At 30.6% G+C, this 57,671-nt stretch carries 58 protein-coding genes and 1 pseudogene (2 of these 59 running past the window's edge); 30 read left to right on the top strand and 29 right to left on the bottom strand.

The genetic code is table 11. The annotated features are described in order from the left end of the window. The 5 genes from WHA43_RS12425 to WHA43_RS12405 all read left to right on the top strand — a co-directional run. Window positions 1-2,747, top strand: partial view of an Ig-like domain-containing protein gene (locus tag WHA43_RS12425; protein WP_340828325.1) — the final stretch only. The gene continues 5,980 nt to the left of window position 1, outside the view; 2,747 of the gene's 8,727 nt are visible here — the last part of the coding sequence; its start codon lies off the left edge, out of view; the stop codon is at window positions 2,745-2,747. 124 nt (window positions 2,748-2,871) lie between these two features. Beyond that, window positions 2,872-3,519, top strand: a complete 648-nt coding sequence (pdxH, locus tag WHA43_RS12420; protein WP_105045050.1) for a pyridoxamine 5'-phosphate oxidase — start codon at window positions 2,872-2,874, stop codon at window positions 3,517-3,519. 34 nt (window positions 3,520-3,553) lie between these two features. After that, the gene (locus WHA43_RS12415) at window positions 3,554-4,042 is read left to right on the top strand and encodes a SixA phosphatase family protein (protein WP_105045049.1); all 489 of its coding nucleotides are present in this window, start codon (window positions 3,554-3,556) and stop codon (window positions 4,040-4,042) included. A 3-nt stretch (window positions 4,043-4,045) separates the two neighbouring features. Continuing rightward, window positions 4,046-4,942 carry a Ppx/GppA phosphatase family protein gene (locus WHA43_RS12410; RefSeq protein WP_105045048.1) on the top strand — a complete coding sequence of 299 codons (897 nt, stop codon included), beginning with the start codon at window positions 4,046-4,048 and terminating at the stop codon, window positions 4,940-4,942. Between the two features lie 94 nt (window positions 4,943-5,036). Then, entirely contained in the window at window positions 5,037-6,137 is a 1,101-nt protein-coding gene (locus tag WHA43_RS12405) for an OmpA family protein (RefSeq protein WP_105045047.1), read from the top strand. 41 nt (window positions 6,138-6,178) lie between these two features. On the opposite strand, the gene WHA43_RS12400 is transcribed toward WHA43_RS12405, so the two are convergent. Beyond that, window positions 6,179-6,643 (bottom strand): thioredoxin family protein, encoded by a 465-nt coding sequence (locus WHA43_RS12400; RefSeq protein ID WP_105045046.1) that lies wholly within the window; start codon window positions 6,641-6,643, stop codon window positions 6,179-6,181. Between the two features lie 72 nt (window positions 6,644-6,715). Further along, complete coding sequence (gene lpxK / locus WHA43_RS12395; protein WP_105045045.1) at window positions 6,716-7,750, bottom strand: tetraacyldisaccharide 4'-kinase; 1,035 nt, start codon at window positions 7,748-7,750, stop codon at window positions 6,716-6,718. 161 nt (window positions 7,751-7,911) lie between these two features. Between lpxK and WHA43_RS12390 the strand changes: the two genes are divergently transcribed. Both WHA43_RS12390 and WHA43_RS12385 read left to right on the top strand, forming a co-directional pair. Then, window positions 7,912-9,006, top strand: coding sequence for a Nif3-like dinuclear metal center hexameric protein (locus tag WHA43_RS12390; protein ID WP_105045044.1), 1,095 nt, complete (start codon window positions 7,912-7,914; stop codon window positions 9,004-9,006). 2 nt (window positions 9,007-9,008) lie between these two features. Then, window positions 9,009-9,773 carry a zinc ribbon domain-containing protein gene (locus WHA43_RS12385; protein ID WP_105045043.1) on the top strand — a complete coding sequence of 255 codons (765 nt, stop codon included), beginning with the start codon at window positions 9,009-9,011 and terminating at the stop codon, window positions 9,771-9,773. A 60-nt stretch (window positions 9,774-9,833) separates the two neighbouring features. On the opposite strand, the gene WHA43_RS12380 is transcribed toward WHA43_RS12385, so the two are convergent. From WHA43_RS12380 to WHA43_RS12365, 4 genes are all read right to left on the bottom strand, one after another. Further along, a complete protein-coding gene (locus tag WHA43_RS12380; protein WP_105045042.1) occupies window positions 9,834-11,696 on the bottom strand; it encodes a DUF349 domain-containing protein in 1,863 nt (620 codons plus the stop codon). Window positions 11,697-11,803: 107 nt separating this feature from the next. After that, window positions 11,804-12,562, bottom strand: a complete 759-nt coding sequence (locus WHA43_RS12375) for a shikimate dehydrogenase family protein (RefSeq protein ID WP_105045041.1) — start codon at window positions 12,560-12,562, stop codon at window positions 11,804-11,806. Continuing rightward, window positions 12,540-13,550 (bottom strand): DUF368 domain-containing protein, encoded by a 1,011-nt coding sequence (locus WHA43_RS12370; protein WP_211290283.1) that lies wholly within the window; start codon window positions 13,548-13,550, stop codon window positions 12,540-12,542. The genes WHA43_RS12375 and WHA43_RS12370 overlap by 23 nt, the downstream gene beginning before the upstream one ends. Beyond that, window positions 13,550-14,473: a DUF368 domain-containing protein gene (locus WHA43_RS12365; RefSeq protein ID WP_105045039.1), complete on the bottom strand. Its 924-nt coding sequence runs from the start codon at window positions 14,471-14,473 to the stop codon at window positions 13,550-13,552. The genes WHA43_RS12370 and WHA43_RS12365 overlap by 1 nt, the downstream gene beginning before the upstream one ends. 99 nt (window positions 14,474-14,572) lie before the next feature. Here WHA43_RS12365 and WHA43_RS12360 point away from each other — a divergent pair, with 99 nt between their 5' ends. Continuing rightward, window positions 14,573-15,307, top strand: coding sequence for an MBL fold metallo-hydrolase (locus WHA43_RS12360; RefSeq protein WP_105045038.1), 735 nt, complete (start codon window positions 14,573-14,575; stop codon window positions 15,305-15,307). A 7-nt stretch (window positions 15,308-15,314) separates the two neighbouring features. Here the strand turns inward: WHA43_RS12360 and WHA43_RS12355 are convergent, their stop codons facing one another. Beyond that, window positions 15,315-16,685, bottom strand: a complete 1,371-nt coding sequence (locus WHA43_RS12355; protein ID WP_105045037.1) for a tetratricopeptide repeat protein — start codon at window positions 16,683-16,685, stop codon at window positions 15,315-15,317. Between the two features lie 189 nt (window positions 16,686-16,874). Between WHA43_RS12355 and pyrR the strand changes: the two genes are divergently transcribed. The 6 genes from pyrR to WHA43_RS12325 are packed head-to-tail and all read left to right on the top strand — an operon-like array spanning window position 16,875 to window position 20,705. Then, a complete protein-coding gene (pyrR, locus tag WHA43_RS12350; RefSeq protein ID WP_105045036.1) occupies window positions 16,875-17,414 on the top strand; it encodes a bifunctional pyr operon transcriptional regulator/uracil phosphoribosyltransferase PyrR in 540 nt (179 codons plus the stop codon). Window position 17,415: 1 nt separating this feature from the next. Next, window positions 17,416-18,345, top strand: a complete 930-nt coding sequence (locus WHA43_RS12345; protein ID WP_105045035.1) for an aspartate carbamoyltransferase catalytic subunit — start codon at window positions 17,416-17,418, stop codon at window positions 18,343-18,345. Between the two features lie 4 nt (window positions 18,346-18,349). Next, window positions 18,350-18,682 (top strand): hypothetical protein, encoded by a 333-nt coding sequence (locus WHA43_RS12340; protein ID WP_105045034.1) that lies wholly within the window; start codon window positions 18,350-18,352, stop codon window positions 18,680-18,682. A gap of 10 nt (window positions 18,683-18,692) precedes the next feature. Beyond that, a complete protein-coding gene (locus tag WHA43_RS12335; RefSeq protein WP_105045033.1) occupies window positions 18,693-19,013 on the top strand; it encodes a T9SS type A sorting domain-containing protein in 321 nt (106 codons plus the stop codon). Next, on the top strand, window positions 19,010-19,927 hold the full coding sequence (locus tag WHA43_RS12330; RefSeq protein WP_105045032.1) for a ribonuclease Z: 918 nt from the start codon (window positions 19,010-19,012) through the stop codon (window positions 19,925-19,927). Before WHA43_RS12335 ends, WHA43_RS12330 begins: the two co-directional genes overlap by 4 nt. Window positions 19,928-19,940: 13 nt before the next feature. Then, window positions 19,941-20,705 (top strand): LuxR C-terminal-related transcriptional regulator, encoded by a 765-nt coding sequence (locus WHA43_RS12325; protein ID WP_105045031.1) that lies wholly within the window; start codon window positions 19,941-19,943, stop codon window positions 20,703-20,705. A 182-nt stretch (window positions 20,706-20,887) separates the two neighbouring features. On the opposite strand, the gene WHA43_RS12320 is transcribed toward WHA43_RS12325, so the two are convergent. Next, window positions 20,888-21,253, bottom strand: coding sequence for a CoA-binding protein (locus tag WHA43_RS12320; RefSeq protein WP_105045030.1), 366 nt, complete (start codon window positions 21,251-21,253; stop codon window positions 20,888-20,890). 95 nt (window positions 21,254-21,348) lie between these two features. Here WHA43_RS12320 and WHA43_RS12315 point away from each other — a divergent pair, with 95 nt between their 5' ends. After that, a complete protein-coding gene (locus WHA43_RS12315; protein WP_105045029.1) occupies window positions 21,349-23,829 on the top strand; it encodes an outer membrane beta-barrel family protein in 2,481 nt (826 codons plus the stop codon). Between the two features lie 63 nt (window positions 23,830-23,892). On the opposite strand, the gene WHA43_RS12310 is transcribed toward WHA43_RS12315, so the two are convergent. Then, window positions 23,893-24,900 (bottom strand): 3-oxoacyl-ACP synthase III family protein, encoded by a 1,008-nt coding sequence (locus tag WHA43_RS12310; RefSeq protein ID WP_105045028.1) that lies wholly within the window; start codon window positions 24,898-24,900, stop codon window positions 23,893-23,895. A gap of 187 nt (window positions 24,901-25,087) precedes the next feature. Between WHA43_RS12310 and htpG the strand changes: the two genes are divergently transcribed. The 5 genes from htpG (at window position 25,088) to WHA43_RS12285 (ending at window position 30,462) form a co-directional block, all read left to right on the top strand. Then, the gene (gene htpG / locus WHA43_RS12305; protein ID WP_105045027.1) at window positions 25,088-26,998 is read left to right on the top strand and encodes a molecular chaperone HtpG; all 1,911 of its coding nucleotides are present in this window, start codon (window positions 25,088-25,090) and stop codon (window positions 26,996-26,998) included. Window positions 26,999-27,120: 122 nt separating this feature from the next. Beyond that, complete coding sequence (locus tag WHA43_RS12300) at window positions 27,121-27,507, top strand: hypothetical protein (protein ID WP_105045026.1); 387 nt, start codon at window positions 27,121-27,123, stop codon at window positions 27,505-27,507. Between the two features lie 128 nt (window positions 27,508-27,635). After that, entirely contained in the window at window positions 27,636-28,871 is a 1,236-nt protein-coding gene (locus WHA43_RS12295; protein ID WP_105045025.1) for a DEAD/DEAH box helicase, read from the top strand. Between the two features lie 188 nt (window positions 28,872-29,059). After that, the gene (locus WHA43_RS12290) at window positions 29,060-29,575 is read left to right on the top strand and encodes a GNAT family N-acetyltransferase (RefSeq protein WP_105045024.1); all 516 of its coding nucleotides are present in this window, start codon (window positions 29,060-29,062) and stop codon (window positions 29,573-29,575) included. A 59-nt stretch (window positions 29,576-29,634) separates the two neighbouring features. Beyond that, window positions 29,635-30,462 (top strand): sterol desaturase family protein, encoded by an 828-nt coding sequence (locus tag WHA43_RS12285; RefSeq protein WP_105045023.1) that lies wholly within the window; start codon window positions 29,635-29,637, stop codon window positions 30,460-30,462. A 2-nt stretch (window positions 30,463-30,464) separates the two neighbouring features. Here WHA43_RS12285 and WHA43_RS12280 read toward each other — a convergent pair whose 3' ends face one another. After that, a complete protein-coding gene (locus tag WHA43_RS12280; RefSeq protein ID WP_105045022.1) occupies window positions 30,465-30,872 on the bottom strand; it encodes a hypothetical protein in 408 nt (135 codons plus the stop codon). Beyond that, window positions 30,859-31,224: an RNA polymerase sigma factor gene (locus tag WHA43_RS12275; RefSeq protein WP_226742939.1), complete on the bottom strand. Its 366-nt coding sequence runs from the start codon at window positions 31,222-31,224 to the stop codon at window positions 30,859-30,861. The genes WHA43_RS12280 and WHA43_RS12275 overlap by 14 nt, the downstream gene beginning before the upstream one ends. Before the next feature lie 39 nt (window positions 31,225-31,263). On the opposite strand from WHA43_RS12275, the gene WHA43_RS12270 reads away from it, so the two are divergent. Beyond that, window positions 31,264-31,629, top strand: coding sequence for a transposase (locus tag WHA43_RS12270; protein WP_226742937.1), 366 nt, complete (start codon window positions 31,264-31,266; stop codon window positions 31,627-31,629). Window positions 31,630-31,655: 26 nt separating this feature from the next. Then, a pseudogene (locus WHA43_RS12265) lies at window positions 31,656-32,486 on the top strand (IS3 family transposase); the annotation flags it as partial. Here WHA43_RS12265 and WHA43_RS12260 read toward each other — a convergent pair. Further along, on the bottom strand, window positions 32,478-32,747 hold the full coding sequence (locus WHA43_RS12260; RefSeq protein WP_394372826.1) for an RNA polymerase sigma factor: 270 nt from the start codon (window positions 32,745-32,747) through the stop codon (window positions 32,478-32,480). The pseudogene WHA43_RS12265 and the gene WHA43_RS12260 overlap by 9 nt on opposite strands. Window positions 32,748-32,893: 146 nt before the next feature. Here WHA43_RS12260 and WHA43_RS12255 point away from each other — a divergent pair, with 146 nt between their 5' ends. The 4 genes from WHA43_RS12255 to WHA43_RS12240 all read left to right on the top strand — a co-directional run bounded on the left by WHA43_RS12255 (window position 32,894) and on the right by WHA43_RS12240 (window position 36,293). Beyond that, window positions 32,894-33,277, top strand: a complete 384-nt coding sequence (locus WHA43_RS12255) for a DUF6249 domain-containing protein (RefSeq protein ID WP_262903970.1) — start codon at window positions 32,894-32,896, stop codon at window positions 33,275-33,277. Window positions 33,278-33,403: 126 nt separating this feature from the next. Continuing rightward, window positions 33,404-34,729: a M28 family peptidase gene (locus WHA43_RS12250; RefSeq protein ID WP_105045020.1), complete on the top strand. Its 1,326-nt coding sequence runs from the start codon at window positions 33,404-33,406 to the stop codon at window positions 34,727-34,729. Next, on the top strand, window positions 34,730-35,524 hold the full coding sequence (locus tag WHA43_RS12245) for a M23 family metallopeptidase (RefSeq protein WP_105045019.1): 795 nt from the start codon (window positions 34,730-34,732) through the stop codon (window positions 35,522-35,524). Window positions 35,525-35,690: 166 nt separating this feature from the next. Next, window positions 35,691-36,293, top strand: a complete 603-nt coding sequence (locus WHA43_RS12240; protein ID WP_105045018.1) for a hypothetical protein — start codon at window positions 35,691-35,693, stop codon at window positions 36,291-36,293. Window positions 36,294-36,374: 81 nt separating this feature from the next. Here WHA43_RS12240 and WHA43_RS12235 read toward each other — a convergent pair whose 3' ends face one another. Together WHA43_RS12235 and WHA43_RS12230 are read right to left on the bottom strand one after the other, a co-directional pair. After that, window positions 36,375-37,841, bottom strand: coding sequence for a magnesium chelatase (locus WHA43_RS12235; RefSeq protein WP_105045017.1), 1,467 nt, complete (start codon window positions 37,839-37,841; stop codon window positions 36,375-36,377). Window positions 37,842-37,935: 94 nt separating this feature from the next. Beyond that, on the bottom strand, window positions 37,936-39,057 hold the full coding sequence (locus WHA43_RS12230; RefSeq protein ID WP_105047214.1) for a vWA domain-containing protein: 1,122 nt from the start codon (window positions 39,055-39,057) through the stop codon (window positions 37,936-37,938). Window positions 39,058-39,229: 172 nt separating this feature from the next. Between WHA43_RS12230 and WHA43_RS12225 the strand changes: the two genes are divergently transcribed. Beyond that, window positions 39,230-41,848 carry a zinc-dependent metalloprotease gene (locus WHA43_RS12225; protein ID WP_226742827.1) on the top strand — a complete coding sequence of 873 codons (2,619 nt, stop codon included), beginning with the start codon at window positions 39,230-39,232 and terminating at the stop codon, window positions 41,846-41,848. Between the two features lie 63 nt (window positions 41,849-41,911). Further along, window positions 41,912-42,787, top strand: a complete 876-nt coding sequence (locus WHA43_RS12220; RefSeq protein WP_105045016.1) for a TIGR01777 family oxidoreductase — start codon at window positions 41,912-41,914, stop codon at window positions 42,785-42,787. 9 nt (window positions 42,788-42,796) lie between these two features. Here the strand turns inward: WHA43_RS12220 and WHA43_RS12215 are convergent, their stop codons facing one another. From WHA43_RS12215 to rsfS, 7 genes are read right to left on the bottom strand one after another with little or no spacing between them, the layout of a single operon-like run. Continuing rightward, window positions 42,797-43,420, bottom strand: coding sequence for a YceI family protein (locus tag WHA43_RS12215; protein WP_105045015.1), 624 nt, complete (start codon window positions 43,418-43,420; stop codon window positions 42,797-42,799). Continuing rightward, window positions 43,417-43,707 (bottom strand): acyl-CoA-binding protein, encoded by a 291-nt coding sequence (locus WHA43_RS12210; RefSeq protein WP_105045014.1) that lies wholly within the window; start codon window positions 43,705-43,707, stop codon window positions 43,417-43,419. The genes WHA43_RS12215 and WHA43_RS12210 overlap by 4 nt, the downstream gene beginning before the upstream one ends. Further along, the gene (locus WHA43_RS12205; protein ID WP_105045013.1) at window positions 43,694-44,350 is read right to left on the bottom strand and encodes a phosphatidylserine decarboxylase family protein; all 657 of its coding nucleotides are present in this window, start codon (window positions 44,348-44,350) and stop codon (window positions 43,694-43,696) included. Before WHA43_RS12205 ends, WHA43_RS12210 begins: the two co-directional genes overlap by 14 nt. 1 nt (window position 44,351) lies before the next feature. Then, on the bottom strand, window positions 44,352-45,146 hold the full coding sequence (locus tag WHA43_RS12200; protein WP_105045012.1) for a phosphatidate cytidylyltransferase: 795 nt from the start codon (window positions 45,144-45,146) through the stop codon (window positions 44,352-44,354). Window position 45,147: 1 nt separating this feature from the next. Beyond that, window positions 45,148-45,732, bottom strand: coding sequence for a hypothetical protein (locus tag WHA43_RS12195; RefSeq protein ID WP_105045011.1), 585 nt, complete (start codon window positions 45,730-45,732; stop codon window positions 45,148-45,150). 9 nt (window positions 45,733-45,741) lie between these two features. Continuing rightward, on the bottom strand, window positions 45,742-47,715 hold the full coding sequence (ftsH, locus tag WHA43_RS12190; RefSeq protein ID WP_105045010.1) for an ATP-dependent zinc metalloprotease FtsH: 1,974 nt from the start codon (window positions 47,713-47,715) through the stop codon (window positions 45,742-45,744). A gap of 11 nt (window positions 47,716-47,726) precedes the next feature. Next, entirely contained in the window at window positions 47,727-48,104 is a 378-nt protein-coding gene (gene rsfS, locus WHA43_RS12185; RefSeq protein ID WP_105045009.1) for a ribosome silencing factor, read from the bottom strand. A gap of 89 nt (window positions 48,105-48,193) precedes the next feature. Between rsfS and WHA43_RS12180 the strand changes: the two genes are divergently transcribed. Then, window positions 48,194-48,925 (top strand): biotin--[acetyl-CoA-carboxylase] ligase, encoded by a 732-nt coding sequence (locus WHA43_RS12180; RefSeq protein ID WP_105045008.1) that lies wholly within the window; start codon window positions 48,194-48,196, stop codon window positions 48,923-48,925. On the opposite strand, the gene WHA43_RS12175 is transcribed toward WHA43_RS12180, so the two are convergent. Further along, on the bottom strand, window positions 48,922-49,311 hold the full coding sequence (locus tag WHA43_RS12175; RefSeq protein WP_105045007.1) for an orotate phosphoribosyltransferase: 390 nt from the start codon (window positions 49,309-49,311) through the stop codon (window positions 48,922-48,924). The genes WHA43_RS12180 and WHA43_RS12175 overlap by 4 nt on opposite strands. A gap of 12 nt (window positions 49,312-49,323) precedes the next feature. Then, the gene (gene pyrE, locus WHA43_RS12170) at window positions 49,324-49,965 is read right to left on the bottom strand and encodes an orotate phosphoribosyltransferase (RefSeq protein WP_105045006.1); all 642 of its coding nucleotides are present in this window, start codon (window positions 49,963-49,965) and stop codon (window positions 49,324-49,326) included. 7 nt (window positions 49,966-49,972) lie between these two features. On the opposite strand from pyrE, the gene WHA43_RS12165 reads away from it, so the two are divergent. After that, a complete protein-coding gene (locus tag WHA43_RS12165) occupies window positions 49,973-50,578 on the top strand; it encodes an NUDIX hydrolase (RefSeq protein ID WP_105047212.1) in 606 nt (201 codons plus the stop codon). A gap of 16 nt (window positions 50,579-50,594) precedes the next feature. Here WHA43_RS12165 and WHA43_RS12160 read toward each other — a convergent pair whose 3' ends face one another. From WHA43_RS12160 to WHA43_RS12135, 6 genes are all read right to left on the bottom strand, one after another. Further along, window positions 50,595-51,797, bottom strand: a complete 1,203-nt coding sequence (locus WHA43_RS12160) for a sensor histidine kinase (protein ID WP_105045005.1) — start codon at window positions 51,795-51,797, stop codon at window positions 50,595-50,597. A gap of 112 nt (window positions 51,798-51,909) precedes the next feature. Beyond that, complete coding sequence (locus WHA43_RS12155) at window positions 51,910-54,126, bottom strand: xanthine dehydrogenase family protein molybdopterin-binding subunit (RefSeq protein ID WP_105045004.1); 2,217 nt, start codon at window positions 54,124-54,126, stop codon at window positions 51,910-51,912. Continuing rightward, the gene (locus WHA43_RS12150) at window positions 54,126-54,587 is read right to left on the bottom strand and encodes a (2Fe-2S)-binding protein (protein ID WP_105045003.1); all 462 of its coding nucleotides are present in this window, start codon (window positions 54,585-54,587) and stop codon (window positions 54,126-54,128) included. The genes WHA43_RS12155 and WHA43_RS12150 overlap by 1 nt, the downstream gene beginning before the upstream one ends. A gap of 43 nt (window positions 54,588-54,630) precedes the next feature. After that, the gene (locus WHA43_RS12145) at window positions 54,631-55,734 is read right to left on the bottom strand and encodes a lactonase family protein (protein ID WP_105045002.1); all 1,104 of its coding nucleotides are present in this window, start codon (window positions 55,732-55,734) and stop codon (window positions 54,631-54,633) included. Between the two features lie 2 nt (window positions 55,735-55,736). Beyond that, window positions 55,737-57,494, bottom strand: coding sequence for a M14 family metallopeptidase (locus tag WHA43_RS12140; RefSeq protein ID WP_105045001.1), 1,758 nt, complete (start codon window positions 57,492-57,494; stop codon window positions 55,737-55,739). A 19-nt stretch (window positions 57,495-57,513) separates the two neighbouring features. Further along, a protein-coding gene (locus WHA43_RS12135) for a GxxExxY protein (protein ID WP_105045000.1) crosses the window boundary here: on the bottom strand, window positions 57,514-57,671 show its final stretch. It continues 214 nt past the right edge of the window; the window shows 158 of its 372 coding nt (coding positions 215-372); the start codon falls outside the window, past its right edge; its stop codon occupies window positions 57,514-57,516.

Here is a 57,671-nt window from a genome sequence, read left to right as displayed (position 1 = left end):
AATTGAAAACGAACTCTTTGGATATGTCAGGATTTGCAAATACTGCTCAATTAACTGATAATGCTAACCAAGCAATTTCAAATGTTGGTTTACCTTCAACTGTAAAAATCAATTTACAAAACGGATTAAACTACTTGAATGTAACTGGTATTGATTTGAATAATGTAAATTCATTCATATTCAATCAAACTCCTGATGTTGATAAAATTTTAGTAATCAATATTGATGCTGATGGAACTTTTAATTGGGATGTTTGGGCACAAACTAATATTGCTCTTGCTGACAGTCCTTATGTAATTTACAATTTTTTCAATACAGATGATTTGAATATCGAAGGTAGTGAAGCTGTTTTCGGAACCGTTTTAGCTCCTTTTGCAAACATCACAAAAACGGTAAACAATGCTGAAATTAATGGTCAATTGATTGGAAAATCGTTAGTTTATGAGGCTGGAGTTACAAATTGTGCAAACTTTGCTCCACAATTAAATGCAAAAAACAATGGTGGAACGCCTCCAACTGCTGAATTTACAGTGGATAATAGTTCATCATGTTTAGAAGGAAATGAGTTTGTATTCTCAAATACCTCAAACACTGGTTTGGATAATCAACCTTTACATCCAATAACTTATCTATGGGAATTTGGTGATGGTACAACAAGCAGCTTTATGAATCCAAGTAAATCCTATAGTGGTTACGGATCATATAATGTGAAACTTACAGCAACCAATACTTTTGGTTCAAGTTCTCAAACAATACAAGTTGTTGTTACTCAGCCAATCAATCATCCTGTTATCACTCAAAGTGTTACTGATGTTGGCAATGGTTCAATCACAAGAGAATTCACCATTACCAATGCTGCTTATTTTGACAGCTTTGAATGGTCTTTGGATGGTGGTGTAACTATGGTTCAGCAAAACCAAAATCCGGCCGTGTTCACTTTTGATACTGCTGGAACTTACACTGTTTCTGTTTTCGGAACTAAAGATGGTTGTTCTAGAGCTCTTGATATTTCGGTTTCTGTAGCTTCTGCCGAAGTTACCACTGGTAATGCGGGTGGTGTAGAATCTGAAAGTTTAGGTGATGCCATTTCTAAAATTTATGTAAATCGTAAGAAAAATAGCATTCCTACTGAGTTTGTAAAATCTGAAGAGAATCTTTACAACAAAGCAAAACTAAAACAAGCTCAACCTTATCAAGGTAAAGGTCAAACCATGTTAGACATGTTCCCAACTCAATTAGTTGCTGGAAACATTGCAAACGTTACCTCTCCTACCGATATTTTAGATTACACTATTGCTGATGAAGTACTCTCTGTGGATTTCTCTGTTGATGGAAAAACCAAAGGGGTTGTATTGGGTATCAAAACTTCTGATAAAGTCTATAACCACACCAAAGCTTCTTGTGATAGATTACGTGGTGCAGAAATCTTGACAGTTCAGTCTGTTCAATTAGAAGGGTACAACTTCTTGATGCAAGCCATCAAACAACGAAGTGGTGTTGTAGAGCATGCTATTTCTTTCGCTGTTGCTAAAAACAACAATGATGACAATTACAGCATTCAAACAAATTGGTATGTGAATCATTACACTAAGTTTAATGACATGTACAACTTCCAAGTGTGGGCTACAAATCCTGAGGATACTCAAAAATTAGTGAAAGATATTTTAGCAAACTTACAATCATTCATTCCTGTGACTCAAAACGAAAAACACAGAATGCCTAGAACCTATGCTGCAAAAGTATCGAGAGTGGCCAATCATTTAGTATTAAAATTGAAAAGTGACAAAGGTACAATTGGTGGTGAAATTGAAATGGAAGAAAAATATTCTGAAACTGCTGGAAACGTAAAACAACGTTACAATCCTATCAATGCTAAAGCTGAACAAACTGTGTTGATTGACATCAAAGATGCTTATGAATATGATGGTTTGATCAAAGTAAATGGTCAAATTGAAGATGCCTTCTATCATGCTGATGGTAACTGGGGATTGGATTTCGATTCAAAATACACCAAAATTGAGCGTCATCAAATCACCAATAATTTTGACAGAATTTACAACGAAGATGAATTAGCAATCAACAGAAATGTGGAAATCAAAGCGACTAGTGATTACGATTACTTAACCATCTACAAATCTTTATTGCCTGGAACATTATCTGATGATTATACTCAATACAAATACTTAGCATTTACTGCTAAAGGTAGTGGTTTGATTGAATTAGGTTTGATCAAAGCTTCTATCGAAGATTGGAAACAGCAATACAGAGTGATGGTTGATTTATCAAAAGAAGAGCAAACGTATTATGTGCCTTTTGATATTTACACATCAACTGGTACTCAAGATAAGATTGTGGCTGATGATTTAACAACATTAACCTTCACATTCTTGCCTGTAGAAGCTCAAACCAAAGATTTGGATTTGACAATTTCGAATGTGAAATTTGTGAAAATGGCTGGCTCTGATGGTATCACTGTTGAAAAACAAGAGGTTTTTGAAAACGAATTGATGGCGTATCCAAATCCATCAAAAGGGAATGTAAACCTTATGTTATTCAGTAAAACGGATACCAATGCTACCATTACTTTGACGGATGTTACTGGAAAAACAATTCACAAATCAACTACCGATTTAACTATTGGTAAAAATGAATTGGAATTCAACTTTAATGTAAAAGCAGGTATTTATTTACTTAAAGTGTCTAGTAGTGAAGCTACGTATGGTACTACCAAAATTATTTTTAGATAATTAATCTTAATTTTAAAACAAAAAAAGACTGCCCAAATTGGGCAGTCTTTTTTTTTGATTTTTTTATTAAAAAACAATTACTATTCCTAAAAACGTGTTTATTTTTACATTTTAATCAAAAGGAATGTCAAAAGACTTAAGTAATTATAGAAAATCATACGAAAAACTGGAACTTCTAGAAGAAAATTGTCCAGAAAATCCAATGGAATTATTCCAAACTTGGTTCATCAATGCTGATAATTCTGATACTGTTGAAGAAACAAATGCCATGACTATTGCCACAATTGGCGCTGATGGATTTCCGAAAAGTAGGGTTGTTTTACTCAAAAAATACACTTGGGAGGGTTTTATTTTCTACACAAATTATAATTCAGAAAAAGGAAAAGCGATACTAAATAACAGCAATGTTTGCTTATCATTTTTCTGGCCAGCTTTAGAACAACAAATTATCATCAAAGGAAATGCAGAAAAATTGGCCGAAAACTTATCAGATGGTTATTTTGATTCAAGACCAGATGGAAGTAAATTAGGAGCGTGGGCATCAAACCAAAGTTCTGTAGTGTCATCTAGAAAAGAATTGGACGAAAGTTTAACTACTTTTGAAAAAAAATTCGGAAATTCCGAAATTCCAAGACCTCAACATTGGGGAGGATTTTTAATCAAACCAATTTCAATAGAATTTTGGCAAGGAAGACCTAACAGAATGCATGATAGAATAAGATACACATTATTAGAAGATTTTTCTTGGAAAATTGAAAGATTAGCACCATAAATTTTATATTTACAGCATCAACAATCAAACTTTAATGAAAACTTTATTTATTGTTAGACACGCAAAATCTTCTTGGGACTATAAAGGTATTGATGATATTGACCGTCCTTTGAAAAAAAGTGGAATCAAAGACGCTTATTTAATGTCGAAATTTTTAGCTGGAGAAATTGAAAGACCTGGAATATTCATTTCAAGTAGCGCAAATAGAGCACTGCATACGGCACTAATTTTCTGTGAAAATTTCCAATATCCAATATCTGGATTGGTAAAAAGCCGCCAGTTATATAGTTTTAGCGATGGTTATCTGGTAAAAACCGTGAAAGCTTTGGATGATGGATATAGCTCTGCAATTATTTTTAGTCACGATCATGGAATCAATACTTTTGTAAATAAATTTGGGGATATTCCTATTGCGCATGTTCCAACTTGTGGAGTAATTGGAATCCAATTCCAAGATAAACATTGGAAAGATGTTAAAAAAGGTAAAACAATCATGACTGAATTTCCGAAAAACCATAGATAAGCGTTGATAGAAATAAAAAAATACGGAGCAATAGATATTGGATCAAATGCCATTAGGCTTTTGGTATCCAACGTTATTGTTCAAGAAGGCAAAGAAACTCAATTTAAAAAATCAGCTTTGATTCGGGTTCCAATTCGATTAGGAGCAGATGCTTTTGTAAGCGGTATCATCAGTGAAGAAAATGTTTCACGAATGATTGATGCTATGGAAGCATTTAAATTATTGATGAAAGTTCATAAAGTAGAACGTTTTAAAGCCTGTGCAACATCGGCCATGAGAGAGGCTTTTAATGGCGAAGAAGTCATCAAAAAAATATTTGAAAAAACAGGCGTAAAAATTTCAATTATTGGTGGTAAAGAAGAAGCTGCAATCATAGCTTCAACCGATTTAAAAGAATTGATCAAAGGCACAAACTCTTATTTATATGTTGATGTTGGTGGTGGTAGTACAGAATTCACTGTTTTTTCTGAAGGAAAAATGGTTACTTCGAAATCATTCAACATGGGAACTGTAAGGTTATTGAACAATTCAAAAGCCGAAAACAAAGAAATCTTTGAAAATGTTGAACGCTGGATTAAAAAGAACACCAAAGATTTAAAACGGATTTCACTTATTGGTTCTGGTGGAAACATCAATAAACTCTTTAAAATGTCAGGGAGAATGGAAGGTAAACCCATTTCATTTGTTTATTTAAATGCGCAATACCAGTTTTTAAAACAAATGTCTTATCAAGACAGAATTTCTGAACTTAGTTTGAATCCTGATAGAGCTGACGTAATTATTCCTGCTACCAAAATTTATCTCTCTGCAATGAAGTGGAGTGGAGCTACAAAAATTTACGTTCCTAAAATTGGACTTTCTGATGGAATCATCAAAAGTTTATTTTACGAAACCCTATAATTTACAGAATTTCATTCAGTTTTATAAATGTTTTTAGTACATTTGACCCTATATTTATCTCAAAATAAATGTACATTTTAACGATTTAAGTAATATGAAAAAAATACTTTTTACAACTGTTTTTTTATGTTTGGGAGCAGTTGCTTTTGGTCAAGATTTACCTGAAAATCCAGAGCCAGGAAAATGCTATGTAAGATGTAAAACCCCTGATATTTGGAAAACTGAATCAGTTCAAGTACCAGTTTCACCCGAGTATAAAAAAATAATCACCTATCCTGCAGAATATAAAACAATTACTGAACAAGTTTTAATAAAAGAAGCTGGTGAAGAAATCATAGTTGTTCCTGCTGTTTGGGGAACTCAAGAGGTTACCTATTTTGAAAAAGAAGATGGTACTAAAATTGAAGTTAAAAACGCTGTTTTTAACCAAGGCTTTGAAACTGTTGAAGTGAGAGGAGCTACTGCAACTTGGCAAATGAGCGAAAAATTACCTGATTGTGAATCAGATAATCCTGATGACTGTAGATATTGGTGTTACAAACCAGTTCCTGCTGAATTTAAAACCATGCCAGTTGAAAAATTAGTAAGTGATGCAAGTATCGTAAAAGTTCCTATTCCAGGAGTGAGAAAAACATACAAGAGAAAAGTAATGGTTCAAAAACCAACAACTACAACTGTTCAAACTGCTCCTGAATATTTAACAATTACTAAAACTGTTTTAGTAAGAGATGCAAGAACTGAAGAAGTTACTGTACCTGCAATTTATCAATCTGTAAGCAAACAAATTTTGGTTAAAAAAGGCGGATTAACAACTTGGAAACCTGTAGATTGCGAATTAATTGACAACACTCCATTACCAATCAATTGGGATTTTTCTAGTGCTGAGTTGAATGAAGGTGCAAAAACAATCATCGATGCAAGATTATTACCAATCTTAAAAACAGGTGTAGCAGTTTTCATTGAATCTCATACGGATATGAGAGGTACTAAAAAGGAAAATCAAGATTTATCTGATAGAAGAGCAAAAGCGGTGCTAGATTACTTAATTTCTAAAGGTATTAATTCTAGTCAATTATTTGCAAAAGGTTTTGGAGAATCTAAATTATTGAATAAATGTTCTGATAATGTGGTTTGTACAGAAGCTGAACATGCTGTAAATAGAAGAACAACTTTTAGAGTAGTAAATCAGAATTAATTTTGATTCAAGCATAAAAAAGAGGCAATCGCCTCTTTTTTTTATGACTTATAATTTTTAATCTCCTCTTCAAGAAAAGGAAAATAATACTCTGTTAAAATGTATCCTTTTTTTTCTGCCAAGACATTTCCTTTATGATCAACTATTAAAATCGTTGGAAAAGATTTGACTTTAAACCTACTTTTCAAGTAATAATTATCGCTAATTTTATCAACAGAGAGCAAATCCATTTTTCTTGGAATATCAACTTCTAAAAGCACTAAACTTTTTTCTGACAATTCTTTAAAACGTTGAGAAGCAAACAATTCTGCATCTAAAACTTTACATGGTTCGCACCAATCTGATCCTTTAAAATAAATTAAAATTGGCTTTTTTTCTTTCTTTGAAATTTGTAAAGCCATATCATAAGAAGCTACCCAATTTAAATGACGCTTAATAGTATCTTGAGCAAGAAAACTTTTTGAAAAAACAACTATGAACAAAATGGAGAAAAGACTATTTTTCATTTCAAAAATATTTACTTCAAAAGTATCAAAAATAATACCAATAAAAAGAGTTGATTCAAATGAAATTTAAATTTAATTGTTCTCAGAATATTGATTGATATGATTGATCAATAAATTATCAAAAACCCTTTGTTGATTTCCTAAAAAAGTGGTTTCAATCTCTAAATAATTGAGATTTTTTAAATCATTATTTAAACGAACAAAGTCTTTTTCAGTAGTTAGAATAATCTTATTCAATCCTTTTAAGTCCTCAAATTTTGATTTAATAAGTTCAATATCTTTAGTTGAAAAATGATGATGGTCTGGAAAATTTAAATGCTGAAAATTAATTTTTCTATCTTTTAAAAATCGAATTAATGAACTTGGATTCGCAATTCCTGTTACTAATAAAACTTCAAAATTTGATAAATCTGCTAACAAAATTTCAGTAAAACCTTTTAGTGTTTTCGCATATGAAATGGTAGTAAAAAAGATTGGTTTCTGATATTTTTTCAATTTATTTTTAATGACATTTTGTTGCTCAACGCTTAAATTCTCTGGACATTTGGTGATAATAATCGCATTTGCTCTTTGAGCTCCCCTTCTACTTTCTCTTAAATTTCCAGTCGGAATTAAAAAATCATCAACAAACAAGTCATCAAATTTTGTTAGTAAAATATTCAGACTTCCTTTTACTTTTCTGTGCTGAAATGCATCATCTAATAGCACAATATCTGCATTAGATTGCGCTAATATTTTTTGTATTCCTGAAACCCTTTGTTCATCAACTGCAACAAAAATATCTGGAAATTTTTTAGTAAATTGCAAAGGTTCATCTCCAACTTCAGTGGCTGAATGTGAATTTGAAACTTTCAAAAATCCTTTTGTTTTTCGCTTATACCCTCTGCTTAAAACTGCAATTTGAAACTTATTTTTTAGCAGACGGATAAGATATTCGATTTGAGGAGTTTTTCCTGTTCCGCCAACTGAAAGATTTCCAACAACAATCACAGGAATTGTGAATGAATTTTGTTTAAAAATGTTGGTGTCAAACAAAAAATTACGAAATGTGGTCACCAAATCATAAATGATGGCAAATGGAAATAATAAAAATCGTAGTAATTTCATATGTGTAAAACTTAATTTTTAGCGGTCACATATGCAATCGCAAATTCATCTTTGGTATTTGTTTCAAAAATCTTTGTAAAAGCGATTTCATGAATACGAAAATAACGCATTTTTGTGGATTGATAAACAGAAAATAGTAACTTTGATTTTTATTGAAAATAATGAAAGTAAAAGAAATAACATCCATTTTAGAAGAAATTGCTCCTTTACAATATGCCGAAGATTTTGATAATGTTGGATTACTAGTAGGAAAAAATGATACAGAAGTTACAGGGGTTTTAGTGACTCTTGATACGCTTGAAGTTACAATAGATGAAGCTATTGAAAAAAATTGCAACCTCATTATTAGTTTTCACCCCATAATTTTTAGTGGTTTAAAAAAATTAAATGGCTCAAATTATGTAGAACGGGTTGTCATCAAAGCAATCGAAAATAAAATTGCCATTTATGCAATTCATTCAGCTTTGGATAACAGTTTTGAGGGAGTTTCTGCGAAAATATCTGCCATTTTGGGACTAAAAAATACTCAAATTTTAATTCCAAAAAAGAATATTTTAAAAAGGCTTACAACCTATGTTCCAATAAAAAATGCAGATGAAGTTCGAAATGCACTTTTTTTAGCTGGAGCTGGTAATATTGGCAATTATGATGCGTGTTCATTTTCTGTTTCTGGCGAAGGAACATTTCGTGGTAATGAAAATTCGAATCCAACTTTAGGAGAAAAAGGCGTTTTACAAACCGAAAAAGAAATTCAGATTTCTGTCATTTTCGAATTGAAAAATCAAGTTCAAATAATGACTGCTTTGAGAGAAAATCATCCGTATGAAGAAATAGCTTATGAGATTATTTCTGTTGAAAATAGCTATCAGAATGTTGGAATGGGAATGATTGGTGAATTACCTTCATCACAAAATGAACAAGAATTTTTGGAGTTTCTAAAACAAACAATGAAAACAGATTGTATAAAACATTCCGCATTACGTAACAAACAAATTAAAAAAGTAGCTGTTTTAGGTGGATCAGGAAGTTTTGCCATTGAAGCTGCAAAAAAAGCTGGTGCTGACGTTTTTATAAGTGCTGATTTTAAATATCATGACTTTTTTAAAGCCGAAAATAGCATCTTATTGGCTGATATTGGACATTATGAAAGTGAGCAGTTTACAAAAAACTTGATTGTTGACTTTCTTACGAAAAAAATTACTAATTTTGCAATCATTTTATCAGAAAAAAGAACAAATCCAATATATTACCTATAAACATGAAAGAAGTTTCGGTTGAAGAAAAATTAAGAGCGTTGTATGACTTGCAACTTATTGACTCAAGAATTGATGAAATTAGAAGCGTAAGAGGTGAATTGCCTTTAGAAGTGGAAGATTTAGAAAATGAAGTTGCTGGTTTAAAAACAAGAATTTCTAATATGGAGCAAGAAATTGCGAATTTAGAAACCGACATCAACAATAAAAAATTGGTTATTGATGAAGCAAAATCGTTGACAAAAAAATACGAGGAGCAACAAAAAAAAGTTAGAAACAACAGGGAATTTGATTCTTTATCCAAAGAAATCGAATACCAAGCTTTAGAAACTGAGTTGGCTGAAAAAAGAATTAATGAGTTCAAAGCAAAAATTGCTCAAAAAAACGAAATCATTAATAACACCAAAGAAAAATTAGCAAAACAAGAATCTCATTTAGCGCACAAAAAAGCAGAATTAGATGCTATTTTAAAAGAAACAGAGAAAGACGAAAAATTATTATTAGAAAAATCTGAAGAATTTTCGAAAGTAATTGACGAACACCTTTTAACAGCTTATAAAAGAATTCGCAGTAAAGTGAAAAATGGGTTGGCTGTTGTTGCTTTAGAACGCGGTGCTTCTGGTGGATCTTATTTCACTATTCCACCTCAAGTTCAGTTAGATATTGCTAACAGAAAAAAAATCACAATTGATGAACATAGTGGAAGAATTTTAGTTGATCCTGCTTTAGCTGCTGAAGAAAAAGAAAAGATTGACAAAATAATGGCGTAAACCAAAACTTATATTCAATAAAAAACTCGAAGAAATTAACTTCGAGTTTTTTTTATGTTTTTAGTAATCTAATTTCTTAATATATTCAAGTTTTTCTTTCCAAAGAGTTAATTCATCTTTGAACTCATTCACTTGTTTTTTAACATTTAAAACTAAAGGATTGTTTTTATTGGAAATAGAGAAAAAACTTAAATTATTTTCTAATTGTTGAATTTCTCTGACAATTTCATCAATCTTTTTTCTAACAAATAGTTGTTCTCCATCCAATTTTTTATAATCGTTATTTTCAAAATAAGAATCTACTAAATTTTTAAACTTTAAGAAACCAACTTCATTTTTATCCAAAGAAAGATTGTCTAAAGTTGCATCAATTAATTTGTTGAATTTACTGTCTAAATGACGAGAATTCTTGGGCAATCTTCCTAAATCTTGCCATTCGTTCATTGCTTCGAAAACCTCTTCTTTTTTGAATTTTTCCTTAGTTTTCAGAGATTCTAAAAATTCCATTTTTTTATCAACAATTACTTGTTGATCTTTACTTACCGCATTTTTTTGTTGATGAAATCTATTGAAATAATAGTTGCAAGCTGCTTTGAATCGTTTCCAAATGTCATCAGAAAATTTACGAGGAACGTGACCAATTTTTTTCCAATCTGACTGAATTTTTTTCATTGCATTGGTTGCCATTTCCCAATCTTCACTATCTTTTAGTGATTCAGCCATTTCAATCAAAGCCATTTTTTTCTGCAAATTTTCTAGCTGTTCTGACTTTTCTTCTTTGTAAAATTTATTTTTCGCAGCATTGAATTTTTTAGTGGCTTTTTTAAATTTTTGCCAAACTTCATCACTTTTGGCATAAGGAAGTTTGCCAATATCAAAATATTTTTTGCGCAAAGCTTCTAGCTCATCAATACTTTTTTGCCAGTCATTGTGAGTAGTATTTTTAGAAATATCCAACGCATTGATTTCTGCGATTACAAGCATTTTTTGGTCAATCATCTCATCATATTTAGATTGAATTTCTTTAAAATACTCGTGTCTTTTATCGTGAATTTTTTTAGTAGCATCACTAAATTTTTGCCAAACCTCTTCTCTTACATCTCTTGCAACAGGACCAATATCTTCTTTCCAAATTTTATGCAATTCTTGCAATTGTTTTGCTGCAAAATTGATATCTTTTTCGTTAGCTAACGCTTCAGCTTTTTCAATAATTTTAATCTTTTCATCTAAATTATGCTTAAAATCTAAGTCTCTAAAATCGTTACTCAAATGTAATAAATCATAAAAACGCTCTACATGATGCTGATAGGTTTTCCAAGTGTCATTGTATGTCGATTTTGGAACACCACCAATTGAATTCCACTTTTCTTGAATTGCCTTAAAATTTTTATACATAGTTGAAACCTCAGCTTCATCAATTAAGGTTTTTAACTCTTCTATAACTTCAAGACGCTTCTCTAAATTTTCATTTAATTTCTTTTCAATGCTTGCATAATGCGCTTCTCTTTTAACTCTGTAGTCAGATAAAAGCTTATTAAATTCAGATTTTGAAGGATGTGTAAACTGAAAATCTATAGATTCTCCACCTTCTTCTAAAAATGCTTGTTTTTTTTCAGCTAATAAATCACCGAACTTTTCATTAAAAGCATTTTTAATTTGATCAACAGATGATTTAATTTGTTGAATTGGATTATTATCAATCAATTTTTTTAAAGAAACAACCAACTCTTCTATTGAAAGTTCAGAAAAATCTTCTAAAACTTGCTCATTTTCATTGTCATGATCTTCATCTTCAGTTGTTGAATGATTATCTGAAGTCTCCTCTACTTTTTCATTAATCAATTGATTTTCAGATGATGAAGAGTCAACTTCATTCAATTCATCTTCAATTTTACGGGAATTATCCTTATTGTTTTCTAACATATCTACGATGTTTAATGGTCTTAATACGATACTATAATCATATTGTCAACAAAAATAAGGACAACTTACATACTTTACAAGATTTCTCTATAAGTAATATTAATGATTTATAAATCATTCCAAATTCTCCACGATTCTTCTGCTTGCAATTGCAACATTTCTAAACCATTTTTAATTGTAGCTCCTTGTCTTTTCCCTTTTGATAAAAAGATAGTTTCTGCAGGATTGTATATCAAATCGTATAATAAATGATTTTTATTTAAAAATTGATAGGGAATATCAGGAAATTTATCAATATTGGGTGAAGTTCCAAGTGGAGAACAATTCACTATAATTGTATGACTTTGAATGATTTCTTGAGTAAGATTTTCGTATGAAATTTCATGATTTCCATTAGGATTTCTTGATACAAATTGAAACGAAATATTGCTTTTTTGAAGTACAAAAGCCACTGCTTTTGATGCACCACCAGTTCCTAAAATCAAAGCTTTTTGATGATGAGTTTTAAGTAATGGTTTGATAGATTTTTCAAAACCAACTACATCTGAATTATAACCTTTTAACGACTTATTTTTAGAAATTTTAATAGTATTAACTGCTCCTATTTGTTTGGCAGTTTCATCCAACTCATCTAAAAAAGGAATGATTTCTTGTTTATAAGGAATGGTAACATTGAGTCCTTTTAAATCATTTTCTGAGGCAATTATTGAAGGAAAATCATTGCAAGATGCAATATCAAAATTAAAATAGGAATGATTTTTTAATTGTAATTTTTGAAACTTTTCGGTAAAATAACCTCTTGAAAATGAGTAGGATATATTTTTTCCAAGCAATCCAAAAATGTTATTTTTTTCGTTTTCTGTCATAATAATCGATTGCTAAAATTAATCCTAAACCAAATAAAATACAAAGCACTGCAAAAAGAGTTTCATAACTTACAATTTCAGGAAGATACCGTTCGTAATTCTCTATGATTTTATTACCTTTTTGATCTAACAAAAAAGTGCCATTTTCAGCCAAATAAACAGTTTTTTTCCAAGGCCAAACAATGCCTAAAGAACCTGTTATGAAACCCAAAATCAAGGCATTTACAATTTTATTGTAATGTTTTAAAACATAGCCTAAGACATGAGAAATGGAAATCAATCCAAAGGCTGATCCTGCAGTAAAAACACTAATTATTTTGATATACCGCATTTTTGAAGCATCCGAAAAAATTTCAAAATTTCCAGATAATGCGCTTAAAATTACTTCTAATAAAACATTTACAGAATCTACCAAAAGCAATACATAATTGCCTAAAAGTATCAAAATAAAAGAACCTGAAAGACCCGGAAGTGTCATTCCAGAAACTCCAATAATACCGCATAAAAACACAAACCAAAGATTGTCATTTTCTTTTGCAGGTGTTAAAAAACTGATTGCCAAACCAATAATTGTTCCGATTAATAAAAAAGTTAAATTGGTTTTTGTCCATTTTCCAAAATCTTTATTGATGTAATAAATAGAACCTAAAATCATTCCAAAAAACCAACTCCAAACATACAATTCATAATGTTCTAAAAAGTAATCTAACACCAGTGAAACACTGAAATAGCTAAACATACTTCCAGACATGATTAGCAATAAAAACTGAGCATTTGTGTAAACATAAAAGCTTTTAAAGCGTCCGTCAATGAGAAGCTTAAATGCTTTGATATTTATTTTTTTAAAGGAATAAATCAATTCTTCATAAAATCCTAATACATAAGAAACTGCACCACCTGAAACTCCAGGAACTTTATTTGCAGCACCCATTGCCAAACCTTTTAAAAAAAGCCCAAGTTTATGTAATAAAGATTTTTTTATTTGCACTAGTTTTTGTTTGAAGCTAATTTTTCCATACATAAAATAAGAACAAAGCCTGAAATCGACATAATTATCGCCCAAATTAAATGCGCATCACCTTCAAATGAAAAGGGAGAAATACTTTGTTCTAGTAATGGTTTTACTTGATTATGACTATCTATATAGGTAGAAACTGTTTTTTTCCAAGGCCAAACTTTATTTAGAGAGCCCAACATGATTCCTGTTAAAACTACCAACATTTCTTGCTTGTAATGAGCAAATAACCATTTTAGCAATTTTGAGAATAGCAACAACCCCAAAACTACACCAATTGCGATGGCAGATAAAATTGTGAAATTTCTTTCGGAAATTGCAGTCATCACCACTGGATAAATACCAATTAACAATAAAATATAGGAACCAGATATTCCTGGTAAAATCATTGCACAAGAAGCAATTGCGCCAGAAAAAATTAAAAATCCGTAACTAATATCTGACGCATTTGTGGCGGGTAAAATGGTAATAACATATCCAAAAACAACTCCAATCACTCCTAAAAGTCCGATTTTTATATTCCAATTCTCAATTTGTTTTCCAATGTAAAATATACTAGCTAAGACTAATCCAAAGAAAAAAGACCACAACAAAATAGGCTCATTTTCTAGTAACCATTTGATTATTTTTGACAAAGAAACAATACTGATAAAAATTCCTGATAAAAGTGCCACTAAAAAGTTTCCATTTAGCTGTTTCCAAGCAGCTTTAAAACCTTGCTTTTGTAAGGTTTTTAACAAACTAAAATTTACACTACTTATAGACCCCAACAACTCTTCATAAATTCCTGATATAAAAGCAATTGTACCTCCAGAAACTCCTGGAACAACATCTGCTGCTCCCATTGCAATTCCTTTCAATCCAATTACTATATACTCTTTAACTGTTCTGCTCATGTTTAATTTTTTTGGCTACGAATATAGTTGATTTTAAAGAAAAGTTAACAATAGGCTTTATAGAATCTTAGTACCTTTGAAAAAATAAATTCAAATACGATGAAAATTAAATTATTTCTTTTGATGTTGACAGTTTCATTTTTCAATTTTAAAAATGAATCAAAAAAAGATGAAGTAAAAATTACTCCAATTTCGCATGCTACTGCAGTAATCTCATTTGATAATGAACGTATTTACTTAGATCCAACTGGAGGTGCAAGCGCATTTTCAGAATTTGAAAAACCAACCTATGTTTTAATTACAGATATTCATGGAGATCATTTTGACACAAAAACATTGAACGAATTAGATTTGTCATCAACAACCATTATTGCTCCAAAAGCGGTTGCTGATAAATTTCAAAATAGCAAAGCAAAAGAGATTATTGTAATTAATAATGATGAACAAAAATCGTTTAAAAACTTTTCTGTAGAAGCAATTCCGATGTATAATTTACGAGAAGAAGCGTTAAAATTTCATACAAAAGGCAGAGGAAATGGTTATGTGTTGACAATCAATAAAGAACGAATTTATTTTTCGGGTGATACTGAAGATATTCCAGAAATGAGAAATTTAAAAAACATAGACAAAGCTTTTGTTTGCATGAATTTACCTTATACAATGACTGTAGAAAATGCAGCAAATGCAGTGTTGGAATTTAAACCAAAAGAAGTGTATCCATATCATTACAGAGGAACAGGTGGTTTGAGTGATGTTGAAAAGTTCAAACAAATTGTAACCGAAAAAAACAACGCTATCAAAGTTGTTCAGTTAGATTGGTATCCCAAAAACTAATTAAAAATTATTCTGTAGCCTTTTTAAAGTCGGCAATTAATTTCTGAATTTTAAGATTTTCAACAAGTGTTGGAAACAATTCGTTCAATACAGAATGATATTCAAAATCAATTTTCAAAGCATCAATTAAATGTTTTTTTGCAAATTTTTCTTTGCTCAAAATAAAGAAAACTCCAGCCAATCTATATTCGATTTCAGCAAAATTCTTGTATATTTTCTGTGCTTTAAAAAGAATTGAAAGCGCTTCATTAAAATCACCTAAAAACACTAAAACATCAGTCAAAGATATGTAAACTGTCAAGTCATCATCATTCAAAACTAAGCAATTTTCATAACCAACTACGACCTCTTCAAACAAATTTAATTTCAAATTAATTTCAGCATATTTTCTCCAATACATTGGATTATCTTCGTCAATTTTCAATGCTTTTGCAATGTAATAAGCCGCTTTTTGATAGTTTTCTTGAATAAAATAAAGGTTTGTAATCAAAATCCAAGCTTTATCCAATAAAGGATCTTCTTGAACCGCCTTTTTGTAATACGAAATTGCAGCATCATATTTATGCAATTTTTCATAACATTCTCCAATTCGAACCAAGGCAAAAGCAGTAGGATCATCTAAATCTAAAGTTACTAAATAATGATCAATAGCTTCTTTGTATTGCTTTAATTCTTCTAAGGTTTTTGCTTTTTCTAAGTATCCACCAATAAAAGATTCGTCAATTAAAATGGCATAATCAAAAGCTGTTAATGCTTCTTGAAACATATCCAACATAAAATATTGCCTTCCTAATTGATGCCAAGCAACTTCGCAATAGGGATTTTTGTTGATATAATCATTCAAAAAAGGAATTGCCAATTCACTTTCATTGCACATATCATAACAGTAAATAATGTTGTACAATGCAGAATAATCTTCTTCATCTTCATTCAAACACTTTTCAAAGTATGATCGAGCATTTGAATAATCTTCTAAATACAAATATTCCATTCCTAAAAGCGACCAAACATCTAAATTATCATCTGTATAAACCAATGCTTTTTCTAAATTTTGAATGGCGTCTTCGTGATTGCCTCTTTTTGATAAAATTGCTGCTTTTTGAATAAAAACTTCCTCATTATGGGGGTCAATTTTTTCAATTTTATTCAATAATAATGTAGCTTTATCTAACTCATCTTCAAATACATACAACTCAACTTGCAGCAATTTTAAATCTACAGATTGCGGATGTTGTTCCAAACCTAATTTTACTGCTTTTTTAGCCAAAGAATGTTTACCAGCATCTAAATAATGTACGATAATTTCTTCAAATTCAACCAAATCAAAAAAGTAAACGCTGTTGGTTTTCAGCATAGATTCAAATTTCAATAGAGACATAGCTAATAGAATTGAATAATATCAATAAAAATACTATAACTAACTCTTATGATTTGGAGGATTGTTTTTTGTTTTCAACAATTTAATTAACAACCTATTTTTAAATTCATACTTTTTAATTTTGCGCATACATTAATTATCCCTAATTTTGATTTTCAATACTATCAACTAAAATTTGATAGGTTTCTTATGAGCAAAAAAATACTTCTTAACTCAAAAGATATTGAAATAATTCTCCATAGATTGGCCTGCCAATTGATTGAAAATCATAATGATTTTTCTGATACTGTTTTAATAGGTTTACAACCAAGAGGTTCATTTTTAGCTAATAGATTGGTACAACTTCTTGAAAACAATTATGGCATAAAAGATGTAAAACTAGGCTTGCTAGACATTACTTTTTACAGAGATGATTTTAGAAGACGTTCAGAGCCACTTGCGGCAACTTCTACAAAAATCAATTTTTTAATTGAAGATAAAAAAGTAGTCATTATTGATGACGTTCTATATTCTGGAAGAAGTGTAAGAGCTGCTCTAACAGCCATTCAATCTTTTGGAAGACCATTAAATATTGAATTATTAGTGTTGATTGATAGAAGATTTAGCAGACATTTACCCATTCAACCAAATTATAGAGGAAGACAAGTAGATGCTATAAATGAAGAAAAAGTATTGGTAACTTGGAAAGAAACACACGAAATAGACGCAGTTTACTTAGAACAAAAATAACATGGATCAGTTAAGTGTAGCACATTTATTAGGCATAAAATATTTAAAACCATCAGATATTGAGCTTATTTTTAAAACTGCAGATCATTTTAAAGAAGTAATCAACAGACCCATCAAAAAAGTTCCTTCCTTAAGAGATATTACCATTGCCAATTTATTTTTTGAAAATAGCACCAGAACAAAACTGAGCTTTGAATTGGCTGAAAAAAGATTGTCTGCAGATGTTATTAATTTTTCTGCTTCACAATCTTCTGTAAAAAAAGGAGAAACGTTGATTGATACTGTCAACAATATTTTATCAATGAAAGTTGATATTGTTGTAATGCGCCATGCCAATGTTGGTGCAGGTGTTTTTTTAGCAAAACACGTCAACGCAAAAATTATCAATGCAGGTGATGGCACTCACGAACATCCAACGCAAGCTTTGTTAGATTCGTATTCTATCAGAGAAAAATTAGGAACTGTAAAAGGCAAAAAAATCGTTATTATCGGTGATATTTTGCACTCAAGAGTCGCTTTATCCAATATTTTTGCACTGCAAATGCAAGGTGCTGAAGTAAAAGTTTGTGGACCAACCACATTGATTCCGAAATACATCACCAGTTTAGGAGTAACTGTTGAAACAAATCTAAAAAAAGCTTTAGAATGGTGTGATGTTGCCAATGTTTTAAGAGTTCAAAACGAAAGAATGGATATCAATTATTTTCCATCTACAAGAGAATACACTCAACTTTTTGGCATTAATAAAGAGATTTTAGATAATTTAGATAAAAAAATTGTAATAATGCATCCTGGTCCCATCAACAGAGGTGTAGAAATTACTAGTGATGTTGCTGATTCTGAACAATCTATCATTTTACACCAAGTAGAAAATGGAGTTGCAATAAGAATGGCAGTAATTTATTTATTAGCAGAACAGATAAAGAGATAAGTTTATGAACATCAAAAAAAAGAAAAAATACACGCTTATTTCTTCAGATGAAAATTCATTTTCTGATTTTTATACCTTATTTTTAACCCACAAAAATGATTTCGATAAAGAACATTTGGTTTTGTTGATTTCTGATATGTTGAAGGTTTCTAAAAAAGAATTTTTACAATTTTTAGATTTTTCAGAACATAAAAAAGAAAACGGCACATCATTTGTTATTGTTAATTCGAATGTTAATATTGATGATTTCCCCGAAAATTTCAATATTGTACCTACTTTACAAGAAGCAGAAGATGTTTTAGAGATGGAAGCAATTGAAAGAGAATTAGGGTTTTAAAAAATAGTATATGCTTAAAAAATTACTTTTTGTTTTTTTCTTTTTCACAATATCGATCAGTTTTTCTCAAGAAAAATCGATTGAAAAATTATCTGCTGCACCCAATCCTTTTTCCAATTCAACCATCATTACTTTTCATTCAGATAGCGATTCTAAAACTACTTTAACTGTAAAAAATATTCTAGGTAAAGTTGTTTATCAAAAAAGTGTTGAAACAATTAAAGGAAACAATTCACTTACTTTTTTAAAAGGAGATTTAACTGCCGGAATTTACATTTATACCATTCAAAATAAAGAAAATAGTGTTTCTAAACGATTGGTTATTCAATGAGTATACGTTTAACTATTTTGGGCTGTCATTCAGCAACTCCTCGTGTCAATGCTTTTCCTACTTCGCAATATTTAGAAATTAACGACCGACATTTTATCATTGATTGTGGCGAAGGAACTCAACGTCAAATGCGAAAATATAAAGTTGGCTATGCAAAAATCAATCATATTTTTATTTCACACTTACATGGAGATCATTTTTATGGTTTGGTTGGATTGTTATCAACTTTCGGAATTTTAAACAGAGAAAAAGAACTGCATGTTTATGGTCCAAAAGGCATCAAAGAAGCTACAGAAATGTTATTGAATATTTCGCAATCGCATGCAAAATACGAACTTATTTTTCATGAATTATCCTCATCAAAAAGCGAACTTATTTTTGAGGATGAAAAGGTTTCCGTGCATACAATCCCTTTAAAACATAGAGTTTATACAAATGGATTTTTATTCAAAGAGAAATCAAAACCTAAAAAATTACACATTCAAAATATAAATAATTACCCTGAAATTGATAAAGCTGATTATTTAAATATCAAAGCAGGAAAAGATATCGTACTAGAATCAGGAGAAATTATACCGAATGAAGAGTTGACTATTGCCTCTGAGAAACCTAAAAGTTTTGCCTATTGCAGCGATACTAGTTTTTTACCATCCATAATTCCGATAATTAAAGATGCTGATTTGTTGTATCATGAGGCTACTTTTTTATCAGACAAAGAAGATTTAGCTAAAAAAACATTGCATAGCACTGCTTTGCAAGCTGCAACAATTGCTAAAGAAGCCAATGTAAAACAACTAATTTTAGGACATTATTCTGGCAGATACAAAAATATTGAATTGTTTCAAGAAGAGGCAAAAACAATTTTTAACGAAACACTTCTATCCGAGCCAGGAAAAGTTATAGAACTTGTTTAAACTATTGTAAAATATGACAAATATCAATACAGCGTATAATGAAATTTTTAGTTCTTATCCGAATATTGAGATTAAAGAGCATATAAAAAAACTTATTGAACTTGATTTTTATTATCCTTACAACGCTACATTTTTTTGCATTACCAATACAGTAAATCAGAATTTTGAATATGTAAGCAAGAATTTTACAGCTTGTACAGGTTTATCTAGAGACGAAATGATTCATGGTGGAATGAATTTTTTCTGGTCTCTTTTTCATCCTGAAGATATTACTCTATGGCTTGAGTGTTTGAAAGATTTGATGACTTTTACAATGAACAATCTAAATGACGAGCAACGCAAAAGAATGAGTTACACTTGGAATTATAGGATAAAAAATGGCAATGGAAAATATACAAGTATCATTCAAAATACAACACCTCTTCAGTTTGATCATAACAACAAACCTGTTATTGGCTTGGCTCATTACACTGTTTTAAATGAGGATGTAAAAATGGATATTTGCGCATGTGCAAAATACTTGAACGAGAAAAATGAATATGAAACTCTTTATTACAAAAATATATCAAGTCAAAATTTACTTGGAGTTATAAGTAACAGAGAAAGAGATATAATAAGATTGTTACTACTTCAAAAAACAAGTATAGAAATCTCTGAAAGTCTCCATATTAGCAAGCATACTGTTGATACTCATAGAAGAAATATTTTAAAAAAGTTACAGATGAGTTCTACGTTTGAATTGGAAAACTATTTCAAAAATAACCGAAATCTAATTTAAAAATTACTCATATTGAGTATTGTAAGCATCTTTACTATACTTTAAGTTTGCAATAGCTAACCAACAAAAGTAGGCTGGATTGACTTTTAATTTCATCAAATTATTTAAAAAAAAATAATTTTGATATCAACTTATTTTGAAAAAGAGAAAGAATCCCTCAAACTGTCAATTCAGTTTACTTCTTAAAAATACTGATCAATCGAAATCAAAACCAACGTGCAAGCAACCTCTGCTATAATGTTATTTGATTCTAACAATTTCACAAACTCATCATTTTCTGCACCGGGATTAAAAATAACTCTTCTTGGTTTTAAAGAAATTACGTAATCATAAAATTCTTTTTGCCTTTCAGGATTCAAATACAACGTAACCGTATCAATATTTTCATATTCTTTTTTTTCATCATCAATGGTGACTCCTAAAACGGTTCCTTTTTTTTGCCCAAGTGCAACTACTGGATATTTTTTATCAAGCAATCTTTTGATAGCAATATTCGAATATCTATTTGGATTTAAAGATGCTCCAAGCACTAATGTTATATTTTTCATACTGTTAATAAAGCGTTAAAGAATAATTATACGTGTAACAAATATACTAAATAGCTTGTCTATAATACATCAACCAAAAAACAAAAATAAACTTAATGAAAAAATTAGTATGCTTTGTTATACTCGTTATAACATCAACCATTTCATTTGCACAAATGCCAAAATCAGCATTGCTTAAACCTGGATCAATCTCAGGGAAAGTCATTGACAATGCAACTAAACAAGAATTACCTTACGTAAATATTGTTGTAAAAGACATGTCAAAAAAAATCATAACAGGAGGAATTACTGACGAAAAAGGTGCTTTTATTGTGAAAGATTTACCCGAAGGAAAAAGTATTGTTGAAGTACAATTTATTGGATATAAAACTTTTGACAGAGAAATTTCCATTACAGATAAAAACAAAAGCATCAATCTTGGAACGATTTCTCTCTCTGAAGAAAGTGCGGTTCTTGATGAAGTTGTTATCAGGTCAGAAACATCAACAGTTGTTCAAAAAGTTGATAGAAAAGTGATTAATGTTGGAAAAGATTTAACTGCTGCAGGAACTACAGCATCAGAATTATTAAACAATATACAATCTGTAAGTGTTGATAGCCAAACTGGACAGATTAGTTTGAGAGGAAATTCGAATGTTAGAGTTTTAGTAGATGGCAGACCTACAAATGTGCCAATTGCTCAATTATTACGACAAATTCCGTCAACATCCATCAAAAGTGTTGAATTGATTACAAATCCTTCAGCAAAATACAATCCTGATGGAATGAGTGGAATTATCAATATTGTACTTAATAAAAATGCTAATATGGGATTTAACGGATCTGTAGATTCAGGAATTACTGCAGGACATTATGTGCGATATAATGCTTCAACAAACATGAATTATAAAACCGGAAAAGTGAATTTTTTTATGAATTATGGGCATAATAGTGGTGATAATTACAACTATGGTTTTGTAGAAAGACCTGGAGTAAACAATCAAAATTTTATTTTTGTGAATGACAATCGTTCTAATTTGATAAAATTCGGAGCAGATGTATTCATCAATGATAAAAATACACTTTCAGTTTATACCACTCAAAATTGGTTTAACGGATTTGCAAGTGGTAGAGCTTTGATTAGCGATGTAAATGGGAATGTAATTATCAATGCGCCAAATACACAAGAAAATTCATCTCCAACAGGAACCTACAATCTTAATTATAAAATTGATTTTGCTAAAAAAGATCACAATTTAGAGTTTGAAGCAACTTATTCAAATACAGATGGAACAAACTTTTTAAACAATTTGAACTTATTGCAAAATACATCAGATTTTGACTATGAAGTATATAATTATTACAACAATATCAATACAAAAAACAGCAATTCACAAGTAAATATTGATTATACAAATCCATTATCTGAAAAAACAAAATTAGAATTGGGTTTAGAATTTAGAGTTGATAATACAGACAACATCAACCTGACCAATCAAGAAGTTTATACGCTAGACAATAACAACAATATCAATGGTACTGATTTAATTGGAAGTTCTGATTTTGATTTTAAAAGAAAAATCTATTCTGCTTATACCAATTACGAAACTAGTTTTGATAAATTCACCATGCAATTGGGTGCTCGTTTAGAAAATTTTGTGGTTGATGGTGTTTTTAAACGTTATACTGACGAAACAAGAAATACGTTAAACAACACTGAAAATGTCTCTCAAAATTTATTGAATATTTATCCTTCTGCATTTTTTACATATAGTCCATCTGAAAAAAATCAATGGCAATTAAGTTATAGCAGAAGAATTGACAGACCCAATATTCAGCAAGTAAATCCAATCAGAGAATGGAGTACTCCTTTAATTGTATCTGTTGGAAATGCTGATTTAAGACCTCAATTTACCAATTCTTATGAATTGAATTATACCAGACAAATTAAAGGTGGCAATATTACATTAGGAACTTTTTATAGAAAAATAAACGATGTAATTTCTAGAATTACCAATGAAGATCCTGCAAATCCTGGAGTTGGACAAATATTGAGTTTTACAAATTTTAGTGATACAGATGCTTACGGACTTGAGTTTTCAGCAAATTTTAAAATGAATAATTGGTGGAGAGTAAACTCAAGTATGGATTTCTATTCACAAGAGCAATTAGGAAACATCAATAATTTAAACGGAAATCCTCAACAACTTTCAGTTCAAAACAATGTTTTTAATGCTAGAGTTAGCAACAGTTTTACAGCATCTAAAAATGTACGTTTGCAATTATTTGCCATGTACAGAGGACCTCAAAAAGACATTCAATGGGATGTTGAAAATATGTGGATGATCAATGCTGGTGCAAGTTGGACTGTTTTAAAAGGAAAAGGAACCATTAACTTTAGAATAAATGATATTTTTCAGGGAATGAAATTTGCTTTTAACTCTGCAAATCCATTCGTACAAAATGGTCAATTCAATTGGGAAAGTAGAACCACTTTCTTAGGATTTAATTACAATTTTGGCGGAGGAAACAACAAAGCAAAACAACGAAGAAATAGAGATGATAATGAAAAAGATGGTGGAGGTGGTTTTTTCTAATATTTGAATTAATTGAAAAATCCGAAGTTTTTGACTTCGGATTTTTTTTATTCTAAATTTATTTTACCAACGAATTACGACACTTCCCCAAGTAAATCCACTACCAAAAGCGGCTAAAACTACCAAATCATTATCCTTAATTTTTCCTTGTTCCCAAGCTTCTGTTAAAGCAATAATTACAGATGCAGCAGTTGTGTTTCCATATTTCATGATATTGTTATGCACTTTGTCATCAGATAATTGGAATTTTTTCTGAATAAATTGAGCGATTCTCAAATTTGCTTGATGTGGAATCAACATATCAATATCTTCCTTTTTCAAATTATTTGCTTCCAAACCTTCTTCAATTGCTTCAGCAAAACGAACAACAGCGTGTTTGAAAACAAATTGTCCATTCATATATGGAAAATAAGATACATCTTCAGGATCATTTTCTTTCAAAATTTCAGGAACCCATCTTCCAGTTGAAGGTCCATCCAACATCAATTCACGCGCATATTTTCCTTCTGAATGCAAATGAGATGACAAAATTCCTTTGCCTTTTTCTGAACTTCTTGATAAAATTGCAGCTCCTGCTCCATCTCCAAAAATTACTGTTACGTTTCTACCTCTTGTAGATCGTTCTAATCCTCCTGAATGATTTTCAGAACCAATTACCAAGATATTTTTATACATACCTGTTTTGATAAATTGATCTGCCACAGACAAGGCATATACAAATCCTGAACATTGATTTCTGATATCTAAAGCACCAATTGTGGGCATATCCAACATATCTTGCACACGAACTCCTCCTCCTGGAAAATACATATCTGGACTTAAAGTAGCAAAAATGATAAAATCGATATCATCTTTTGTCAATCCTGCTCTTTCTATAGCGATTTTTGCAGCTTTTGCGCCCATTGAGGAAGTATTGTCACCAGTTTTTGGATCAATCCATCTTCGTTCTTCAATTCCTGTTCGTTCTTGAATCCATTCATCCGAAGTTTCCATGAAAGCTTTTAAATCATTATTGGTAACAACGTTTTCAGGAACGTAGTAACCAAGACCTGTAATTTTTGAATTATACATATTTATTGGATGTAAAAATTAAGTTATCTGTAATTTGTCACTAACAAAAATAGTGATAAATTAATGGGTTTGCAAAACAAAAAAATAAGATATCAAAATTAAAAATATGACATGTTGTCATTCAAAAACCTTTGGTATTTTTTTTGACTAGAAAGTAACGAATATTAATATACAAACAATATAAATTATGAGTAAAGGAAATATCAATGTTTCAGTAGAAAATATTTTTCCACTGATTAAAAAATTCTTGTATTCTGACCACGAAATCTTTTTGCGTGAGCTTGTTTCAAACGCAACAGATGCAACCACAAAACTAAAACACCTAATTTCAATTGGAGAAGCTCAAACAGAATTGGGTGATGCTAAAATCGAAATCAGTATTGATAAAAAAGCAAAAACCTTAACAATCAAAGATCAAGGTTTAGGAATGACCATGGAAGAAGTTGAAAAATACATCAACCAAATTGCTTTTTCTGGTGCTGAAGAATTTTTAGAAAAATACAAAGATGGTAAAAATGACACAGGTGTTATTGGTCATTTTGGTCTTGGTTTTTACTCCGCTTTTATGGTGGCAAAACAAGTTGAAATTTTCACCAAATCATACAAAGACGAACCTGCTGCTCATTGGATTTGTGATGGTTCACCTGAATATACTTTAGTTGAACACGACAAATCTGACAGAGGGACAGAAATCGTTTTACACATTGCTGATGATTCTAAAGAATTTTTAGAGGAAGGAAAAATCAGAGGTTTGCTAAACAAATACAATCGTTTCAACCAAGTTCCAATTAAATTCGGAACTAAAAAAGTGAACGATCCAAATCATGAACCAAAAACCATCACAGACAAAGATGGTAAAGAAACTACTGAACCTCGCAAACAAATAGAAGTTGATGATATTATCAACAATACAAATCCTGCTTGGACAAAAAAACCTGCTGATTTAGAAGATGAGGATTACAAAAATTTCTATCGCGAATTGTATCCAATGCAATTTGAAGAATCGTTATTTCATATTCATTTGAATGTTGATTATCCTTTTAATTTAACCGGAATTTTATTCTTCCCTAAGTTGACACAAAACTTAGACATGCAAAAAGATAAGATTCAATTATATCAAAATCAAGTATTTGTAACGGATAATGTGGAAGGAATTGTGCCAGATTTCTTACAAATGCTAAAAGGAGTTATTGATTCTCCAGATATTCCATTGAACGTTTCTCGTTCGTATTTGCAAGCTGATGGTGCTGTGAAAAAAATCTCAGGATACATTACTAAAAAAGTAGGTGATAAATTGTCATCACTTTTCAAAGAAAATCGTGAAGATTTTGAAAAAAAATGGAACGATATCAAAGTGATTATTGAATACGGAATGTTGTCTGAAGACAAATTTTATGACAAAGCAAAATCATTTGCCTTATACCCGACTGTAAATAACACTTATTTTACGTTTGATGAACTGATTGAAAAAACAAAAGATTCTCAGACTGATAAAGACGGTAATCATATTTTATTATATGCTGCCAACAAAAATGCACAACACAGTTATATTGAAGCTGCAAAAGCAAAAGGCTATGAAGTATTGCTTTTAGATTCTCCAATCATTTCGCATTTGATGCAAAAATTGGAAACTTCTGGAGACGGAAAAGTGAAATTTTCGAGAGTTGACGCTGATCATATTGATAATTTAATCAAAAAAGACGATACTGTAATTTCTAAACTTTCTGATGAAGAAAAAGAGAAATTAAAACCAATTATTGAAGCTGCTGTTCCATCACAAACCTACACAGTGCAATTAGAATCTTTAGATTCAAACGCATTTCCATTCATGATTACAGTGCCTGAATTTATGCGAAGAATGAAAGAGATGAGCGCAACAGGTGGTGGCATGTTTGGTATGGGAAGTTTACCAGATATGTATAATTTGGTTGTAAATACCAACCATGATTTAGTTTCTAATATTTTAAACTCAACTGATGAAACTGAACAAAAACGTTTGATTTCACAAGCATTTGATTTGGCGAAATTATCTCAAAACTTATTGCATGGTGAAGAATTGACGAACTTCATCAAACGTTCTTATGAGTTGATAAAGTAGTTTCATTGAAACGTATATTTTTTAAACCTCTTTGTGTAAACAGAGAGGTTTTTTTCTACCTTTAATCCTCATTTATAAGATTTAAAAACATTTTTTTGTAACAGTTAATTCCTAAACGTACAATGAAAAAGACACTTCTACTTTTAATAATACTTTTTAACTTTTCTTACAAAACTCAAAGTCAAGAATACAAAGAACACTTAACTGTCATAAATACTTTTCTTGAAACTTTTGATAATGGTTATTATGGTCCACTTTCTGTAGATGATGTTTATTTATATTGCAACATAAAAGGAAATAGACAATCTAAAATAATCATTTCAGAAATTTCAAAAGCAGCCATAGTAACTCCTCAAAAAGAAGTTAAAATACAATGCAAAAATGACAAATGTGTTACTGGTGTTACTGGAGACTTGTATGATTCGTTAACATTTAGAACAGACTTAAGTGGTTTTGACACAGAATATTTTGCTGTACTCCTAAATTTATTAATCGATTCTATAAAATAAAATATGAAGTTTTAGAGCTTAATTTATTTGAAAAAAATTAGGTTTTTATCAGATTTAAATAAAATAAGTGTCATTAAATTTCCGAATATAAGAGTATCTTTTAGCCTACCTTTGCAAAAAAATAATCAATGCAATTTTCTGAAATTTCACTAAACAAATCCATCTTAAAAGCAGTTGCTGAAGCTCGTTTTCATACAGCTACTTTAGTACAGCAAAAAGTAATTCCGTTAGTTTTGGCAAAGAAAAATGTCATTGTTGCTGCACAAACTGGCACAGGAAAAACAGCTGCTTTTGCTTTACCAATCATAGATTTACTTTTTGAAAAACAAGATGCAGAAAAAGGAGAAAAAAAAATAAAAGCATTGGTGATTACGCCAACTCGCGAATTGGCAATTCAAATTTTTGAAAATTTTAAAACTTTCAGCAAATATTCAAACCTGAGAACAACAGCCGTTTATGGAGGTGTTTCTTTAGAGCCTCAAAAAGAAATCTTAGCCAAAGGCGTTGATATTTTAATTGCAACTCCAGGTAGATTTATTGACCTGCAAATGCAAGGAAACATTGATGTAAATGCTGTTGAAATTTTTGTGTTGGATGAAGCTGATTTAATGCTAGACATGGGTTTTATATATGATGTTGAAAAAATCGAACAATTATGCCCCAAAAAAAAGCAGACCTTATTATTCTCTGCAACAATTCCTGATAAAATTGACGAATTAGCAAAATCAATTGTAAAAAATGCGGTAAAAATTGCCATCAATCCTGAGGAAACTACTGCCAAAAACATTGGTCAATTGTTGTATTATTTGCCTAAAAAGAACAAAACAGATTTGTGTTTGCATTTGTTAAGAAATACCATTAACGGACAAATCATCATTTTTAGACGCACCAAATTTGGTGTTGATAAATTAGAAGAATCCCTATTAAAAAATGGCTATAAAGTGAGTAGTATTCATGGAGACAAAACACAAAACCTTAGAAATAAAGCAATTGAAGATTTTAAAAATAAAAAAACTTCTATTTTAATTGCCACTGATGTTGCTTCAAGAGGAATTGATATTACGAATGTTGATGCGATTATCAATTTTGATATTCCAAATATTCCAGAAACTTATGTTCACAGAATTGGAAGAACTGGAAGAGCAGGAAAATCAGGAATTGCATTTTCCTTTTGTTCACCAGATGAAAACGAATACATCAAAAACATAGAAACATTAATTGAAAGACCAATTAAAGTTATTGATGAACATCCATATCCTATTTCAGCACCAAAAAAGAAAAAACCGCAACAAAATACGTTGAGTAAAAATAAAAAAGGAAGAAAATCTGAAGCTTCTAAAAAGAATAAAAAACGTTGGTATTAAACTAAAAAAAATGAAAATATAATAATTGATATTTTAAAATAAATATATAATTATCAAACAAGTAAAAATTTACTTTGTGTATTTTGTGACTTCTTAGTGTATTTTGTGACATAGCTATTTCAGTAAGTTTCACAAAGAAGTCACAAAGTTACACTAAGTTTTTAATTTAAAATCATTCAAAATTTCAAATGATTCAAATTCAAAAAGCAACAATTTACGATGCTAAAATCCTGTCAGAAGTAGGATTTAATTCTTTCAAATCAGCTCATGGTCATAGCGCACCAAAAAAAGATATAGAAGAATACATGTCTCAAAATTTCACTGAAAATGTATTTTTTAAGGAATTATCCAATGAAAAAAATCAATTTTATTTGATAAAATACAATGATGATATTGTAGGTTACACTTTGGTGATTTTCAACAAAAAAGAACCACAAATTCCTGTCGCAAATCCTGCTTATTTAAGTAGAATTTATTTATTAGAAGCTTATTATGGTTTGGGTTTAGGAAAACAATTGTTTGATTTTATCAAATCACTTTGTATTGAAAATAAGCAATCAGGAATTTGGTTGAATGTTTGGGTAGAAAATCAAAGAGCGATTAGTTTTTATAAAAAACAGGGTTTTGAAATTGTGGGAAAATCAGATTATCAAATTTCTACAACGCATTCCAATCCAAATCATGTAATGTTTTTACAATTGTAGGTTTTTAAAAACTGCTTGAATTTTACTATCTTTCCATCACTAAAATTCTTTTTTTTAAAATGGAAAACTTTTTAAACTTCTTTGAAAATATGCCTTCTTGGCAAAAATTAGTTTGGATATTTATTTGTATAACAGCCAATTGGATTATTGAGATATTCATTCCATTTTTTAGTTTCAAGTATAAAAAATGGAAACATGCAGGCGTAAATATGGTCTTTTTAGCTTCGGATGTAACTATCAATATCCTCTTTGGAATTGTTACTGTGGGCATTTTTTCATGGCTTTCTGCAAATCAATTTGGATTATTATACCTGATTGATTTACCTATTTGGATAGAATTAATTATCGCTATTTTGGCATTGGATTTTGCTGCGCAATATCTTGTACATTATTTGTTGCATAAAGTTCCTTTTATGTGGCGTTTTCACATGATTCATCATTCAGATACTACTATTGATGCTACAAGTGCTACAAGACATCATCCTGGAGATTATGCTTTTCGTGAAATTTTTGCGTTGGTAATGATTGTAATTTTCGGAATTCCGTTAGCTTATTACCTTTTTTACAGAATGGCAACTGTATTTTTTGGGTATTTGACACATGCTAATTTTTATGTTCCTATGAAAATCGATAAAATTTTGAGTTATGTTTTTATCACACCAAACATGCACAAATTTCATCATCATCGTGAAATGCCTTGGACAGATACCAATTTTGGAAATATTTTTTCGTTTTGGGATCGCATTTTTGGAACATTGACTTTTGATGACCCAAAAAAAATTATTTATGGATTGGATTTATTGGATGACAAAACGGATCAAGATATTATCTATCAATTTAAAATTCCTTTTGATAAAAATATCCAACTAAAAACGGATAAAAAATAATCTTATTCAAAGCGTTTATCGAAATGATTTTTTAAATACAACAACTGAAAAATCAACATTCCTCCAAATAAAAGTAAGGCTATTAATGTGATGTTTGACAATGATAAAAATTCGAAAGTTTGAGAAAATTTCATTTTCGAAAGAAATGAAAAATCAAGTTCAGGAATTGTAATCATTGATTTTTCTGATGTTTTTGACGAAAAGAAAAATACTAAGATTGCCACAGTTAAAATTGCGAACCATCCTTTTTTTGAAATTAATTCTTGTTGCGAAAAAACTACACTTTTTTGATTTTCAATGCGTTGCATCAAAAGTGATGTAAAATCTTTTGAAGGACTATCAAGTTCAATTTCTTTCACATATTTTTTTGCAAAAGCGTCTAATTCATTTTGATTTTTAACTTCTTCCATAATGACTTATAATTTCTGGCTCAACAAAGGTTTCAACAATTGTTAGTAATCTTTTTCGAGCTCTGTGTAATTTTACTTTTAAATTTGTTTCTGACAATAACGTGACTTCGCAAATTTCCTTTAAAGATAATTCATCATAATAAAACATCCAAATTATGGAACGTTCATCTTCTGGTAATTTCAACAAACAATTATCCATTATTTTTGCACGTTCTTTTTGTTCTAACTGTTGTAAAGCAGAATCAAAAGAAGCTATTTTATGATAATTTATCTCATTGATTTCCAAAGTATTATTATGTTTTTTATTTTTCTTAATCGCATCTAATGAGGCATTGTAAGCAATACTGTACAATGACCCGTCCTAAAAAAAGGCTACATAATTTTAAACATTATGTACAAAAACGACAGAGTAACCAGACGTTACAGTGAACCTTTTAAATTAAAAATTTTATCCGAACTTACCAACGGAAAATATAATAAATATCAACTTGGTAAACTTTATGGTATTGCTCCTACAACCATTAATGAATGGATTCGGAAATATGAACGTAAAGACCTTATGAACACTAGAGTTATGGTAGAAACTAATGATGAAATATCTCGAATTAAAGCGCTTCAAAAAGAAATTGAACAACTTAAAAAACTTTTGCTAAAAAAAGATTTAGATCAAATGGTTGAACAATCTTATTTAGAAGTTGCTGCGCAAAAACTAGGCTATAAAAATGTTTTGGAACTTAAAAAAAAACTAAATATTTAGCCTTAACATTTGCTGTAGATAATAACAAAGGATTTGCTTCTATTTCTGCCATTTGTGAATGTTTTAATCTCAAAAGAGATGCCTATTATAAATACAAAAACAGAGCTGATAATCGTATTTCGATAGAACAAAAAATAATTCATATTGTTAAGAAAAGACGCAAATCCTTACCTAGAGAAGGCGTACGTAAGCTATTAAAATCTTTACATGATGATTTTGATAAACAGCATTTAAAAGTTGGTAGAGATGCTTTATTCAAGATACTAAGACAACATAATATGCTTACACTTAGAAAGAAATACAGTTGCAGAACTACAAACTCTTATCATCGATTTTATAAGTATAACAATCTTATAAAAGAAATCAAAGTTACCAAACCTAATCAAGTATGGGTCTCTGATATTACCTATATCAGAACTTTAAAAGGGTTTTGTTATTTAGCGCTCATTACAGATATGTATTCTCGTAAAATTGTTGGTTATGACCTAAGTAATAGCCTGGAACTAAAAGGTTGTGTAAGAGCTCTTAATAAGGCTTTGTACAAAACAAAAAACATAAATGGACTCATACATCATTCTGACAGAGGAATACAATATTGTAGTAATGTATATACGCAAATATTGAAAAGAAATAACATAGAAATCAGTATGACTGAAGAAAATCATTGCTACGAAAACGCAATGGCTGAGAGAGTTAATGGAATTTTAAAAGATGAATTTTATTTAGATCAAACATTTATCAACACAACTCACGCAAAAAGAGCTGCAAAAAATGCAATTAATTTATACAACCAAATAAGATTACACTTATCTTTAAACTTTAAAACACCAAATATGGTATACCAATTATCAGCTTAAAATCATTTTTAACCTGTAGCCATATTTTAGGACTAGACACAACCAAGTTGAAAACTTTGAATCTCCTTGAAATTTACTCAAATTTTGATACGCTTTTATAAATGTATCCTGACAAATTTCTTCAGCCTCTTCCCTATTTTTTGTCATTTTTAATGCCAATGTAAAAACCATATTTTTATAAGCATCTATAAGATAAGCAAACGCATTTGCATCTCCTTGCAGCACTTTTTGAATGTAATATTGGTCGTTAGTTGGTTTCATTTTAAACTATGACATGCTTATTCAATCAAAGGTTACAAAAAATAAAAATTATTTTTTTATAATAATTTGTAACCTCTTTAAAAAATGAATCGTCAAAGCTACAAACAACATAAAATTAATCATTTAACTCATTAAAAAAACAAATCATGGAAGAAGTTGGTGTATTACTAGTAATTTTTGGAAGCATATTTGGGGTATTCTATCTATACTTTTCAACTAGAAACAAAGAACGTTTAGCATTGATAGAAAAAGGTGTAGACGCAAGTATTTTTATGAAAGGACATGCAAAAAAAGCGGCTCCTTTTTGGAAAATCCTCATTTTAAACTTAGGTTTATTAGCATGTGGTATTGGTTTTGGAATTTTATTAGGAGCCGTTTTAGCATTGAATTTTGCTTATGATGGTCCTTGGGAAAATAGACCAAGTATTTATATTAGTCCTGAAACTTTTTATGCAGCATCCATTTTTATATGTGCTGGAGCATCTTTATTAATAGGATTTACTTTCACAAAAAAGTTAGACAAAGAATAAATAAAATATTAAAATATTCTTAAAACCACTTCAAAATTTGAAGTGGTTTTTTTATTGTTAAAAAGCGTAGTATCTTTAAAATCTATTTTTGCAAAACCAAAAAATAACTCAAACATTATTTTACCAATGAAAAAAATAACACTATTATTCTTCATTTTCACTTCAGTAATTATTGCACAAACCGATCAAAAAATTTACGATATCATCAATAATGTCTCAGAAGAACGACTGAAAAACGATGTAAAAACACTAGCAGATTTTGGTACAAGAAATACATTTTCTGATACCATTTCTGAAACTCGTGGAATTGGCGCAGCAAGACGTTGGATTAAAAAAGAATTTGATAAAATTTCTAAAGATTGTAAAAATTGCTTGACGACTTTTTATCAAAAGGATTTTGTAACCACAAAAATGAGCAATAGAGTTCCAAAAGATACTTGGATTGTAAATGTAGCTGCTATTCAAAAAGGGACGAAATATCCCAACAGATATATCATTATGACTGGAGATATCGACTCTAGGAATAGTGATGGATCTGATTTTACAAAAGATGCTCCAGGAGCAAATGACAATGCTTCAGGAATGGCAGGAACCATTGAAGCTGCTAGAGTTTTGAGTAAATATAAATTCGAAAATAGCATTATTTATTTAGGTTTATCTGGTGAAGAACAAGGACTTTTTGGTGGTGCAGGATTTGCAAAATATGCCAAAGAAAAAGGATGGGAAATCATTGGGGTTTTTAATAATGACATGATTGGAAATATTACTGGAGTTGATGGTGTAATTGATAACAGAACTTTCAGAATTTTCTCTGAACCTGTTCCTCCAACTGAAACTGAAAGAGAACGTAATGCACGTCGTTTTTATGGTGGTGAAGTTGATGGAATTTCAAGACAATTGGCAAGATATGTGCACAAAACGACCAAAACTTATATGCCAGAAATGAATCCGATGATGGTGTATAGATTGGATAGATTTGGACGTGGAGGACATCATAGACCTTTTAATGACCTAGGTTTTGCAGGCATCAGAATTATGGAAGCTCATGAAAATTATACACAACAACATCAAGATATTAGAATAGAAAATGGTATCAAATATGGTGATACTTTTGAACACGTAAACTTTGGATATGTAAAAAAATTAACGGCCGTAAATGCTATCAACTTGGCAAATTTGGCTTGGGCACCACCTTCGCCAACTGAAGTTGCAATTGGCGGAATTGTAGAAGCCTCTGCAAAATTAAAATGGAATAAGGTAGAGGGTGCAAAAGGTTATAAAATTTATTGGAGAGATACTACTTCGCCAACTTGGGATCATAGCAGGTATGTTGAAAATACCGAGTTTACTTTAGAGGGAATTGTAATAGACAATTTCTATTTTGGTGTAGCTACTGTAGGAGAAAATGGTCATGAAAGTGTGGTTGTTTTTCCAAATAAAATTATGAGATAAATGATAGTTAGGTTTTTTCTGTTCTATTTGTTAGTATTTCTATATGCTGAGGAATTGAAAAGACCTAGCTTTATTTCTTTTGAAATCAAAAAAGATTCGATCAATGTAATTTTAAAGAATCCAGTTTTAGGAAATACATTCTTAAAAATTACAAATCACAAAACCAAAAAAGAACAATTTTTAGACTTCAAAAAACCAGACACTTTAACAATCCTAACGTTTCCTCTATCTAAAACAGATACAATCTCAATTATTAAAAATTATAGTTTTAATCTGTATTATGGCCCTTCAAACTTATCGTCTTATGATACCCTTTACAATTATAACTTGCCTTTCTTAAAAGGAAAACGTTATAAAGTACTACAGGGACAAAATACAAATTTTACTCACAAAGGAAATTTTTCTAAATATGCCATTGATTTTAAAATGAACATCGGACAAACTGTTTGTGCCATAAGAGATGGATTAGTGATTCATGTTAAGGAAAACTCTGGTAAAGGTGGCAACAACAAAAAATTCTTTAATGACGCAAACTACATCCTAGTTGCTCATTCTGATGGCACCTATTCGCAATATGTTCATCTTAAAAAAGACGGAGCCATTGTCTCTAAAGGTGATTTTGTAAAAAAAGGGCAACCAATTGGTTATTCTGGCAATACAGGAATGAGCACAGAACCTCACTTACATTTTGGAGTATTCAAACCAACAAAAACAGGCTTTTACTCAATTCCTTTTATCCTAAATGCGATTCCTTCAAGCCAATATAAAAAAGGGAAATTCGCAAATAATCAATAAGATTATTAAAATTTATCTTTTTTTAATATAAATTCATTAAAAAAATATCGAATTTATTCAATTAATAGCATCATTTTTTTTGTTGAGTTAAAATGATGTTAAAATAAATATTTTGATTTCATTATCAAAAGTATTACTATTATATTTGTAATGTAAACTTTTAGTAATGAAAAATATACTAACATCAATAATCATTATCATTTCAATTCATTCATTCTCACAAAATGAATTGAAAAATGGTTTTGTTGATATTTTTCAAACTGCTAAAGTGGAAGAGAATCATTTTTTTGTACAAGATGTTATTCAGAAATTAAATCTTCAATTATTTGAAGAGATAAAGATTTCTGAAGATTTAAAAAAGTATCCTATCGCTGAGAAAAAATTTGTATTCAAAGAAAAAACTAGCTCAGATTTTAAAATTACTTTTCAAAAAAATTTAATTGAGGAAAATAAGATTGATTCAAAACAAAGTTTCATCATTGAAATGAACGAAAATTTTATAGACAATGTCATCGTTAAATTATTAATTGAAGAAGATAAAATTCAAGAAATAATTGTAAGTGATATAAAAAACATTGGTGATAGAAATCTTGAAATCTATAGAAATCTTTCAGATTTAGAGAATAAATTACTGATTGTATATAAAATTGATAATTCTAACAGCATTCAAATTGGAAATGATATTTTTCCACATGTATATAAATTACAAAAAACAGATGTTGAAAAAACACTGAATACAAGCTTAAATTTACTAGCAGTAAATTTTTAACTCTTAACTTTTTCATTTAAGTGAATTGTTATTTTTGGTTGATTAATTAGGCATCTAATCTAGGATTAGATGCCTTTATTATTACAACCCATTCATAAAATTACTGTACGGATCTTTAAATTGGGTTCCTTCAGCAAATCTATATTTGCTTAACTTTTTAAATTCTACCAATCCCCATAAAACAAATTCTTTTACAAAATAGCGATCTTCAACAATCATATTTGGTTGATGCTTTATCAAAAAATCATCTAAAGCAGTAATTCTATCCAACTCATTTTGGTATTGAATTTCAGTAAAATCATCTAACAATTCAAAATCTTCATCTGCATTGAAAAACCAAGAAATAATTTCATCATAAGGAGTATCTTCATGTTGCTTTTCTAATTTTTTAATTTCAGGAAAATAGGTTGGAAATAATGATTTTATTGCTTTGTGAATCAAATTTTCGGCAACAACATGCGCTCCTTCTTGCTCACCTTCATACACCAATTCAACTTTTCCTGTGATTGCAGGAATAATTCCATCAAAATCACCCAAACGAACTGTTGTGTAGGAATCACCAGATATCAATGCTCTTCGCTCAGCAGTACTCAATAAATTTTCATATGCAGAAATACTTAAACGTGCACTTACGCCACTTTTCGCATCAATAAATTCGCTTTCTCGCGCTTCAAAAACCACTTGCTCTAGTAAATCTTTTGCCAATTCTGGAACTTTTATATTTTCTTTTTGAGCACTTACTTTTTGAGCTTCTTGTTGTGTGATGATTTTTGCAGTTTCAATATCTTGAGGATAATGGGTTAAAATTTGAGAACCAATTCTGTCTTTTAAAGGCGTAACTATGCTTCCTCTGTTGGTATAATCTTCAGGATTTGCGGTAAAAACAAATTGCATATCCAAAGGCAAACGCAATTTAAATCCACGAATTTGAATATCACCTTCTTGTAGAATATTAAATAGAGCAACTTGAATTCTTGCTTGCAAATCGGGTAATTCATTGATGACAAAAATGCATCTGTTTGCTCTTGGAATCATTCCGAAATGAATCACTCTGTCATCAGCATAACTCAATTTTAAATTGGCTGCTTTTATAGGATCAATATCTCCAATAATATCAGCAACAGTTACATCTGGAGTTGCTAATTTTTCGGCAAAACGTTCGTTTCTATGCAACCAAAAAATAGGAGTTTCATCTCCTTTTTCCTTAATCAATTCTTTGGCAAATCTTGATATAGGACAAAAAGGATCATCATTGATTTCTGAACCTTCTACTACAGGAATATATTCATCCAAAAGATCTACCATCAATCTTGCCAAACGTGTTTTTGCTTGTCCACGCAAACCCAATAAATTGATATTGTGCTTACTCAAAATCGCTCTTTCTAATTCAGGAATTACTGTATTTTCATAACCATGAACACCTTTAAAAATGGTTTCTTTGTTCATGATTTTACTAATAAGATTTTCTCTCAACTCATCTTTTATCGATTTTGATTGATATCCTAATTTCTTTAAATCTCCTAGTGTTTTAATATTTTCTAAATTCATTTTTCTCTTTTAGCTTTTAGCATTTTGCTTTTAGCTATTTTAATTAATGTTTTTTCCTTGTGAAAGCTAAAAGCTAACAACTAATTGCTAATTTTTACCCTCTTATTCTCTTTTTTCGATTGTTTTCGTAATCTTCAAAAATCATTTCTCCTAAACCTTTTAAACCTGTATAAAATGCTTTTCCTTGATTTGCGTTGGTAAAAGCACTCACAAACTGCATCAAATAAGGATCTTGAGCAATCATAAAGGTGGTTATTGGAATGTGCAATTTTCGAGCTTGTTGTGCCATTGCATAACATTTATTAACAATGTATGTATCTAAACCATTGCTATTTTTATAATATTGTCCATCTGGCAAACGCAAACAACTTGGTTTTCCGTCGGTAATCATAAAAATTTGTTTGTTGGTATTTCGTTTTCTACGTAATAAATCCATTGCCAATTGCAAGCCTGCTACTGTATTTGTGTGATAAGGTCCCACTTGTAAATACGGTAATTCTTTGATGTCAATTGTCCAAGCATCATTTCCAAAAACGATGATATCCAACGTATCTTTTGGATAACGTGTGGTGATCAATTCAGCCAAGGCCATTGCTACTTTTTTGGCAGGCGTAATTCTGTCTTCGCCATATAAAATCATAGAATGACTGATATCAATCATCAAAACAGTGCTCATTTGCGATTTGTGAAGGGTTTCTTCTACCACCAAATCATTTTCTGAAAGTGTAAAATCTTGAACTCCATGATTGACTTGCGCGTTTTTTAAACTTTCAGTGATTGAAACTTTGTCTAAATTATCTCCAAATTGATACTCTCTAAAATCACCTGTATGTTCATCTCCCAAACCAGGAGATTTACTTTTGTGATTTCCAGAACCACTTTTTTTGATTTTTCCAAAAATGTGTTTGAGTGCTTGTTGACGAATAGCACGTTCCGTTTTGGGAGTTATTTTAGTTCCTCCAACTCCATTTGGATCAATTTCTTCTTTGATATAACCTTTCTTTTTTAAATCTTCAACAAAATCATCAATTGTATAATGTTCATCTGTCAATTTGTATTCTTTATCCAAAGAACGAAGCCAATCAATCGCTTCGTCAAAATCTCCAGAAGTATAGGTAATTAGCTCTTTGAAAATCTCAAAAAGTTTCTCAAAAGGCGATTGATCCTCAGGCTCAAAAGAAGTAAAAACGAATCCTTTTTTATTGTTTTTTTTCATTGGCATAAAAATACAACATTCTAAAATGAATTGAGGATATGATATTTGACCTTATAAAAATTTTAACAAAAAAACTTTTATTGCATTGAGTTCTTAATTTTATCATAAAATTAACAGTCAAATACGGGCACAAAAACTACCTTAACATCTTATATCATAAATTCAAATTACAATGAAAACAATGTATTCAAACAAACTCTTGTTTTTTTGGCTTTTTGTCTTAACACTATCTGTTGCTGGTGTTCAAGACATAAATGCTCAAAGAAAGAAAAAAAAGGACTCTAAAGAAATTGTTACTCCAAATCCAACACCTCCCGCTAAAAAGGATAAAACTGTGGCTGATTTGACTAAAAGTAGCAAAAAAATTGAGGGTCTTTTCACTATTTTTCAAGACACTGTAACTGGTGGTGTGAAACTTTTGGTGAAAAAAGATCAATTAAACAAAGATTTTATTTATTTCGCTCAAATTGCTGACGGAGTTACTGAAGCTGGTCATTTTAGAGGATCATACCAAGGTTCATCCGTATTTCATATCAAACAATATTTTGATAGAATCGATTTTGTTGCTCCAAATACAGCTTTTTATTTTGACAAAAACAATGCAATTTCAAAATCTGCAGAAGCTAATATCAGTGATGCAGTAATTGCAACCGGAAAAGTTTTAGTTGCTGATGAAAAAAAAGGAGAATATTTAATTGAAGCTGATGGATTATTTTTATCAGAAACATTTACAACGATTAAAAGACCAAGATTTCCTGGAGCGTCTCCATTTGCATTTACTTTAGGAAACTTTGACAAAAGCAGATCAAAAATAGAAGCGATTAAAAATTACCCAGAGAACACCAATATTAAGACTGAATATGTGTATTACAATCCTTCAGTAATGAATGGTGGTTCTGAGGCAGTAACTGATGGCAGAAGTGTTGCAATAAAAGTGTTCCATACGTTTATGAACATGCCTGCTGATGATTATGAACCAAGAATGGATGATCCAAGAGTTGGTTATTTTTTAACGCAAACAAATGACATGACTACCACTGAAACCATCAATTATAGAGATATGATTCACAGATGGAAATTGGTGAAAAAAGACCCAAATGCTGCCATTTCAGAACCTGTAACTCCTATAACTTGGTGGATTGAAAATACAACTCCTGTAGAGTGGAGAGAAACCATTAAAGAGGGTGTTTTGGCTTGGAACGAAGCTTTTGAAAAAGCAGGTTTTAAAAATGCAATGGTTGTAAAAGTACAACCTGATGATGCTGATTGGGATGCAGGAGATGTACGTTATAACGTTTTACGTTGGACATCTTCTCCAAATCCTCCTTTTGGTGGTTATGGACCAAGTTTCGTAAATCCAAGAACTGGAGAAATTTTAGGTGCTGATATCATGTTAGAATTTGTTCATTTTACTAACAGAGTTTTCCAAGACAAGTTATTCAACAATGCTTCAGCAAACATGAAATTAGAAACTCCACAAGAATTGGAGTTCAAAAAGTTCTTAGCTAAAGAAAACTTATTGATGTGTTCTGCTGGTCATATCATGCACGAAAATTTACAACTAGGTACAACTGTTTTACAAGCAACGGGTGCATCTGATTTAGATATGGAAGCTATCAAAAAAGAAGGGATGAAATCGTTAATTATGCACGAAGTTGGACATACTTTAGGATTGAGCCACAATATGAAAGCGAGTCAATTATTTACTCCTGAGCAATTAGCTGATAAAGAATTTATCAAAGGAAAAGCGTTGACTGGATCTGTGATGGATTATGCAGGAATCAATATTACCAATGACAGAAGCAAACAAGGGCAATATTATGACATGAACGTTGGTCCTTATGACATTTGGGCTATTCAATTTGGATATACACCATTTAAAAATGACGCTGAAAAAGAGGCTTTGTTGAATAAATCAACTCAGCCTGAATTGATTTTTGGAAACGACGCAGATGATATGCGATCTCCAGGAAAAGCTATTGATCCAAGAGTTATGATTGGTGATTTGTCTAGTGATGCTATTACTTATTCTATTAACAGAATTGAATTGGTAAATGACATGATGAAAAAAATCAAAACTCAATTTACCAAAAAAGGACAAACTTTTGAAGAATTAAGAAGAGCCTATTATACACTTCACAGTCAATCTTCAATTGCAGGTGGAGTTATTTCTAGATATATTGGAGGGGTGTATGTTGACAGAGCTACTTTTGGCCAAGAAGGTGCTACACAACCTTATACACCCGTTAGTTTAAAAGATCAAAAAAGAGCTATGAATGCATTGAACAAATACATTTTCGCTCCGAATGCTTTTGATACCCCAAATGATGTTTACAATTACATCGCAAGACAAAGAAGAGGTTATAATTTCTCTGGTGGAACTGAAGATCCAAAAATTCACGATCAAGTATTAGGATATCAAACAAGCGTTTTAGCTCATATCATGCATCCAAATACTTTACAAAGAATATCTGACTCAGAATTATACGGAAATCAATACAAATTATCTACATTCATGTCTGATTTAAACAACATGATGTTCAAGCCAGATGTTTCTGGATCTATCAATTCTTTCCGTCAAAACTTACAAGCAGTCTATGTAAAAAGATTAATTGCGATGATTACAGGAAATACAAGTAGTCGTTTTTCAGTAGCTTCTCAATCTATGGCTATTCACAATTTGAATAACATTAAAACTTGGGTAAGTAATGGAACTGGAGATTTGGCAACAATTGCTCACAAAAATCATTTAAAAACATTGATTACCAATGCTTTAAAAGAAATAAAATAATTTAATAATTATTTATTATTCAAACCGCAATCTTTTCGATTGCGGTTTTTTTATCTTTACAATATGGCAAAAATTTTAATTACTGGTGGTACAGGTTTGATAGGAAACAAACTTACCCAATTATTGATAGAGAGAAATCATGAAGTAGCAATTTTAAGCAGAAAACCCTCTGAAAAAAACGAGTTTAAATGGGATATTGCAAAAAACACTATTGATGAGAAAGCCTTTGAAAATATTGATTTTATCATTCATTTGGCTGGTGCTGGAATTGCTGACGAACGTTGGTCAAATAAACGAAAAAAAGAATTGATTGATAGTAGAGTGCATTCTGCAAATCTTCTTTTTAACTATGTAAAAAAACGTAAAATTCCTTTGAAAGGTTTTATTTCTGCATCAGGAATTGGCTATTATGGTGCTGTAACTTCGGAAGTCGTTTTTGAAGAAACTGCTATAGCTGGCAATGATTTTTTAGCAGAAATCTGTATAAAATGGGAAGCAGCTGCAATGCAATTTGCAAAAGAGCAAATTCCTGTAACTATTTTAAGAACTGGTGTTGTTTTATCTTCAAATGGTGGTGCTTTAGAAAAAATGAAAACTCCTATAATTACTCCTTTAGGTTCAGGAAAACAAAATTTACCTTGGATTCATATTGACGATTTGTGCGAAATGTATCTGAAAGCTATTGAAAATAATTTAACTGGAATTTACAATGCTGTTGCCCCTGAACATCAAACTAGTTATTCATTTTCAAAAGAGTTGGCAAAAAGTGTCCAAAAACCTTTTGTTGATTTTCCTGTTCCTAGTTTTGTTTTGAAAATAATGTTTGGTGAAATGGCAATAATCTTATTGGAAGGAAGTAGAATTTCTGCAAAAAAAATCGAAAAGACTGGTTTTTCTTTTCGATTTGATACACTTGAAAAAGCGTTAAAAAGTTTATAAATTCTTATTTTAATTGAAAGTTGAAGTAATATTCAGTGCAACTTCACTCCAAGTTACAGAAACTCCATCAGAACCTTTGTGTAAATCTTCGCAAACTTTATTCAAAGATGCTAATGCAGCAGATGCATTCCAATTATTAATATCAATGGATGCTTGCATATTGAAGGTTTTATCAACGATGGTATACGTAAAAGGTACGTCTTGTGTTTCTCCATTCATTGTAATTTTTGCAATTCCATTGCTATCGTCGGAAATTATTAGTTTTCCTGAAAGTAACTCAGTATTATTCATTACTCCAAAAAAGAATTTTTTAATTTTATAATCTCTGCTTGAATCTTTAGTTAGCAAACTACTAACCGGAATTGAAAACTGTGTATTATGAACTGCCTCTTTTACACTATTTCCAGTTCCACCTGAAACAATATCAACCTTAGAAAATTGACCTCCAACTGGTATTTTTTCGGTTGTTTTATAAGCGGTAAAATTTATTTCATTTTTTGCGTATTTTATTGCAAATGGTGCAGCAATTTTTTCAGAATCATCTGAAGAATCTTTCTTTGACTCTGATTTACAAGAAATTGCAGTTGAAATAATTAAAATTCCTAAAAAAATAGTAGCGATGATTTTTTTCATTTCGTTTGATTTTTATCTGTTAATATGGTGTTTGCCAATGCAATATATTCTCTTTTTGCATCCTCTGAAGACATTCCGTTCAATTGCATCCAAGCGTTAAATTTAAAACCACTAATTAAATTTGATCCACTGTTGAACGTAAAATTATTACCATAGTTGGCTTGTTTGTAGTAGGCATAAAAACGCAACATCACATCAGGAGCGACTCCTTTTTTTAATTTAGATATTTTATCAAAAGCCTCTTGATATAAAGTATCTAAATCTTTTTCAGTATTATTTTTCGGCAATGACTTGGACACCTCCTTTTACTTTATCTCCTAATTTTACATGTATCTTTGTACCAATTGGCAAAAATAAATCAACTCTTGAACCGAATTTAATAAACCCAGCATCAGTTCCTTGAGTTACCATTTCTCCTTCTTTAGCGTAGTTAACAATTCTTTTCGCTAATGCACCAGCAATTTGTCTGTATAAAATGTTTCCAAAAGTTTCATTTTGTATTACAACAGTTGTGCGTTCATTTTCAGTAGATGCTTTTGGATGCCAAGCTACCAAATATTTTCCAGGATGATATTTGCTATATGCAATTGTTCCACTCATAGCATATCTTGTTACATGAACATTGATTGGTGACATAAAAATAGAAACTTGAATTCTTTTATCTTTAAAAAATTCAGGTTCTTCAACTTCTTCAATCACTACTACTTTTCCGTCAACAGGAGCAATAATATGTGCATCATTTAAAGTAGTTTTTCTATTCGGATTTCTAAAAAACTGCAAAATTAAAACTACAAAGCCAAGTGTTAAAACTTGCGTAATTTTGATTGCCAAAGTAGTATGAAAAATTTTTTCTGCTCCTAAAATAATTGCAATTGCAATAATAAATGTAATTGAAATTATTTTGTAACCTTCTTTATGAAATCGAATCATTTTATATTATAAAATTTATATACAAATATACGAATGGTGAAGCAAACAGCAAACTATCAAGTCTGTCTAAAATCCCTCCATGTCCTGGCATTAAATTACCACTGTCTTTTAAATTGGCTTGTCTTTTAAATTTTGAAACAACCAAATCTCCAATAGTTCCTAAATTTGATACAATTAGCGCTATCATCATCCAATGAAATAATGAAAAATGTGGATAAACCTTACTAATTACTAAAGCTGCTAACAAAGAAAAAACCATACCTCCAATAAATCCTTCTACTGTTTTATTAGGAGAAACTGAGGGGAATAATTTTCTTTTTCCAAAATTTTTACCAACCAAAAATGCAAATGAATCATTGATCCAAATGATTGATAAGATACTAATCATTAAATACGGATGAAATATTCCGTCTGAAAATGGCAATAAAACTAAAAAACAAAAGGAAAAAATAATATATCGAATTGTAATTCCTAATTTGATTCGTTCAGTGTTATAAATGATAGGTTTTTTTGTAAAAAGTTGATACGAAAAAAACAAAGAAGATGCTAATGTGATGAAAAGTATTCCTGTAGTTGCGAAGCTTTTTTGCCTGATAAACATTAAAAAAATAGTTACTCCAAAAAAGATATATGGGGCTATTGATTTGAGTTGAATCATTTTTCCAAATTCCCATAAACACAACAATCCAAAACAGATAATTAAAACCAAGTATGATTCTTGAGAAAACAAAATTGAAAAAAGGAATAACAACACGTAAACAATTCCCGAAAAACTCCTTCTAAAAAGGTTACTCATATCACAAATCTTCTAAAAGCAGCAAATATAAGTTTTTTGAATTATTGTTGCCGTAATTTAAAAAATTATCGTCAGATTTATTGACTTCATAATTTTTTATAGCAGAAATATTGGTAGGTAATATGTGTTTATGATTCATTTTTATCCCTGTCAAACCTTGTCCTGAATTTTTTACAATTTGACTTGTAGTTGCATAGATGATAAAGTTTTTTGGATAATCAGAAAGCCTTGTACTACCTATTTGGTCTGATGAAAATAAAATATCACCATTGTCTGCAATTAAATGTTCGCAAGTAGAAAAAACGGGGGTTTCTTGAGTATATTTTGAAGCTATTGTAACTTCATTTTTATCAAAAAATGTTGCTAAATTTTTATTGAGTAGAAATAATTCATTCCAATTATTTTCAGAAAGTACTTTTTTTAAATTTTCAATAACCTCTGAATTTTTAACACAATACAAAAACTTTCCACCTTTTTTTAAAAAATTATGGACAAACAAATCGTCCATAGACAAATTTACAGGTTGTTTTTCAACAACAGGCTCTTCTTGACTTGAAAGGTTAAAAAGTTTCTTTAAAAAATTCATTATAAAAAATTATTCTTCTGTGATTTCTTCAACACTTGGAATCTCTACAACCTTTTTTTCTACAATTGACTCTTCAAATTCGAAAGGCCTTTCACCAAAGATTTTTAGTAAATCATCCTTAAAAATAACTTCTTTTTCTAATAACAATTCTGCTAAGGTCGTTAATTTTTCTTTATTATCCGTTAAAATTTTTAAAGCTCTTTGATATTGAGTTTCAATCATCTTAGAAATTTCAGTATCAATTTTTTTCCCAGTTTCTTCGCTGTAAGGTTTTACAAATGCATCATTACCAGAAGAATCATAGTAGGTGATGTTTCCTATTTCATCATTCAATCCGTATACTGTTACCATCGCTCTGGCTTGTTTGGTAACTTTTTCTAAGTCACTCAATGCACCTGTTGAAATCTTATCAAAAATGATTTTTTCTGCAGCTCTTCCTCCTAAGGTTGCACACATTTCATCTAACATTTGTTCAGTTTGAACAATCATTCTTTCTGCTGGCAAATACCAAGCTGCTCCTAAAGATTGGCCTCTTGGAACAATAGTTACTTTTACCAAAGGCGCTGCATGCTCTAACATCCAACTAATTGTTGCGTGACCAGCTTCATGAAAAGCAATAACTTTCTTTTCTCTAGGCGTAATCATTTTATTTTTCTTTTCTAAACCACCTACAATTCTATCAACTGCATCTAAAAAATCTTGTTGATGAATGGCTTTTTTTCCTGTTCTTGCAGCAATTAGAGCAGCTTCATTACACATATTTGCAATATCAGCACCTGAAAAACCTGGAGTTTGTTGCGCTAGAAAATCGATATTTACATCATTCGCTAATTTTAACGTTTTGATATGTACATTAAAAATTTCATTTCTCTCACGAATATCTGGTAAATCAACATAAATTTGACGATCAAAACGACCTGCACGCATTAAGGCTTTGTCTAAAACATCAGCTCTGTTTGTTGCAGCCAATACAATTACGTTTGTATCTGTTCCAAAACCATCCATCTCAGTCAACAACTGGTTCAAGGTATTTTCGCGTTCATCATTTCCACCAGTCATGCTGTTTTTTCCACGAGCTCTACCAATCGCATCAATCTCATCAATAAAAATGATTGAAGGTGATTTTTGTGCTGCTTGTTTAAACAAATCACGAACTCTTGAGGCTCCTACTCCAACAAACATTTCCACAAAATCAGAACCTGATAAAGAGAAAAATGGTACGCCAGCTTCACCAGCAACTGCTTTTGCAAGTAATGTTTTTCCTGTTCCTGGAGGTCCAACTAGCAATGCTCCTTTCGGAATTTTCCCTCCCAAAGATGTATATTTTTCTGGACTTTTTAAGAAATCTACAATTTCTTGCACTTCTTCTTTTGCGCCTTCTAGACCAGCTACGTTTTCGAATGTTGTTTTTACTTTAGTGTCTTTATCAAATAGTTTTGCTTTGGATTTTCCAATGCTAAAAATTTGTCCACCACCTCCTGCACCACCACCTGCGCCTGACATTCTTCTCATAAAAAACAACCAAACAGCGATTAAAATGATGAATGGTAAAAACCCAATTATCATATCTAAAATGCTTGTTTTTTCTTTATTTCTGATATCAATTATCAGATTGCTGTTTTCTTCTTTTGCTTTAGAAATGCTATCTTCAAAGTTTTTTAAATCCCCAAAATTATATTCATAAACAGGTGATCCTGGTCTGTAAAAGGGAGAAGATGTGGCTTTTTGATGAACTTCTTTCTTTAAAGCTTCTTGAGTTAAATAAATTTGAGCAATATCTTTATTGATGATAAAAACCTCTTTGATATCATTGTCTTTTAAGAAAACTTCAAACTTGTTTTTTGAAATGGTATGTGAAGCCAAATCACCACTATTAAAAAACTGAATAGCAATAATTGCAATAATTACTGCACCATATAACCAATAAGAACTAAATTTAAATTTAGGCGTATTATTTTTATTTTCTTTATTTGAATCGCTCATTTATATCAAAATCAATTAAATTTTACCGGATTTATTTGGGTAATTTTTGCATCACCCCACAAACTTTCAATATCATAAAAGTCTCTCACATGCTTTTGAAAAATGTGAACTACCACATTTACATAATCCATCAAAACCCATTCTGCATTTGTTTCACCTTCAACATGCCAAGGTTTATCTTTTATTTCTTTACTTACAACTTTTTGAACTGAACCAGAAATTGCATTTACTTGTGTATTGGAGTTTCCAGAACAAATGATAAAATAATCACATACGGTATTTTCAATTTCTCTAAGATCTAATAATTGAATATTTTCTCCTTTTACATCATCAATTCCTTTGATAATTACTGCGATTAATTCGTCAGCGCTTACTTGTTTTTTTGTCATTAATTTTTTACTAAAATTTTGCGCAAAGTTATTATTTTTTTGCGACAAATTTGCTTAATATTGAACTACTTTACACTTAATTTAACAGATTGAAATTAATCAAACTTAATGCCATTAACTCTACAAATACTTTTCTAAAAGATTTGTCTAAAAACACCATCCTAGAGAACTTTACAATTGTGGTTACCGAAAATCAAACAAATGGCAGAGGACAACAAGAGAGTTCATGGGTTTCTGAACCCAATAAAAACCTCACTTTTAGTGTTTATTTATGTGATTTAAATCTGGATATTAGCAATAAAAAATATTTGAATTACGCAGTAAGTTTATCGATTTTTTCTGTCCTAAAAAATAAAAATATTCCAAATTTGGCTATCAAATGGCCAAATGACATTGTGTCAGGAAATAAGAAATTATGTGGCATTTTGATTGAAAATTCCATTCAAAAAAATAGTATTCAAAATTCAATCATTGGAATTGGACTCAATGTAAATCAAGAAAGATTTTCAGAAACTTTAAAAAATGTTACTTCTTTGAAAAACCTTTTGCACAAAGATGTTGAGTTAGATAATTTACTCAAAGATATTTGTTTTGAATTACAGAATCAGTTACTGATTTTATCTGAGAAAAAGTACCAAATGTTAGAAGATAACTATCTAAAAGTACTCTATCAAATTCACAAAGCAATGATGTTTAAAAACACCGAAAACGAATTATTTTTAGGAATCATAAGAGGAATTTCCGAAACAGGCAATATCATTATCGAACTTGAAAATGAAACTAAAAGAGAATTTGGTATTAAGGAAATTTCCTTTGCTTAAAGTTTTTCCATATTTTCTGTCAAGGTTTCAATAAAAGTAGTCAATGGTTTTTTTACCATCATTGCCATCATCATATTGAATTCGCCATTAAAATCTAATTGAGCTTCACAAGAATTGGCATCAATTGCAGTGATATCAGCAACTAAATGAAAATCTAGTTTACTACTTGCAGCGCCTAAAGTAATGTTCGAATAAGGAGTTTTTTCTTTTAAAATCAATCGAATTTCAGGCATACCTTTCAATCCGAATAAAAAAGAATCGCCATCAACTTCAAATTTCTGAATAGAATCTGGCATTAATTTTTCAAAATTCTTCAAATCTGATAAAAATTCATACAACGCTTGTTGCGATTTTTGAACTACTACTTTTTTGCCATTAATATTCATAATTTATATATTTTATTGTTTCCAATCACTAGGATTTGAACTCCATTCTTTTAATGTAACTAACTCATTTTCATTAATATAATTACTATCCAAAGCTTGCTCTAACAAATATTGATAATTACTTAATGTGACCAGATTTACGTTTTTATCGTTGAAATTTTTTGTTGCAACATCAAATCCATATGTAAAAATAGCTACCATTCCTTTGATAACTGCACCTGCATCTTTCAATGCATCAACAGCTTGCAAACTACTATTTCCTGTACTGATCAAATCTTCAATAACAACTACATTTTGTCCTTTTTCTAAATGACCTTCCACTTGGTTTTGTCTACCATGTTTTTTAGGCTCAGGTCTCACATACACAAACGGAACGCCCAATTGCTGAGCAACCAAAACCCCCATAGCAATAGCGCCTGTGGCAACACCTGCAATAATATCTGGTTTTCCATACTGTAATTCGACAATTTTAGCGATTTCTTCCTTAATAAAAACTCGTACAGGGGGGTAAGAAAGTGTCAATCTATTGTCACAATAAATAGGAGATTTCCAGCCAGAAGCCCAAGTAAAAGGTTTGTTTGGACTCAATTTTATTGCTTTAATTTGCAATAAAAGTTCGGCAGTTTTTTTTGCTGTATCTTTGTTCATAATCATATCACAAATGTATAAAGTTTTTATAAATGATAAGCCAATAATTATCACATCTTCTTCAAAAAAAGAAAATAATTTTCCTGTATATGTATTTAAAAATACTGTGATTGATGAAGTAATTCACAAGCTAAAAAACGATGATTTTAAAGGTATTAATTTATATACTACTGATTTAGAAGATGATTGGAAATTATTTTTAACCCATTTTGATGTAGTTAAAGCAGCTGGAGGTTTGGTAATCAATCCAAACAAAGAAGTGCTTTTTATTTACCGAAACAATGTATGGGATTTACCAAAAGGACATATCGAAAAAAATGAGAGTACGGAAAATGCAGCAATTAGAGAAGTTGAAGAAGAATGTGGAATTGAACAATTATCTATCATTCAAAAATTAATAACAACGTATCACATTTATTTTCTTGATGGCATCAAATTGAAAGAAACTCATTGGTTTTTGATGCATTCTGATGATTCCAAAAAACTTATTCCTCAATTAGAAGAGGGAATTACAGAGGTTGCTTTTAAGAACAGTAATGAAATTGAAATGGTTTTTAAAAACACCTATTCCAACATAAAAATGGTTTATGAAAACTATTTACAAAGATTCAACGAGTAATTTTTAAAACTGAAAACTATTTTTCAAGTGTAAAAATGAATTTTGCTCCTTTACCCACGGCTGATTGAAGTTGAATAGTGCCTCCACTATTTTCAACCATTTTTTTAACAGTTGCTAAACCAATTCCATTACCGGGTTTTCCATATCTATCTTTACCTGCAATTACTTTAAAAATTTGAAAAACCTTCTCTTGAAATTCTGCAGGAATTCCTGGTCCATTATCTTGAACAAAAATTTCATAAAACCTATCTGTAGCAGAAATTCCTACTTCAATTTCAATAAAATTTTTATCGTTATATTTTATGGCATTTGTTATTAGGTTTATTAAAATTTGGCTCAGAGCGGCTTTATTGGTATAAATTGTTTTAAGAGTAGAGGTAAATGTGATTTTTAGATCATTTTCATAACGAAAAAGACTCTTGAAATCAGATTGTAAATTCTCAATATCAATATCAGATTTTTCTTGTTGCAATACATTTTCACTTTTGCTATACTCCAACAATCCATCAATCAACGTTCTTAATTTCTCAGAAGAATTTTCAATATGACCTAAAATTTCCAACCCTTGCACATCAATAATTGATTGGTATTTGTGTGAAAACAATTGTGTTAATCCAGAAATACTGAGTAATGGAGATTTTAAATCGTGAGCAGCAACATAGGCAAATCGCTCCAATTCTTCGTTTCTAATTTCTAATTTTTTTAAGATATTTTCGAGTTCAATATTATTTTTTCTAAGATTCAGAGTGTTCATTACCTGCGTTGCCAATGCATTTAATGATTTTAATTGACGTTCCGTTAATTTTTTAGGTTTTTCATCTAACACACACAATGTTCCTAAAGGAAGTCCGTGATCACTAACCAAAGGGACTCCTGCATAAAAAGATATTTTGGGAGGACCTGTTACTAGAGGATTGTCAAAAAAACGTTCATCAAGTTTAGCATCCTCAACAATAAAAGTATTTTTTTCATCATTGATTGCATGTGCACAAAAAGATACATCTCTCGAAGTTTCATCAACCGTAAGTCCAATTTTTGATTTAAACCACTGACGATCTCTATCAATCAGAGAAATTAAAGAAATATCCGTGTTGCAAATTTCTGCGGCAATAGCAACAATACTGTCATAATCATCTTCAGGAAGGGTATCAAGAATATTATAAGATTCAAGTTCTTTAATTCTTTCTTTTTCATTGATATGAAGTGCTGGTTTTATCATAGTTTACAATTTTTGTAACATTTGAAATGGGGGTTTTTTCTATTATGATAATAACCACGAATCTATGATTATTTGTATCAAGAAACAAGTTTAAGAGTGTTAAAAAATATTTTTAACTAAGTCCAAAATCCATTATTGGCAAAGTTCTAATTCTTTTTCCTGTAGCATTAAAAATTGCATTGCAAATTGCAGGAGCCATTACAGGTACGCCAGGTTCTCCAACTCCAGTGGCAGGTTCATTCATGGCTTCAATAATTTCAACTGATATTTTAGGTGCATCTTTCATTCGGGTCATTTGATAATCAAAAAAGTTATACTGCTCTACAGCACCTTCTTTTGCAGTGATTTTACCAAATAATGCCAATGAAATTCCGAAAATTGCGGCACCTTCTAACTGGTTGATTACGTTGTCTTTATTCAAAACCAAACCACAATCTATGGTTGTCCAAACTTGTTCTACTTTTAAATTTCCATTGATTACTGAAACTTCAACTGCTGTAGCAACATAGCTGTAAAAACTATAATGAACTGCAACTCCAATTCCATGATTTTCAGGACGTTTTCTTTTAAAGTCTGATATTTTCGCAGTATTTTCCAACACCTTCTTCATGCGTTTTGAATCGTAAGGAAAATCTGATTTTCCTTGAATCATTCGATCTTTTCCAATCAATTCCAATTGAAAATCAACAGGATTTTTTTGGGCTGCAAAAGCCAATTCATCCACAAAAGAATTGTTGGCAAATCCGCTATGAATATGCACCACTGAACGCATCCAACCTATTCGCAAATGTGCTTCCGCTTTTACATTTTCCAATCTAAAATTTTCGATATCATAAGGATTATTGGTAAATCCTTGATTCAATTCAAATCCAGAAGCATAATCAGATAATGGTTTGAATGAGGAGACAATTGATGGCAAAGCAACTCGTTGCAACCACCCAGAAACTTGACCTTTTTTATTGATGCTTCCTTTGAGATATTGCATACTTGTTGCATGATAAAAACTGTGTTTTACATCATCTTCGCGTGTCCAAATAACTTGAACGGGTGCATTTATTTTTTTGGATAAGGCAACGGCTTCCACTACAAAATCTGATTTGGATTTTCGTCCAAAACCACCTCCTAAAAAAGTAACATTTACAGTAATATTTTCTAAAGGGATTTCAAAAAAATGGGCAATTTCTGCTCTAGCTGTTTGTGGATCTTGTACTGGAGCCCAAACTTCTACTTTATTTCCTTGAAACCAAGCTGTTGCATTCGGAACTTCCATTGGAGTGTGCACTAAAAAAGGAACCTGGTATGTTGCTTCAATCGTTTTATCAGCTTCAGAGAATGCTTTTGATACATTTCCTTTACTTCCTGGAACTAATTTATCAGTTTCATGTACTCTTTGAGTCAAGATTTCAGAAAATTTCTGAGAATCAAAAGAGTGATTTTCACCATAATTCCATTCAATTTCCAAACTCAATTTACCTTGAAAAGCAGCCCAAGTATTATTGGCAATTACAGCAACGCCTCCTAAAGCGCCAAAAAATTGACCAATTGGAGGTACAATTCTATCTAATTGAATGACTTTTTCAACTCCTGAAATTTTTTCAGCATCTGAACAATTAAAACTTTTTACAGTTCCAAAAGTTACGGGACATCTTGCAATTGCTGCAAATTTCATATTCGGAATGCGAATATCCATTCCATATTTAGCAGTTCCATGTGTAAAGTCTTTTAAATCAACACTTTTTAAGGTTTTTCCAATGTATTTAAAATCTTCAACTTTTTTCAATTTAAGAGAATTTTCAGCAGGAATTGGCATTTTTGTTGCGATCTCAATCAAATCTCCAAAGAATATTTTTTCACTTGTTTTTTGATTAATGATAAAATGATTTTCGGCTTTACAATCTTTGTCAGAAATATTCCATTTTTGAGCAGCAGCAGCAATCAACATCATTTTTGCAGTGGCTCCCATTTTGCGCATTGGCTCTAAAATAGTTCGTACACTTCTAGAACCATCTGTATTTTGATTGCCATATTTTTCATGCCCAATTGCTTGTTTTACAGTGATATACTTCCAATCAGCTTCCATTTCATCGGCAATTGCTGATGCCAAAGAAGTTCTGATTCCTTGTCCCATTTCAGAACGAGAAGCCATCAAGGTGATGTTTCCATTTTTTTGAATTTGGATGAATACATTGGGACTAAATGAATTTTCATCCGAAGTCGGAATAAACTCTTTTTTGTCTGATGAAATGTTACATCCCAAAATAATTCCTGTAGAAGTCAATCCAAAAAGTTTGACAAAATCTCTGCGATTAATTTTTTGAATAGTACCCATTATCCTTGATTTTTTAGTGCTACAACTTTATGAATTGCCTTTCTAATTCTTGAATAGGTGCCACATCTGCAAATATTTCCACTCATAGCATTGTCAATATCTTCATCAGTTGGATTTGCATTGTTTTCTAACAAAAAAGTTGCAGCTATCAATTGCCCTGATTGACAATAACCGCATTGTGGTACATTGCCTTCTTGCCATGCTTCACGTAAAATTTCTAAATTAACTGTAGTTCCTTCAATAGTGGTAATTTCTTTTCCAATTCCGAATGAAAGTGGCATGCTGCAAGATTTTATCAAAATTCCATCAACCAAAATTGAACAAGCACTACATTGCCCAACTCCACATCCAAATTTAGTTCCTGTCAAACCAATGATATCTCTAATTACCCATAAAAGTGGCATCTCTTCTGGAGCTTCCACTGGATAATTTTTTCCGTTTATTGATAAATTTGTTTTCATTTTATGATTTTTAACTCGAAATTTTGAAGTTTAAACTTTGAACTTAAAACAACACACAAACCGGATTTGGCGCTGAAATTTCACTAACAAATGTCAATTTTCCTGTTTTGGAATCTCGTTGAAAACTGACAATATTATTGGTATCTTGATTAGCAACTATTAAAAATTTATTATCTGGAGTTAGACTAAAATTTCTGGGCGTTTCTCCTTTTACAGATTCAAAACCAACCAAAGCAAGTGTTCCATTTGAATGATTGATTTTAAAAATGGTAATTGAATTGTGACCGCGATTGGAAGCATATAAAAAATTCCCATCATTAGAAACATGAATATCTGCACCTTTGGTATAGGTTGCATAATCTTTAGGAATCATAGAAACTGTAGCAGAAATTTTGTAAGAATTTCGCATTTTTTCAACCAAAGAAATGGTATTATTGAGTTCATTCAACACATAAATCCATTTTTTATTGGGATGAAAAGTCAAATGTCTTGGTCCTGCAGCTGTTTCCATTTGTAGCGTTTTTTGCCCTGAAAAAACAAACTTTTTTTCAACAGCATCAATCGTTGAAATCCACAATTGATTGGTACCTAAATCTACTGAAATGATATCGTCATTCGCTGGATGAAACCACACTGAATGTGCATGAGGAGCTTCTTGTCTTGAGGTTGTTCCTTTACCAAAATGTTGTTGAACGTCTAATAAATTGGATAATTTTCCATCAGAAGTTAGTTCTAAAAAGCCAACATTTCCTCCAGAATAATTGGCAACCAACACTTGATTTTTAGCATTGATAGCCACAAAACAAGGATGATTTCCACCACTTTCTGATTGACTTTTAAAAATCAAAGAATCTTTTTCAATAGCAAAAGAGGAAACAAAACCGGTTTCATTTTGCGCAACTTCATTAACCGCGAGTAAAGTTTTTCCGTCTTTGGATTTTGCTAAAAAAGACGGATTGCTAATTTCTGCTTTCAAACCTTTGCTTTTTAAAATTCCGCTTTCATCAATTTCATATTGATAAATGCCTTTGCTTTCGCCATTTGTATAAGTTCCTACGAAAAAAGTTGTTTTTTTTGGTGCTTTCATTTTAGTGGTGTTTGCACTAAATACAACTGTCAGAAATGCAAATAATAATACTTTTTTCATAGTCAGAATATTTTAAAAATAGGTAAACGCAAATGCGCTTTTTCATAATGCGGTGAGTTTTTGAAAACAAAATCCAATTGTGCTCTTGGATTTTTTGCAAAATCTGCCTCTGATTTTAGTTTTTCATCCAACAGCTTTTGTAAAGCCGGATTTTCCATCAAAATTTTATGAGCAATATCCTCAAAAACATAGGCAGAATAGCCTTCTTTTTGTTGCAAAATCGTATCAAAAAAGTTCCAATTGAAAAACGAATCTGTAGCTTCTGCTTCTAGGGTTTCTAGTAAATAACGAATTCCTTGTTGATTTGTAGGAATGAAAATATCTCCTTTTTTGAAAGTGAAATTTTCAGTTTTTTTAGAAACTGAAGTGTTGTAATGCAAATAATGCCCTTCATAAGGTGAATTTTGTGTCTTAAAATCAGCGATATGATTTACAGTAACTACAATGGTCGTGTCTTTTTCAAAACGAGTGAATTCAATTTGATTATTTTTCAATCGCTCTAAAACGTCATGCCAACCTTGTTGCAAAATATACGCTTTCGGAATTTCGATTTCTTTGGTCGTTTTAAAGGAATCAAAATACTTGATTTCTTTTACAAAAGGTTTGTTTTGATCATAAAATAAACGTTTCCCAGTAGTCACTTTACTGTCTATCATTTCACCTTCAAATCCTTTAAAATTTAAAATTCTGAATTGTGCTTCATCAACTTTATACTGAATTGGATAGGTTTTTTTTGCTAAAATTTCTTGAGTTGCTTTTGTTCGTAATTCTTTGATTTTTTTAGAATTACGTTCCGTAAAATCAAAAGCAGCAAAAAGCAATTCATAGGTTTGTTCTACTCTAGTTTTATAGGGTTTTAACATGTGTGTTTCCACCATCAAACCCAACGTATGAAACAGCGTTGTATACCCTGTAGAATATCTTGGAGAATCAAAAAATTGCGAAAATCCAGCTTCAGGAGTTGTTCCCCAAACGTTTACATAAGGTGTAATATCAATGCCTTTTTTCAACAACGAATTTTCGATTTCAGGACGCATTGTTTTTTCTAAAAAAGTTCCTAAACTCCCTCCTAATTTGTTATGTTGTGTAAATAAATGTGTGATTGCATATTGATAATCAGCACCATTACTTACATGATTATCAATAAAAACATCCGGATTTACTGCGTGAAAAATCTCCGCAAACGCAGCTGCATTTTTGGTATCTTGTTTTATAAAATCGCGATTCAAATCATAATTTCTGGCATTTCCTCTAAAACCATATGCTAAAGGTCCATTTTGATTGGTTCGTGAGTGGGAATTTCTGTTCAAAGCTCCTCCAATATTATATACAGGAATGATGCAAATGATGGAGTTTTGATATTTTTTTTTCAAAGAATCGCTTTGAACCAAATCTCTCAACAAGAGCATGGAAGCATCAATACCATCAGATTCACCTGGATGAATTCCGTTATTTATTAGGATTTTATTTTTTGACGAATTTTTAATTTCATCAATATTTTTAATTCCTTGTTGATTATATACCACCAAATGCAAAGGTTCTCCAGAATCTGTTTGACCAAAAGTAAACATAGAAATTTGATCAAAAGTAGCTGAAAGCTGCTGGTAATAATTGATAACTTCTTTGTATTCAGGAGTTTCAGTTCCCTTTGATTTTTCAAAAAGTGTGGTAAAATCTGTTGCTGTATTTTTATTTCCAGCACATGAAAGCAATAAAATAAGTATTGAAAAAATTAAAAACTTTTGGATTGTTTTATACATTTATTGAGTTTAAATTTTATTAATTAATTATTCTTTTTAGCCCATTTTTTAAAGTTGTAACTTGAAAATTTAACAATAAACCAAGCTTATAATTACCCAATTTAAGATATTTTAAAACCTGTGCTGTGTGTACATCTGTAAACATTTCAACCAACTTTATTTCGATTACAACTTTGT

It is taken from the genome of Polaribacter gangjinensis (assembly GCF_038024125.1).
Lineage (GTDB): Bacteria > Bacteroidota > Bacteroidia > Flavobacteriales > Flavobacteriaceae > Polaribacter > Polaribacter gangjinensis.
The sequence above is the reverse complement of the archived record's forward strand: the minus strand, read 5'-3'. Positions and strand labels throughout refer to the sequence as shown.

Coding starts and splice junctions, on each gene's coding strand:
- pdxH (WP_105045050.1), top strand. CDS start 2,872: ATGTCAAAAGACTTAAGTAATTATAGAAAATCATACGAAAAACTGGAA.
- WHA43_RS12415 (WP_105045049.1), top strand. CDS start 3,554: ATGAAAACTTTATTTATTGTTAGACACGCAAAATCTTCTTGGGACTAT.
- WHA43_RS12405 (WP_105045047.1), top strand. CDS start 5,037: ATGAAAAAAATACTTTTTACAACTGTTTTTTTATGTTTGGGAGCAGTT.
- WHA43_RS12400 (WP_105045046.1), bottom strand. CDS start 6,643: ATGAAAAATAGTCTTTTCTCCATTTTGTTCATAGTTGTTTTTTCAAAA.
- lpxK (WP_105045045.1), bottom strand. CDS start 7,750: ATGAAATTACTACGATTTTTATTATTTCCATTTGCCATCATTTATGAT.
- WHA43_RS12390 (WP_105045044.1), top strand. CDS start 7,912: ATGAAAGTAAAAGAAATAACATCCATTTTAGAAGAAATTGCTCCTTTA.
- WHA43_RS12385 (WP_105045043.1), top strand. CDS start 9,009: ATGAAAGAAGTTTCGGTTGAAGAAAAATTAAGAGCGTTGTATGACTTG.
- WHA43_RS12380 (WP_105045042.1), bottom strand. CDS start 11,696: ATGTTAGAAAACAATAAGGATAATTCCCGTAAAATTGAAGATGAATTG.
- WHA43_RS12375 (WP_105045041.1), bottom strand. CDS start 12,562: ATGACAGAAAACGAAAAAAATAACATTTTTGGATTGCTTGGAAAAAAT.
- WHA43_RS12365 (WP_105045039.1), bottom strand. CDS start 14,473: ATGAGCAGAACAGTTAAAGAGTATATAGTAATTGGATTGAAAGGAATT.
- WHA43_RS12360 (WP_105045038.1), top strand. CDS start 14,573: ATGAAAATTAAATTATTTCTTTTGATGTTGACAGTTTCATTTTTCAAT.
- WHA43_RS12355 (WP_105045037.1), bottom strand. CDS start 16,685: ATGTCTCTATTGAAATTTGAATCTATGCTGAAAACCAACAGCGTTTAC.
- pyrR (WP_105045036.1), top strand. CDS start 16,875: ATGAGCAAAAAAATACTTCTTAACTCAAAAGATATTGAAATAATTCTC.
- WHA43_RS12345 (WP_105045035.1), top strand. CDS start 17,416: ATGGATCAGTTAAGTGTAGCACATTTATTAGGCATAAAATATTTAAAA.
- WHA43_RS12340 (WP_105045034.1), top strand. CDS start 18,350: ATGAACATCAAAAAAAAGAAAAAATACACGCTTATTTCTTCAGATGAA.
- WHA43_RS12335 (WP_105045033.1), top strand. CDS start 18,693: ATGCTTAAAAAATTACTTTTTGTTTTTTTCTTTTTCACAATATCGATC.
- WHA43_RS12330 (WP_105045032.1), top strand. CDS start 19,010: ATGAGTATACGTTTAACTATTTTGGGCTGTCATTCAGCAACTCCTCGT.
- WHA43_RS12325 (WP_105045031.1), top strand. CDS start 19,941: ATGACAAATATCAATACAGCGTATAATGAAATTTTTAGTTCTTATCCG.
- WHA43_RS12320 (WP_105045030.1), bottom strand. CDS start 21,253: ATGAAAAATATAACATTAGTGCTTGGAGCATCTTTAAATCCAAATAGA.
- WHA43_RS12315 (WP_105045029.1), top strand. CDS start 21,349: ATGAAAAAATTAGTATGCTTTGTTATACTCGTTATAACATCAACCATT.
- WHA43_RS12310 (WP_105045028.1), bottom strand. CDS start 24,900: ATGTATAATTCAAAAATTACAGGTCTTGGTTACTACGTTCCTGAAAAC.
- htpG (WP_105045027.1), top strand. CDS start 25,088: ATGAGTAAAGGAAATATCAATGTTTCAGTAGAAAATATTTTTCCACTG.
- WHA43_RS12300 (WP_105045026.1), top strand. CDS start 27,121: ATGAAAAAGACACTTCTACTTTTAATAATACTTTTTAACTTTTCTTAC.
- WHA43_RS12295 (WP_105045025.1), top strand. CDS start 27,636: ATGCAATTTTCTGAAATTTCACTAAACAAATCCATCTTAAAAGCAGTT.
- WHA43_RS12290 (WP_105045024.1), top strand. CDS start 29,060: ATGATTCAAATTCAAAAAGCAACAATTTACGATGCTAAAATCCTGTCA.
- WHA43_RS12285 (WP_105045023.1), top strand. CDS start 29,635: ATGGAAAACTTTTTAAACTTCTTTGAAAATATGCCTTCTTGGCAAAAA.
- WHA43_RS12280 (WP_105045022.1), bottom strand. CDS start 30,872: ATGGAAGAAGTTAAAAATCAAAATGAATTAGACGCTTTTGCAAAAAAA.
- WHA43_RS12270 (WP_226742937.1), top strand. CDS start 31,264: ATGTACAAAAACGACAGAGTAACCAGACGTTACAGTGAACCTTTTAAA.
- WHA43_RS12260 (WP_394372826.1), bottom strand. CDS start 32,747: ATGAAACCAACTAACGACCAATATTACATTCAAAAAGTGCTGCAAGGA.
- WHA43_RS12255 (WP_262903970.1), top strand. CDS start 32,894: ATGGAAGAAGTTGGTGTATTACTAGTAATTTTTGGAAGCATATTTGGG.
- WHA43_RS12250 (WP_105045020.1), top strand. CDS start 33,404: ATGAAAAAAATAACACTATTATTCTTCATTTTCACTTCAGTAATTATT.
- WHA43_RS12245 (WP_105045019.1), top strand. CDS start 34,730: ATGATAGTTAGGTTTTTTCTGTTCTATTTGTTAGTATTTCTATATGCT.
- WHA43_RS12240 (WP_105045018.1), top strand. CDS start 35,691: ATGAAAAATATACTAACATCAATAATCATTATCATTTCAATTCATTCA.
- WHA43_RS12235 (WP_105045017.1), bottom strand. CDS start 37,841: ATGAATTTAGAAAATATTAAAACACTAGGAGATTTAAAGAAATTAGGA.
- WHA43_RS12230 (WP_105047214.1), bottom strand. CDS start 39,057: ATGAAAAAAAACAATAAAAAAGGATTCGTTTTTACTTCTTTTGAGCCT.
- WHA43_RS12225 (WP_226742827.1), top strand. CDS start 39,230: ATGAAAACAATGTATTCAAACAAACTCTTGTTTTTTTGGCTTTTTGTC.
- WHA43_RS12220 (WP_105045016.1), top strand. CDS start 41,912: ATGGCAAAAATTTTAATTACTGGTGGTACAGGTTTGATAGGAAACAAA.
- WHA43_RS12215 (WP_105045015.1), bottom strand. CDS start 43,420: ATGAAAAAAATCATCGCTACTATTTTTTTAGGAATTTTAATTATTTCA.
- WHA43_RS12205 (WP_105045013.1), bottom strand. CDS start 44,350: ATGATTCGATTTCATAAAGAAGGTTACAAAATAATTTCAATTACATTT.
- WHA43_RS12200 (WP_105045012.1), bottom strand. CDS start 45,146: ATGAGTAACCTTTTTAGAAGGAGTTTTTCGGGAATTGTTTACGTGTTG.
- WHA43_RS12195 (WP_105045011.1), bottom strand. CDS start 45,732: ATGAATTTTTTAAAGAAACTTTTTAACCTTTCAAGTCAAGAAGAGCCT.
- ftsH (WP_105045010.1), bottom strand. CDS start 47,715: ATGAGCGATTCAAATAAAGAAAATAAAAATAATACGCCTAAATTTAAA.
- rsfS (WP_105045009.1), bottom strand. CDS start 48,104: ATGACAAAAAAACAAGTAAGCGCTGACGAATTAATCGCAGTAATTATC.
- WHA43_RS12175 (WP_105045007.1), bottom strand. CDS start 49,311: ATGAATATTAATGGCAAAAAAGTAGTAGTTCAAAAATCGCAACAAGCG.
- pyrE (WP_105045006.1), bottom strand. CDS start 49,965: ATGATTATGAACAAAGATACAGCAAAAAAAACTGCCGAACTTTTATTG.
- WHA43_RS12165 (WP_105047212.1), top strand. CDS start 49,973: ATGTATAAAGTTTTTATAAATGATAAGCCAATAATTATCACATCTTCT.
- WHA43_RS12160 (WP_105045005.1), bottom strand. CDS start 51,797: ATGATAAAACCAGCACTTCATATCAATGAAAAAGAAAGAATTAAAGAA.
- WHA43_RS12155 (WP_105045004.1), bottom strand. CDS start 54,126: ATGGGTACTATTCAAAAAATTAATCGCAGAGATTTTGTCAAACTTTTT.
- WHA43_RS12150 (WP_105045003.1), bottom strand. CDS start 54,587: ATGAAAACAAATTTATCAATAAACGGAAAAAATTATCCAGTGGAAGCT.
- WHA43_RS12145 (WP_105045002.1), bottom strand. CDS start 55,734: ATGAAAAAAGTATTATTATTTGCATTTCTGACAGTTGTATTTAGTGCA.
- WHA43_RS12140 (WP_105045001.1), bottom strand. CDS start 57,494: ATGTATAAAACAATCCAAAAGTTTTTAATTTTTTCAATACTTATTTTA.